The sequence below is a fragment of the Actinoplanes hulinensis genome, assembly GCF_019429605.1.
GTDB lineage: Bacteria > Actinomycetota > Actinomycetes > Mycobacteriales > Micromonosporaceae > Actinoplanes > Actinoplanes campanulatus.
This window is the reverse complement of the sequence record NZ_JAHXZI010000029.1, coordinates 55,704-104,011: the sequence shown is the minus strand read 5'-3', so window position 1 is coordinate 104,011 and position 48,308 is coordinate 55,704. Positions and strand designations below refer to the sequence as shown.

Annotated in this window: 42 protein-coding genes and 1 riboswitch (1 of these 43 only partly in view); of the genes, 24 read left to right on the top strand and 18 right to left on the bottom strand. The window is 70.3% G+C overall.

Annotated features, from left to right (window positions below; translation table 11 throughout):
- A partial coding sequence (locus KZ829_RS38535) for a carbohydrate ABC transporter permease (protein WP_372454005.1) occupies positions 1-262 on the bottom strand: 262 nt, incomplete at its 3' end.
- Positions 263-615: 353 nt separating this feature from the next.
- Here KZ829_RS38535 and KZ829_RS38530 point away from each other — a divergent pair.
- On the top strand, positions 616-942 hold the full coding sequence (locus KZ829_RS38530; RefSeq protein ID WP_220148774.1) for an STAS domain-containing protein: 327 nt from the start codon (positions 616-618) through the stop codon (positions 940-942).
- Here KZ829_RS38530 and KZ829_RS38525 read toward each other — a convergent pair.
- On the bottom strand, positions 932-2,704 hold the full coding sequence (locus KZ829_RS38525) for a sensor domain-containing diguanylate cyclase (protein WP_308285844.1): 1,773 nt from the start codon (positions 2,702-2,704) through the stop codon (positions 932-934). The two genes, KZ829_RS38530 and KZ829_RS38525, sit on opposite strands and share 11 nt — an antisense overlap.
- 402 nt (positions 2,705-3,106) lie before the next feature.
- On the opposite strand from KZ829_RS38525, the gene KZ829_RS38520 reads away from it, so the two are divergent.
- Positions 3,107-3,523, top strand: a complete 417-nt coding sequence (locus KZ829_RS38520; protein ID WP_220148772.1) for a PRC-barrel domain-containing protein — start codon at positions 3,107-3,109, stop codon at positions 3,521-3,523.
- Between the two features lie 135 nt (positions 3,524-3,658).
- On the opposite strand, the gene KZ829_RS38515 is transcribed toward KZ829_RS38520, so the two are convergent.
- Together KZ829_RS38515 and KZ829_RS38510 are read right to left on the bottom strand one after the other, a co-directional pair.
- Positions 3,659-4,243, bottom strand: a complete 585-nt coding sequence (locus KZ829_RS38515; protein ID WP_220148771.1) for a hypothetical protein — start codon at positions 4,241-4,243, stop codon at positions 3,659-3,661.
- A 111-nt stretch (positions 4,244-4,354) separates the two neighbouring features.
- Entirely contained in the window at positions 4,355-4,648 is a 294-nt protein-coding gene (locus KZ829_RS38510) for a hypothetical protein (protein ID WP_220148770.1), read from the bottom strand.
- A 50-nt stretch (positions 4,649-4,698) separates the two neighbouring features.
- On the opposite strand from KZ829_RS38510, the gene KZ829_RS38505 reads away from it, so the two are divergent.
- From KZ829_RS38505 to KZ829_RS38480, 6 genes are all read left to right on the top strand, one after another.
- Positions 4,699-5,712, top strand: a complete 1,014-nt coding sequence (locus tag KZ829_RS38505) for a LacI family DNA-binding transcriptional regulator (protein ID WP_308285843.1) — start codon at positions 4,699-4,701, stop codon at positions 5,710-5,712.
- Between the two features lie 111 nt (positions 5,713-5,823).
- On the top strand, positions 5,824-7,980 hold the full coding sequence (locus KZ829_RS38500) for a CBM35 domain-containing protein (protein ID WP_220148769.1): 2,157 nt from the start codon (positions 5,824-5,826) through the stop codon (positions 7,978-7,980).
- A gap of 13 nt (positions 7,981-7,993) precedes the next feature.
- A complete protein-coding gene (locus KZ829_RS38495; protein ID WP_308285842.1) occupies positions 7,994-10,009 on the top strand; it encodes an alpha-galactosidase in 2,016 nt (671 codons plus the stop codon).
- Positions 10,010-10,021: 12 nt separating this feature from the next.
- The gene (locus KZ829_RS38490; protein ID WP_220148768.1) at positions 10,022-11,323 is read left to right on the top strand and encodes an ABC transporter substrate-binding protein; all 1,302 of its coding nucleotides are present in this window, start codon (positions 10,022-10,024) and stop codon (positions 11,321-11,323) included.
- Positions 11,320-12,198 carry a carbohydrate ABC transporter permease gene (locus KZ829_RS38485; RefSeq protein ID WP_220148767.1) on the top strand — a complete coding sequence of 293 codons (879 nt, stop codon included), beginning with the start codon at positions 11,320-11,322 and terminating at the stop codon, positions 12,196-12,198. The genes KZ829_RS38490 and KZ829_RS38485 overlap by 4 nt, the downstream gene beginning before the upstream one ends.
- Entirely contained in the window at positions 12,195-13,007 is an 813-nt protein-coding gene (locus KZ829_RS38480; protein WP_220148766.1) for a carbohydrate ABC transporter permease, read from the top strand. Before KZ829_RS38485 ends, KZ829_RS38480 begins: the two co-directional genes overlap by 4 nt.
- Here the strand turns inward: KZ829_RS38480 and KZ829_RS38475 are convergent.
- Positions 13,000-14,001 (bottom strand): DUF4037 domain-containing protein, encoded by a 1,002-nt coding sequence (locus KZ829_RS38475; RefSeq protein WP_220148765.1) that lies wholly within the window; start codon positions 13,999-14,001, stop codon positions 13,000-13,002. The two genes, KZ829_RS38480 and KZ829_RS38475, sit on opposite strands and share 8 nt — an antisense overlap.
- A 34-nt stretch (positions 14,002-14,035) precedes the next feature.
- Positions 14,036-14,121, top strand: a riboswitch (ZMP/ZTP riboswitch).
- 21 nt (positions 14,122-14,142) lie between these two features.
- Here KZ829_RS38475 and KZ829_RS38470 point away from each other — a divergent pair.
- On the top strand, positions 14,143-15,339 hold the full coding sequence (locus tag KZ829_RS38470) for a benzoate/H(+) symporter BenE family transporter (RefSeq protein ID WP_246636965.1): 1,197 nt from the start codon (positions 14,143-14,145) through the stop codon (positions 15,337-15,339).
- Positions 15,340-15,364: 25 nt separating this feature from the next.
- Here KZ829_RS38470 and KZ829_RS38465 read toward each other — a convergent pair whose 3' ends face one another.
- On the bottom strand, positions 15,365-16,516 hold the full coding sequence (locus KZ829_RS38465; protein WP_220148764.1) for a tetratricopeptide repeat protein: 1,152 nt from the start codon (positions 16,514-16,516) through the stop codon (positions 15,365-15,367).
- Between the two features lie 83 nt (positions 16,517-16,599).
- Positions 16,600-17,226: a DJ-1/PfpI family protein gene (locus KZ829_RS38460; protein ID WP_246636964.1), complete on the bottom strand. Its 627-nt coding sequence runs from the start codon at positions 17,224-17,226 to the stop codon at positions 16,600-16,602.
- Positions 17,227-17,394: 168 nt separating this feature from the next.
- On the opposite strand from KZ829_RS38460, the gene KZ829_RS38455 reads away from it, so the two are divergent.
- From KZ829_RS38455 to KZ829_RS38440, 4 genes are all read left to right on the top strand, one after another.
- Positions 17,395-18,384 (top strand): GlxA family transcriptional regulator, encoded by a 990-nt coding sequence (locus tag KZ829_RS38455; protein WP_220148763.1) that lies wholly within the window; start codon positions 17,395-17,397, stop codon positions 18,382-18,384.
- A 161-nt stretch (positions 18,385-18,545) separates the two neighbouring features.
- Positions 18,546-19,400, top strand: coding sequence for a helix-turn-helix transcriptional regulator (locus KZ829_RS38450; RefSeq protein WP_220148762.1), 855 nt, complete (start codon positions 18,546-18,548; stop codon positions 19,398-19,400).
- Positions 19,401-19,421: 21 nt separating this feature from the next.
- Positions 19,422-20,405, top strand: coding sequence for an aldo/keto reductase (locus tag KZ829_RS38445; protein ID WP_220148761.1), 984 nt, complete (start codon positions 19,422-19,424; stop codon positions 20,403-20,405).
- Positions 20,406-20,815: 410 nt separating this feature from the next.
- Positions 20,816-21,229 (top strand): hypothetical protein, encoded by a 414-nt coding sequence (locus tag KZ829_RS38440; protein ID WP_220148760.1) that lies wholly within the window; start codon positions 20,816-20,818, stop codon positions 21,227-21,229.
- Between the two features lie 4 nt (positions 21,230-21,233).
- Here the strand turns inward: KZ829_RS38440 and KZ829_RS38435 are convergent, their stop codons facing one another.
- From KZ829_RS38435 to KZ829_RS38425, 3 genes are read right to left on the bottom strand one after another with little or no spacing between them, the layout of a single operon-like run.
- A complete protein-coding gene (locus KZ829_RS38435) occupies positions 21,234-22,631 on the bottom strand; it encodes a glycosyl hydrolase family 18 protein (RefSeq protein WP_220148759.1) in 1,398 nt (465 codons plus the stop codon).
- 38 nt (positions 22,632-22,669) lie between these two features.
- Complete coding sequence (locus KZ829_RS38430; protein WP_220148758.1) at positions 22,670-24,604, bottom strand: hypothetical protein; 1,935 nt, start codon at positions 24,602-24,604, stop codon at positions 22,670-22,672.
- Between the two features lie 33 nt (positions 24,605-24,637).
- On the bottom strand, positions 24,638-26,011 hold the full coding sequence (locus tag KZ829_RS38425; protein WP_220148757.1) for a cellulase family glycosylhydrolase: 1,374 nt from the start codon (positions 26,009-26,011) through the stop codon (positions 24,638-24,640).
- 229 nt (positions 26,012-26,240) lie between these two features.
- Here KZ829_RS38425 and KZ829_RS38420 point away from each other — a divergent pair, with 229 nt between their 5' ends.
- From KZ829_RS38420 to KZ829_RS38400, 5 genes are read left to right on the top strand one after another with little or no spacing between them, the layout of a single operon-like run.
- On the top strand, positions 26,241-27,920 hold the full coding sequence (locus KZ829_RS38420; protein WP_220148756.1) for an ABC transporter substrate-binding protein: 1,680 nt from the start codon (positions 26,241-26,243) through the stop codon (positions 27,918-27,920).
- An 8-nt stretch (positions 27,921-27,928) separates the two neighbouring features.
- A complete protein-coding gene (locus KZ829_RS38415; protein WP_220148755.1) occupies positions 27,929-28,918 on the top strand; it encodes an ABC transporter permease in 990 nt (329 codons plus the stop codon).
- Between the two features lie 13 nt (positions 28,919-28,931).
- Positions 28,932-29,876, top strand: a complete 945-nt coding sequence (locus tag KZ829_RS38410; protein ID WP_220148754.1) for an ABC transporter permease — start codon at positions 28,932-28,934, stop codon at positions 29,874-29,876.
- The gene (locus KZ829_RS38405; RefSeq protein WP_220148753.1) at positions 29,873-30,718 is read left to right on the top strand and encodes an ABC transporter ATP-binding protein; all 846 of its coding nucleotides are present in this window, start codon (positions 29,873-29,875) and stop codon (positions 30,716-30,718) included. The genes KZ829_RS38410 and KZ829_RS38405 overlap by 4 nt, the downstream gene beginning before the upstream one ends.
- Positions 30,715-31,521 (top strand): ABC transporter ATP-binding protein, encoded by an 807-nt coding sequence (locus KZ829_RS38400; RefSeq protein ID WP_220148752.1) that lies wholly within the window; start codon positions 30,715-30,717, stop codon positions 31,519-31,521. The genes KZ829_RS38405 and KZ829_RS38400 overlap by 4 nt, the downstream gene beginning before the upstream one ends.
- Here the strand turns inward: KZ829_RS38400 and KZ829_RS38395 are convergent.
- Entirely contained in the window at positions 31,510-32,019 is a 510-nt protein-coding gene (locus KZ829_RS38395; protein WP_220148751.1) for a flavodoxin family protein, read from the bottom strand. The two genes, KZ829_RS38400 and KZ829_RS38395, sit on opposite strands and share 12 nt — an antisense overlap.
- A gap of 111 nt (positions 32,020-32,130) precedes the next feature.
- Between KZ829_RS38395 and KZ829_RS38390 the strand changes: the two genes are divergently transcribed.
- Positions 32,131-32,418: a chorismate mutase gene (locus KZ829_RS38390; RefSeq protein WP_220148750.1), complete on the top strand. Its 288-nt coding sequence runs from the start codon at positions 32,131-32,133 to the stop codon at positions 32,416-32,418.
- A 91-nt stretch (positions 32,419-32,509) separates the two neighbouring features.
- Here KZ829_RS38390 and KZ829_RS38385 read toward each other — a convergent pair whose 3' ends face one another.
- The 6 genes from KZ829_RS38385 to KZ829_RS38360 form a co-directional block, all read right to left on the bottom strand.
- Positions 32,510-34,834 carry an isoamylase gene (locus KZ829_RS38385; protein WP_220148749.1) on the bottom strand — a complete coding sequence of 775 codons (2,325 nt, stop codon included), beginning with the start codon at positions 34,832-34,834 and terminating at the stop codon, positions 32,510-32,512.
- A gap of 347 nt (positions 34,835-35,181) precedes the next feature.
- Positions 35,182-35,562: an arsenate reductase family protein gene (locus KZ829_RS38380; RefSeq protein ID WP_220148748.1), complete on the bottom strand. Its 381-nt coding sequence runs from the start codon at positions 35,560-35,562 to the stop codon at positions 35,182-35,184.
- A 176-nt stretch (positions 35,563-35,738) separates the two neighbouring features.
- The gene (locus tag KZ829_RS38375) at positions 35,739-36,587 is read right to left on the bottom strand and encodes a phosphotransferase family protein (RefSeq protein WP_220148747.1); all 849 of its coding nucleotides are present in this window, start codon (positions 36,585-36,587) and stop codon (positions 35,739-35,741) included.
- 123 nt (positions 36,588-36,710) lie between these two features.
- On the bottom strand, positions 36,711-38,096 hold the full coding sequence (locus KZ829_RS38370) for an ROK family transcriptional regulator (protein ID WP_220148746.1): 1,386 nt from the start codon (positions 38,094-38,096) through the stop codon (positions 36,711-36,713).
- Positions 38,093-38,428, bottom strand: coding sequence for a hypothetical protein (locus tag KZ829_RS38365; RefSeq protein WP_220148745.1), 336 nt, complete (start codon positions 38,426-38,428; stop codon positions 38,093-38,095). Before KZ829_RS38365 ends, KZ829_RS38370 begins: the two co-directional genes overlap by 4 nt.
- A 386-nt stretch (positions 38,429-38,814) precedes the next feature.
- Entirely contained in the window at positions 38,815-40,956 is a 2,142-nt protein-coding gene (locus tag KZ829_RS38360) for an alpha-galactosidase (RefSeq protein ID WP_220148744.1), read from the bottom strand.
- Between the two features lie 107 nt (positions 40,957-41,063).
- Here KZ829_RS38360 and KZ829_RS38355 point away from each other — a divergent pair, with 107 nt between their 5' ends.
- On the top strand, positions 41,064-43,508 hold the full coding sequence (locus KZ829_RS38355) for a glycoside hydrolase family 2 protein (RefSeq protein WP_220148743.1): 2,445 nt from the start codon (positions 41,064-41,066) through the stop codon (positions 43,506-43,508).
- Between the two features lie 2 nt (positions 43,509-43,510).
- Positions 43,511-44,362, top strand: a complete 852-nt coding sequence (locus KZ829_RS38350; protein WP_220148742.1) for a LacI family DNA-binding transcriptional regulator — start codon at positions 43,511-43,513, stop codon at positions 44,360-44,362.
- Positions 44,363-44,374: 12 nt separating this feature from the next.
- Here the strand turns inward: KZ829_RS38350 and KZ829_RS38345 are convergent, their stop codons facing one another.
- Positions 44,375-45,130, bottom strand: a complete 756-nt coding sequence (locus KZ829_RS38345) for a formylglycine-generating enzyme family protein (protein WP_220148741.1) — start codon at positions 45,128-45,130, stop codon at positions 44,375-44,377.
- A 181-nt stretch (positions 45,131-45,311) separates the two neighbouring features.
- Between KZ829_RS38345 and KZ829_RS38340 the strand changes: the two genes are divergently transcribed.
- The 3 genes in view from KZ829_RS38340 to KZ829_RS38330 are tightly spaced (at most 17 nt apart) and all read left to right on the top strand, a layout consistent with a single transcriptional unit that may run on beyond the window.
- Entirely contained in the window at positions 45,312-46,742 is a 1,431-nt protein-coding gene (locus tag KZ829_RS38340; RefSeq protein ID WP_220148740.1) for an AbfB domain-containing protein, read from the top strand.
- Positions 46,743-46,759: 17 nt separating this feature from the next.
- Complete coding sequence (locus KZ829_RS38335; protein WP_220148739.1) at positions 46,760-48,136, top strand: family 43 glycosylhydrolase; 1,377 nt, start codon at positions 46,760-46,762, stop codon at positions 48,134-48,136.
- A gap of 11 nt (positions 48,137-48,147) precedes the next feature.
- Positions 48,148-48,308, top strand: the start of a protein-coding gene (locus KZ829_RS38330) for a sigma-70 family RNA polymerase sigma factor (protein ID WP_220148738.1). It continues 1,237 nt past the right edge of the window; 161 of the gene's 1,398 nt are visible here — the first part of the coding sequence; its start codon is at positions 48,148-48,150; its stop codon lies off the right edge, out of view.

Here is a 48,308-nt window from a genome sequence, read left to right as displayed (position 1 = left end):
CCAACTGCAACGGCACCGAGATCAGCACATATTCGAACGTGACACCGAGCGCGTGATGCAGCCGCTGATCACCGAGCATCCGGGTGATGTTCTCCAAACCGTTGAACTCCGGCGGCTGGATCAGGTTGTAGTCGGTGAACCCGAGCACCAACGACGCCGTCACCGGCCCGGCAGTGATCAGGACCAGCCCCGCGAACCAGGGCAACAGGAACAGATACGCGGCCTTGTTGTCACGCTTACGCGCAGAGCCGAGGGCGCTCACATGACCCTCCTTCTCGTCGAACCCAGTGAGCAGCTAGAACGAAGCGCTCACCTCCCGGCTGGCGGTTCAGCAGGAGGAAAGCGCTTTCCACGGAGTCTGCATGGGTGTGACGAACACGTCAACGGTTTCACCGCGGTAAATTCTGGATCGTTTCAGATGTCGCAAGCGCGGGCCGTCCGCCTCGTTCACAAGATCATCTTTGAATGATTCAACCGGCGTGCCGGCCACCCGGCCCACGCCCCCCGGACGATGTTCCCGTCACCAGGTGAAATTCCCGGTCACACCTCGACCCGGCCCGTCGAAGGTTCTAACCTTGAGCCCCGGCGAACGCCGGGTAACGGAAGGCAAACGCGATGACCGCTACCACGGTCGCCGTCACCACCGGCCCCGACGGAACCCTTGTCATCCAGCTCCGTGGCGTGCTCAACGCCGAACATGCGGCTGATCTACGCCACGCTCTCATCCACGCCATCCGGCACACCCGGCCGTCCTGCCTGATCCTCGACCTGGCCGGAGTTCGGGAGATCGACGCGATCAGCCTCGGTGCCCTGGCGGCCGCCTGCCACCTCGGCGACGTCCAGCACGTCGCCGTCTACCTCGACCACTCGCCGGAACCGGTGGCCAGACAACTGGCCGCGGCCGGTGTCGCCCACCACCGGCTTCGCGACATCACGCGGTGAGCGCCACCTCGGATGTCCGGATCCGGTTGCGGCCGTCGTTCTTCGCCACGTAGAGGGCGTCGTCGGCGCGCTGCAACAGTTGCTCGACCGACTCGGTGGTGTTCCAGGTGGCACAACCGATGCTGCACGTCTGCCCGTCCGGCATCGCCGTCCGCAACCTCTCCAGCACGGCCACCGCCTCGGCCGCGCCGGCGCCCGGCAGCGCGATCACGAACTCCTCGCCACCCCAGCGCGCCAGGAAGTCGTCCTCGCGCAACTGGCCGCCGAACGCGCCCGCGGCCCGCTGCAACAGGTCGTCGCCGGCGGCGTGCCCGTACGTGTCGTTGTATCGCTTGAAATGATCGAGATCGGCGATCGCCACCGTCAGCGGCGCACCCGTGGCCCGCACCTCGTCGCAGAGCCGGATCATGTTCTCCTGCCAGGCCCGCCGGTTCGGCACCCCGGTCAGCGTGTCCGTGAACGCCATCCGCTCCAGCCGGCGCAACAGCCGATCGTGATCCAGAGCCAGCGCCGTCTCGTCGGCCAGCAGCCCGACCGCCAGGAACCGGTTGTCGCTCACCGACTCGACCCGCCGCGTCCAGCCGACCACGAGTACCGCCATGATCATGCCGTTCACCACCACCGGCTGCCACAGCATCGACTTCCCGTCGACCATGCTGAGCAGCGCCGTCGAGACCCGCGGATCCTTGGCCGGATCGGCAAGGAAGATCGGCTCCCCGCTGTGGTAGACCCGGGCGATCATCGACGAGCCGTCCAGCGGCACCCGCGTTCCGATCACGTCGGCACCGTCCGCCCCGGTCGCCACCAGCACGGATCCGCAGTCGGCCGGCTCCAGCAGCGTCACGTTGTCGGCGTACGCCAGATCCCTGATCGCCGCGATGATCGTGGTCCGCGCGTCCTCGCCGGTGCGGATCCGCCGGGCCGCCGCGCCCACCGCCGCCACCAGCCGATGAGAGTCACGCACCGCTTCCTCAGCCAGATGACGCTCAGTGATGTCCTGGAGCTGAACCAGCGTCCACGACTGCCGCCGCCGGACGTCCTTCACTTCCTTGCCGACGTTGCTGCGCCCGATCGTCAGATAGGCCCACCGCACGCTGCCGTCCGGCCGGATGATCTCGCGCTGGCCCTCGTCGGCGCCGTCTTCGAGCAGGTAGCGCCGTATGCTCCCGCCCACGACCTCGTCCGCGGGCTGACCCACCAGCTCGCAGAAGGCCGGATTCGCGGCGATCACCTGCCCCTCGTCATCCGCGATCGCCACGCCGGACGGCGAGGCGTAGAAGAGCCGCTCGAAGCCGTCCGCGACCGTCACCGCGCGCTCGTGCACCGATCGCAGCTGCCGCTGACGCCGGCGCAGGGCCTCGTGCATCAGCGCGCCGAGAACCACCGCGAAGGCCAGTTGCAGGCTGTAATGCCCCAGCTCGGAGCCGCGCAACTCGGGCAGCGCGACCACCGACGCGACCCAGCCGGTCAGGCCCGCCAGGCTCGCCACCGCGGCGAGCCGCCGGGACGTCACCGCCGCGCCGAGCCCGAGCAGTGTCAACATCAGTGAGGTCGTGTAATGCAGCCGCCCGGTCACCGCCACCTGCACCACGCTGTCGGCCACCGGCAGGAACGCCAGCCACTCGCCACGCCCGCGAGCCAGCAGCCGCCACGCGCGGGCCACCACCGGCATGGCGGCCAGGCACAGCAGCGCGGCCGTCACCCCGTAGAGCACCGTCATCACGGTCCGTGCCGGACCGTCCAGCGTGAGAAAGTTCGTCACCGAGAGCAACAGGTAGACCGCCGCCACAGCACCGCGAATCCACCGCGACGCGGCATCCGGCACCCGGCCACCGGCCGTGCGACGCCAACCTCTGCTGTGCAGCATGCCCAATGTCCACCTCCCCGGCCTTCCCGCCTTGTCGGCGCGGCCGAGGCCTTCTGAAGAGAAAACCCGTCATCGGTACGGCGTAGCGGCCCCCGGCAACAGCGGCCGAACCCGTGAGTCCCCGCGAGCCGCTGCCACTCCGGGCCGTGCCGCGCCCGCCGGGCGTGAGCGGGTGGCGCGCGGGCCTGCTGCCGATCCGGGCCGTGCCGCGCGTGATCGGCTGCGGTGTGGCGGGTTCGGATGGTCACATGAACAGCGGCGCGGTTGGGTATGCACGGCGGGAAGGAGGTGGCGGTGATGGAAGAACCGATCGGCACCCTGACACCGCTGAGCGACACCGACCAGATGATCGCCGACCCGGAGCAGGACGTGCGGGGCCGCGCCGTGATCGACAGCAACGGTGAGAAGGTCGGCACCGTCGCGGACCTGCTGGTGGACACTGCCGAGAACCATGTGCGGTTCCTGCGGGTGGCACACGGGGGCATCCTCGGGATCGGCGCCGTCTCGTCGTTCATCCCGGTGGATGCCGTCCGCCGGGTCACCGACGACGAGGTGCTCATCGACTCGGCCAAGGACCGGATCGCGGGAGCGCCACGATACGACCCGGACCTCGTCGACCAGAGCGACTACTACGAGAAGATCTACGGCCACTACGGCTACCCGCCGTACTGGGCGCCCGGGTACATGTACCCGCCGTTCCCCGGCATCCGCTGACCACCCGTCGAGCGGGAGGATCGGGGCGCTTCGGCCGTACCATCTCCGGGGTCTCCTGGCGCGAGGCGGGCAACCAGGCCGGGGCCGAAGACCGCGAGCGTCACCGTGGGTGACGCTCGTGGAGGGCCCGTGTCCTCAGGCGGTGGCGATCTCGTGGATCTGTGCCTTGACCGTCAGCTTCTTCGACGTGGTGCCGTTCTCGCCGGTCGCGACCAGGGCGTAGGTGTGCGTCTGGTAGTCGCCCGCCTCGCCGTCGCACGGGAAGGTCAGCTTCTCCGAGCCCACGGCCTCATAGGTGCCGTGGACGCCCGGGCCGTCGACGGCCAGTGTGGTGGTCGACGCGCCGGTGACCTTCCACTCCAGGACCACCGGCAGGCCCTCCTGCCGGGTCTGATCGGTTCCGGACGGGCAGGTCGGCTCCGACGCCACCCGGAAATAGTCGACGGCCGGCCCGGACGGGGTTCGCGCGGTCGGCTCGGTCAGCTTGCGGGTCTTGACCGGGCTGGGAGAGGTGGCCGCGGCCTCCGGCGAGATCGGCGTGGAGGATACGGATTCCGTCGACGGCGTGCTCGACACCGGAATCCCGCCACTGAGGCTCTGGCCGGCGCCGATCCGGGCCATCCGGTTCAGGATCTGGCCGGCCATCACCGCGAGTGTGACCATGACCAGCAGGACAGCTATGAACCACCGGCGCCCGGCCGCCGAACTCTGGGCCGCCACATGTCCTCCCTGGTGGAACAGGCATTTCGCGGCAGCCTATGCGGGACGTGACGTGCCGGGGTGGTCCCCGGCGGCGCTTGGCACGAAGCCGGTAGCGGTCACTTACCGGGATCAGGTGAGGGTGACCGGGAAGAGGTCGGTGCGGGCGATCACGGCGTCCCGTTCGGCGCTCATGGCGGTCCTGCGGGGGTCGGCCAGGAAACCGTCGTAGCCGGATTGCGAGCCGAAGGTGATCAGCTGCACCTCGGCCGGGGCGTCCGGGGCGGCGCCGTCGGCGGTGTGTGCGCGCTGGATCAGACGGCCGTCATGCTCCGGGAGCAGGGCCAGGACCTTGTCCTCGTACGCGGTCAGGGCTTCGGCGGCGCCGGGGCGCGCCCACAGCAACACACACAGTTGGATCGTCACCGGCCGACCCTACCTGTGGCGGCTGTGCCCGGCGCGATACAAGTATCTGCGTGGACAACAGTGAGGGCGGGACCGGCGACCGGCCGCAGATCCGGGACGTGGCGGCCGCGGCGGGGGTCTCCTATCAGACGGTGTCGCGGGTGTTGAACAACTCGCCCCGGGTGCGGCCGGAGACCCGCCGCCTGGTTCTGGACGCCATGGACCGGCTGCGCTACCGCCCCAACCGGGCGGCGCAGACGCTGGGCTCGGGCCGGGCGAACGCGGTCACCGTGATCACCGCGAACACGACCCTCTACGGGTACGCCGCCGTGCTCCAGGGGGTGGAGGAGGCGGGGCGGCAGCTCGGCCTCGCGGTCGGCGTGCGGGTCGTCGAGTCGGAGGCGGCCGCGGACGTCCGTCAGGCCGTCGACCACCTCAGCGATCCGAGCGCCGGCAGTGTCGTGGTGGTGGCGTTCGATCCGGCCGGGGCCGCCGTGGTGCGCGCGTTGCCGGCCGGTGTGCCGGTGGTGGCGGCGACCGAGGCGGGCGGGCTGCCGGACGTGGCACGGCCGATGTTGTTCCTGGACGAGCGGCAGGCCGCGGCCGAGGCCACCCGGCATCTGCTGGAGCTGGGGCACCGGACCGTCCACCACGTGGCGATCCCGTCCGAGGCGCGGGCCAGCGCGCGGCAGAGCGGGTGGCGGGAGGCGCTGTCCGGGGTGGACGCCGAGATTCCACCGGTGGTGGCGGCCGGGTGGGATGTGGCGTCGGCCTACCGGGCGGTGCGGGAGCTGGTCGCGGATCCGGCGGTCACGGCGATCCTGTGCGGCAACGACGACACGGCGCTGGCGGTGCGCCGGGCGCTGTACGAGGCGGGGCGCGACGTTCCCGGCGAGGTGAGCATCGTGGGGTTCGACGATGTGCCGGGGGCGGCGTTCTGGACACCGGCGCTCACCACCGTACGGATGGACTTCCTCGGTCTGGGCCGGGCCTGCGTGAACCGGCTGGTGGACGCGCCGGTCATCGAGCCGGAGGTGCCGCACCTGGTGATCCGTGAGTCGACGGCGGCCCCGTCAAGCCGGTAACGAAACTGTAACAGCGTCTTCCGGTCGTGCTGTGTGACCGGTCACACTAGCCGCAGTCCTCCATCGTGTGACCGGTCACATGGATGCTGTCGAATTCGGAGTGGAACCCCCATGAGACGAAGAATCGGCAAGACCCTGACCACCGCGGTCGTCGCCACCACGACCGCCGCCCTGCTCACCGCACCCGCGGCACACGCCGCCCCGTCCACCTTCGTGGTCGATCTGGCCACGAGCACCGGCGCGCTGCGCTACGGCGCGACCGGCTTCCTCTACGGCCTCGGCGACGAGGGCATCCCCGACGAGACCATGCTCGCCGCCCTCAAACCACAGGTCGCCGCCCAGAAGGCCCCGGACGGGCTCCAGCACCCGAACGGCGACGCACTCAAGATCGCCCCGATGTTCAAGCGCGCCGGCGGCCGCGACATCCAGATCTACATGCAGGACATCTACCAGCAGTGGCCGTACGAGAACCTGGGCATCGCCGACTATCTCGCCAAGGTCGACACGATGACCCGCAAGGTGGTCGCCGACCCGTACCGCAGCTCCTACGTGTACGTGCCGTTCAACGAGCCCGACGCGATCTGGTACGGCGGGAACCTCAACGGCCTGCTCACCGACTGGAAGACCGTCTTCCGGCGGATCCGCTCCATCGACCCGGGCGCCCGCATCGCCGGGCCCAACTTCGCCTCCTACCGCTCCGCCGACCTGCGGACCTTCCTCACCTACGCCCGCGACAACGGCGTGCTGCCCGACGTGATGGCCTGGCACGAACTCGGCGACGACTTCTTCTCCAGCTGGCACCTGCACTACGCCGACTACCGGGCGATCGAGACGAGCCTCGGCATCAGCGCGCGGCCGATCACCATCAACGAGTACGGCCGGATCTCCGGCGACCTCGGCGTGCCGGGGAACCTGGTGCAGTTCGTCGCCAAGTTCGAGAACAGCAAGGTGGACGGCTGCCTCGCCTACTGGACCACGGCCGGCGGGCTGAACGACCTGGTCACCCGCAACAACCAGGCGACCGGCGGCTGGTGGCTGCACAAGTGGTACGGCGAGCTGACCGGCAACACCGTGGCGGTCACCCCACCCTCGCCGGGCGGCTCCCTCCAGGGGCTCGCGGCCGCGGACTCCGGCAAGAAGCAGGCCCGGATCATCCTCGGCGGCAACAACCCGTCCTCCGGCACCTATGACACGAACGTGCAGGTCCGAGGGGTGCCCAGCTATCTGGGCACGACCGTGCACGCGACAGTCTGGGGTGTCGACAACTCCGGCCTGAACCCGTCGGCCGGGCCCTATGTGGTCAGGGAGGGCGACTTCACCACCAGCGGCGGGCAGCTCACGGTTCCGCTCACCGGGCTGAAGGGCGCTTCCGCGTACCAGATCATCCTGACCCCCAACAAGGACCTGACCGCGGCCTCGACCAGCCGCTACGAGGCGGAATACGCCGCACTCGGCGGCAGTGCGCGGATCACCTACGGCACCGGCACCGGTTACTCCGGGACCTACTTCACCGAGGGGTACGGGGCGAGCAGCACCGCGAGCACGAAGTTCGTCGTGACGGCGCCCGCCGACGGCTACTACAACCTCAGCCTGCGCTACAGCGCCGGTCCCTACACCGGCGCCCCGGCCGACCGGTCGATCCGGCTGCGGGTGAACGGCTCGAACCTGACCGACGTGGCACTTCCCGCCACTGCCGACTGGAACACCTGGCGCACCGTCACCACCAAGGTGTACCTGCCGGCCGGGATCAACCGGATCGAGTACAACGCCTACACCACCGACGACCGTGACGCCGTCAATGTCGACTATCTGGACGTCGCGGCCACGAGTGGAACCGTCAACGCGTACGAGAGCGAGAGCGCAGCCAACACGCTCAGCGGGACCGCCGTCGTGGTGTCCGACAGCGCCGCCTCGGGCGGCCGGTACGTCGGCTGGCTCGGTGCCGGCGCCGCCAACACGCTGCGCTTCAACGGCGTGACCGTGCCGTCGGCGGGCCGCTACCGGCTGGTGGTGAGCTACGCCAACGCCGAGGTGGTCGGCGACCACGCCTACAACAACAACATCGTCGACCGGTACGCCGACATCAGCGTCAACGGCGGCGCCGCGAAGAAGGTCGTCTTCCGCAACACGCTCGCCTGGAACACGTACCGGACGAGGGTGGTCGACGTGGATCTGGCCGCCGGGGCCAACACCATCACGTTCAGCAACGCCTCCTCCGGCTACGCGCCGAACATCGACCGCATCCAGATCGCCGCCGTTCTCGGCTGAGTAGGGAGTCTTCGTGAGCTTGGCCTGGGGACGGTTCGTCATCGACACCCCCGCGGACGGACCGGTGACCATGCGTCTCGACGGTGGGGCGGCACAGCCGCTGGTCGAGGTGCTGACCGCCGGAAGCGGGCGCGGGCACGTCTCGGCGCGGTTCTCCGAGACGACGATCGGCCGCCGGTTCCGGTTCGCCGGCAGCTCGCTCTCCGGCAGCGAACAGCTGCGGATCCGGCTGCGGGACGGCGAGAGCGGGCTGGCCGCCGAGGTGGTGCTGACGGGCGGAACCCAGGTCCGGACCACGATCACGAATGAGGGGCCGGAACCGGTCCTGCTGCTCGGCGTCACCACGTGCGCGATCGGGCTGGGACCCGTCGACAACCTGGATCTGGTCAGCGGGGAGGGCGAATGGCTCGGCGAGGGCCGCTGGACCCGGCGGCCGCTGCGTGAGCACGCGCCCGACCTCAACCTGCGGATCCACGGTCAGGACGGGCGCGGCCGGTACGCCGTGACCAGCACCGGAACCTGGTCGACCGGAGCACGCCAGCCCACCGGCGTCCTGGTCGACCGGGTCACCGGGACGGCGGTCGCCTGGCAGGTCGAGCACAACGGGCCGTGGCGGTGGGAGACCGGCGAACGGCTCGACGGCGGCTACCTGGCGCTGACCGGCCCGACCGACATCGATCATCAGTGGCAGCGGCCGCTCGGACCGGGCGAGTCGTTCACCACCGTCCCGGCGTCGATCGCGGTCGGCGACGGCCTGCACGGGGCGGTCGCGGCGCTCACCGCCCACCGGCGCGGGCTGCTGCGGCCGCACCCGGACCGGGCCGCGCTGCCGGTGGTGTTCAACGACTACATGAACACGCTGATGGGCGACCCGACCACGGCGAAGCTGCTGCCGCTGATCGACGCGGCGGCCGCGGCCGGCGCCGAGGTGTTCTGCGTCGACGCCGGCTGGTACGACAACGACACCACCTGGTGGGACAGCGTGGGGGAGTGGCAGCCGTCGGCGAGCCGCTTCCCCGGCGGCCTGATCGAGGTGGTCGATCGGATCCGGTCACACGGCATGGTCTCCGGGCTGTGGCTGGAACCGGAGGTCATCGGCGTACGCAGCCCGATGGCCGACAAACTGCCCGCCGAGGCGTTCCTCCAGCGCGGCGGGACCCGGCTGGTCGAGCACGGCCGCTACCACCTCGACCTGCGGCATCCGGCCGCGGTCGCGCACCTGGACGAGGTGGTGGACCGGCTGGTCGAGCAGTTCGGGGTGGGCTACTTCAAACTCGACTACAACATCGACCCGGGCGCCGGAACCGACCTGGACGCGCCCGCAGCCGGGGCCGGGCTGCTCGACCACAACCGGGCCCACCTGCGGTGGCTCGACGGGATCCTGGACCGGCACCCCGGTCTGATCCTGGAGAACTGCGCGTCCGGCGGGATGCGGGCCGACTACGCGATGCTCAGCCGGATGCAGGTGCAGTCCACCAGCGACCAGCAGGACTTCCGCCGGTATCCGCCGATCGCCGTCGCCGCGCCGCTGTCCATCCTGCCCGAGCAGGCCGCCAGTTGGGCCTACCCGCAGCCGGAGATGAGCGACGAACAGATCGCCTACACGATGTGCACCGGCATGCTCGGGCGGCTCTATCTGTCCGGGCGGCTCGACGCCATGAGCGACGGGCAGCGGGCGCTCGTACGCGAGGGCGTGGCGACTTTCCACGGCATCCGGGCCGATCTCGCCGCCACGACTCCGGTGTGGCCGCTCGGGCTGCCCGGCTGGGACGACCCGTGGCTGAGCCTCGGGCTGCACCACCACGACACCACCTACCTGGGGATCTGGCGGCGAGCCGGCGCCGGAACCGACCTGACGCTCGACCTCCGGCACCTGCGCGGACATCCGGTGACGGTCGAGGTGCTCTATCCGCGGCGGCTTCGCGCGTGGGCGTGCCACTGGGAAAGCGCCACCGGCTCGCTCACCGTGACCACCGCCGACACCGACCCGCATGCCGCGCGGATCCTGCGGATCCGCACCACCCGATAACGAAGGATCAGGATGAAACGCTGGATAACCATCGGCGCCGCCCTCACCCTGGGGCTCGCCGCCTGCACCGACCCGTCCGCCTCCACGACCAGCGGCGACACCGTCGCCACCTGGGCCGATCCGACCGCCAAGCTGGACGGTGTGAAGCTCACCATCTGGGCCGCGCAGAACAGCAACACCGTGCCGAAGAAGGTGGTCGAGGGCTTCCAGCAGGCCACCGGCGCCACCGTGGAGATCGTCACGGTTCCGGACCCCTACGAGCAGAGCGTCCAGACCAAGGTTGCCACCGGCGACAAACCGGACCTGGCGTTCTGGCAGCCCACCGCCTCGATGCTGACCGCGATCAACGCCAAGACCAACCTCCAGCCGCTCGGCGAGGCGCCGTGGCTGCCGTCGATGGATCCGGCGCTGCGCGACATCACCGGCCTGCTCGACGGAACCCGCTACGCGGCGCTGGTGACCAGCCCGGCCGTCGAGGGCGTCTACTACAACAAGGAGGTCTTCGCGGCGAACGGGATCACCGCGACGCCGAAGAGCTTCGACGAGATGATCAAGCTGGCCCGCGATCTCAAGGCCAAGGGCGTCACACCGTTCTACGAGATGGGCGCGGACCGGTGGGCCACCCAGTGGTGGGTGCAGGTGCAACTCGCCGACGCCGCGAAGGCCGGGCTGTGGGACCGGATCAACACAGGTCAGGACAAGTTCACCTCGCCGGCGGTGGTCGACACCATCAAGCGCTACGACGCGCTGATCAAGGAAGGGCTGTTCAACAGCGACATCAAGACCGCCAAATTCGAGGACCAGGGTACGGCGCTGCTGGACGGCAAGGCGGCCATGGTCGTGCAGGTGAACTCGTTCTTCGGGCAGTTGCAGGCCAAAACGGACACCGCCACGCTGGACCGGAAGATCGGCTTCTTCCCGATCTCGCCGTCCGGGAACGTCGGCACGTTCATCCCGGATCAGTCGAACGCTCTCGTCGCCTTCAAGACCGGTGACGCCAAGCGGGAATCGGCGGCCCGCCAGCTTCTCGCCTACTGGATGGGCCCCGGCTACAGCGACTTCGTCACCGACCGCAACACCGTGTCGTTGCAGACCGCGGTGGCCAGCCCGGCCGGCGTGCCGAAGGCGCTCCAGGACGTGCACGCCTCACTGTCCACCTCGGTCGGCTCCATGCAGGCCCTGGCCGTCGCGAACCCGGACCTGTACATCAATCTGGCCGACATGATCGCCGGCACCATGACGCCCGACCAGGTGGCCACCGCCACCCAGGACCAGTTCGTCCAACTCGCCAAGGCCGCCGGTTACCTCAAGTGACCACGGCAGTCGAAACACTCGCTCCGGCCCGGGCGCTGCCGTCGGCACGCCCGGGCACCATCCGGCGCCGTACGCATCCACTGTGGTTCCTGCTTCCGGCGTACGGCCTGCTCCTGATCTTCTTCTTCCTGCCGACCGTGTTCAACTTCGTCTACGCGTTCACCGACTGGTCGGGGTTCAAGGCGGAGATCAACCCGGTCGGGGTGGAGAACTTCACCCAGCTCACGTCGGACGGCACGCTGTTCCGGTCGCTGCGGATCACGGTCGTGTACGCCGTACTGGTCGCGATCTTCCAGAACGTCTTCGGGTTCGGTCTGGCCGTCCTGCTGGAACGGGACACGACGGTCAACCGGATCGCGCGCACGTTCTTCCTCATCCCGGTGCTGATGTCCGCGCTCGCCGTCGGCTACATCTTCCAGGCGCTGCTCAAGTCGTCCGGGCTGCTCGCCGACACCACATGGACGATCGTGGTCGTCGCATTGATCCACGCATGGAAGTGGATGGGACTGTCAATGTTGATCTACCTTGCCGGTCTCAAGTCGATTCCACTCGACGTGACCGAGGCCGCCCACATCGACGGCGCGTCGAGGTGGCGGACGTTCTGGCGGATCCGGGTGCCGTTGCTCGCGCCGGCGGTCACCTTCAATGTCGCCACCGCGCTGCTCGGCTCGATGAACGGCTTCGACATCGTGCAGGCCACCACCGGCGGCGGGCCCGCGCGTACCACCGAGATCCTCAACATCTTCATCTACCGGACCTTCGGCCAAGGGCTGTTCGCGCAGGCCACCACCATGAGCCTGGTGCTGTTCCTGCTGGTCGCGCTCATGGCGTTCCCGGTCATCTACGTGCTGCGCAAACGCGAGGAGGTGCTGTGAGCCGCCGTCTGCAACCCGTGTTCGCGCTGCTGCTGGTCGCCGTGGTGATCGGGGTGCCGCTCTGGCTGGTGATCGCCACCGCCGGCAAGAGCCAGGGGGAGGCGGTCGATCCGGACCTCACCCCGCCGACCACCTGGCACCTGTTCGACAACCTGTGGCAGGTGTGGACCGACGCCGACATCCCGGCCGCCCTGCTCGGCAGCCTGCTGATCGTCGCGCCGACCGTGGCGATCGTGCTGCTGCTCGGCTCGATGGCGGCATGGGTGCTGGCCCGGCGCGGATCCCGGCTCACCGCCGTGCTCTACGCCCTCGGCATCAGCGGCATCATCCTGCCTCCGGCGGTCGTCACGGTGGTCCTTCTGCTGCGCCAGCTCGGCCTCGCCGGCACCGCGGTCGGGATGATCGGGGTGTACGTCGGGATCTACCTGTCCACGGTCATCTTCTTCGTGACGGGCTTCGTGCGTACCATCCCGGAATCCCTCGAGGAGGCCGCGCGCATCGACGGCGCCGGACCGTTCGCGGTGTTCCGCCGTGTAGTGCTGCCGCTGCTGCGCCCGGTTCTCGCCACCGCCACCATTCTTATCTGCCTGTACGTCTGGAACGACGTCTTCTACGCCTTCTTCGTCATCGGCGGCCGCATCGACACCCTGCCCCTGAACCTGTTCCAGGTGGCCAGCGCCGGGCTCTACCTCAACAACTGGCACCTGATCTTCGCGTACGTGATCCTGATGAGCCTCCCGCTGATCGTCGTCTTCGCCGTCGCCCAGCGCCGGATCATCTCCGGCATCACCTCGGGCGCCGTCAAATGACCGTGCCCACGGCCCGCGCCCGCTCCGCATGACTGAGCAGATCGGTGTTGTCGGCGAACTGGTCGACCGTCCCGATCAGCGGCCGGACCGCGTCCCCGGCCAGCGCCTGCGCGAACCGGCCACCGCCGATCACCCGGAACGGGCGGTCGAAGAAGAACCGCACCTTCGTGTCCAGCGGGTCGGTCAGCCCGAGATCGTTGTGCATGCGGGCGACCGTCTCGTACGCGACGACCAGATGATGCTCGCGGGCGTGCCAGTTGGCGGCGGTCAGGCCTGCGGTGAGCGCCGTCCGCAGCCCGTCCACCCCGGGCAGGCGGGCGAACGCGGTGCCCAGCCACTTGCTGTACGGCGGATACCGGCGATTCATCAGCAGGACCAGGCGCATCAGGTCACGGGCCAGCCGGGCCGCCACCACCGCCGAACCCAGCTCGTCGCCGACCTCGCCGCACCGGCCGACGAAATGCTCCTCCTGGCCGATCCGCTGCCACTGGCAGGCCAGCACGTACCGCCACACGTCGTCGGGATACCAGGCCAGCGACTCGCGGACCCGGTGCAGACGGTCGAGGCCGTCGTGGTGCACCACACCCGCGGTGACCTCGGCCAGCGCCTGCGCCGGGGTGGCCAGCCAGTCCCTTACGGTGACACCGTCGCGCGGGTCGAACCCGAGCCGCCCGGTCAGCCAGGCGCCCAGCTCGGCGACCACCACACCACGGCCCGGCAGCACGGTGGTGGCGTGCCCGGCGACCGTGTCCGGCAGGTCCGCGTCCAGCCGGGCACGGATGGCGTCACCGTGGGCGGCCAGGTCCTCCGCGCTCAGGAACAGTTGCAGGCGAGGCCCCCAGTCGTGGTCGGTGGAGCGCTCGGTGTCGAAGCCGAGGACCTCCGAGCCGGGCCCGATCAGGGCGGCGGTGTGGGCCACCTTCGGCAGCAGCGGGCGTATTGACTGGTAGAAGCGGCGGGACAGTTCCACACCGGACACGAACGCAGGGGACATGTCAGGCATGGTGCCACCGGCGTCGCGTAGTCTGCCGGTGGGCCGTGACTGGCGCTGAGGTGGGGCACCACCGGGAAGCGGCCCGCCGACACGGCCGTGCCGCGCGCCTGGGCGATCCGTCCCACCCACGCGGAGTGAGCCTTGCCCGACCAGCGCAGAATCCTCGGCTACGCCCCACCGTCCGCGGTCAACGCCGGACTGCTCGCCGTCCTGATCGGCTTCACCAGCTCGGCGGCGATCGTGTTCAGCGCCGCCCGCGCGGCCGGCGCCGACGACGCGGAACTCGCCTCCTGGATGCTGGCGCTCGCCGTCGGCATGGGCGTCACCTGCATCGGCCTGTCGCTGCGGTTCCGGGCGCCGATCGTCACCGCCTGGTCCACGCCGGGCGCCGCGCTGCTGGTCACCGGCCTTGAAGGCGCCACCATGCGGGAGGCGATCGGCGCGTTCGTGGTGTCCGCCGCGCTGATCACGCTGATCGGCGTGACCGGCTGGTTCGGCCGGATGATGGACCGGGTGCCGACGTCGCTGACGTCCGCGCTGCTCGCCGGTGTCCTGATCCAGTTCGGCATCGGCCTGTTCGCCTCCGCCAACCAGGACCTCCCACTGATCGCCGCCATGTTCGGCACCTACCTGGTGGCCCGGCGGTTCCTTCCCCGGTACGCGGTGCTCACCGCGCTGGCCGCCGGGATCGCGGTGGCCGCGGCGACCGGCTCGTTCCGGCCCGGCGAGGTGCGTTTCGGCTGGGCGTCGCCGGTGTTCACGATGCCGTCGTTCACCTGGCAGGCCGTCATCGGGGTGGCGCTGCCGCTGTTCGTGGTCACCATGGCGTCGCAGAACCTGCCCGGCGTCGCCGTGCTGCGCAACGACGGCTACCAGGTGCCGGTGTCGCCGCTGATCACCTGGACCGGGGCGGTGAACCTGGTGCTCGCCCCGTTCGGCGCGTTCGGCCTCAACCTGGCCGCGATCACCGCGGCGATCTGCACCGGCCCGCACGCCCATCCCGACCCCAGGCGCCGGTATCTCGCCTCGGTGTGGGCGGGCGTGTTCTACCTCTGCGTGGCCGCGCTCGGGGCGACCATCACCTCACTGCTGGCCGCGCTGCCCGCGGTCCTCGTGCTCGGGATCGCCGGGATCGGCCTGCTCGGGACGATCGGCAGCTCGCTGACCACAGGCCTGCGCGACGACCGATGGCGCGAGGCCGCCGTGGTGACGCTTCTCGCCACCGCCTCCGGCATCGAGCTGCTCGGCGTCGGGTCCGCGTTCTGGGGACTGATCGCCGGCCTGCTCACCGCGGCGGCCACCGGAGCGTTCCGCCGCGAGGCGAAGGTGACCGTCTGAGCCGATCGTCAGCCCGGTGTGGTGGTCACGGGTCGTCGCGCCAGGCGTCGCGCAGGTCGCGGCGGGTGTCGGCCCACCATTGGCGTAGCCCGGCTCGCCACTCGCGGAGCTGGCGGACGATGTCGCGAAGCGCGTGCAGGTGGCCCGGATCGTCGAGATGGGCCCCGATCGCGGCGGTCAGACCCAGGAGCAACTGCAGGGGTACGAGGACGACCGCGATCACTGTCAGAAGGGTCGTCGAGGTTACGGCGTACCCGATGAGGAGCCCGATCTGCGTGACCGCGGTGACCATGCGGAGGTGGAGCGAACGGCGCAGCAACGGCGGTGTGAACCGAAGGCTGCGCCAGGGAAGAGCACCCGCCGGCAGCAGCAGGCGAAGGCTGAAACCGGCCGCGAACAGCACGAACACGGCTGCCATCGCGCGGCTGGGCGGCAGCATCGGCGGGAACCGGACGGCGATCAGGGCGGCCGCACAGGTCAGCACCACGGCCACGGTGAGCCAGCGGCGCAGGCCGGACAGCAGCCGGCGGATCGGCCACGTCATCGACAGCACGTTGGGGCGGCCGGGGTTGTCCCGGGCGACGTCACGCAGAGTGCGCAGAGAGCGGCGGACGCGGAGGCGTTCGGCGTCGAGCATCGCCAGCAGCCAGCGGCCGTACTCGCTGTCCGGATCGATACGCAGGGCGGTGCGGGCCGCCTCCTCGGCCTCGTCACGGCGACCGGCGTCGCGGGCCACGTCGGCCACGGTGAGCAGGGCCTCGACCGAGCGGGGCGCCAGGGCCAGCCCGCGCGCGGCGGCGGCCCGGGCCTCGGCGAAGTGGCGGTCGGCGGCCAGGGCACGGGCCAGGACGAGATGGCCGGACGGCCGGTTCGGGGCCAGGCGGGCGGCCTGCTCGGCGGCGGCACGTGCGTCGCCGTCGCGTAGCAGGGCGAGAAGGGTTTCGGCGTGTTCGACGTGCGCTTCCGGGCGGCCGGGTTCGGCAGCGAGTGCGGCCTCGGCGGCCGCCAGCGCTCCCGGCAGGTCACGCCGGCGGCGCAGCGCGAAGGAGAGCAGGGTGAGAAGGGCGGCGTCGTCCGGTGTTTCGGCCAGCGCCGCCCGCAGCGTCTCGACGGCCTGGGCGTCGCGGCCGACGTCGAGCAGGGCGCTCGCCCGCTGATACGACGCCACTCCACTCACGGCTGGCGATTATGCCCGCCTCGCCCAGGCCAGGCGGCGCAGGACCAGAAGGCCGCCGATGCCCGGGAACAGCAGGAACTTCGTCATCGGGTGACCGGCTGGGAAGCGGTGGGGGCGGGGCGCCAGACGGTGCCTCGGCGTTCGTGGTGGAAGAGGCGTTCGACGGCGTGGGCGGACGGGGCGCCCAGGGTTCGTTCGAGCAGGTAGAGACCCAGGTCCAGGCCGGAGGTGACGCTCGAGGCGGTGATCAGGTCACCGTCCTCGACGATGCGGGCGTCGATCGCCACGGCGCCGGCCGCGGTGAGGGCGTCCAGACCGAACTGGTGGGTGGTGGCGGGACGGCCGGTGATCAGCCCGGCCATGGCCAGCAACAGCGAACCGCCGCAGACCGTGGCCGTGATCGCGCCCGGCCGGTTCAGGACGACCGCGAGCATCCCGGGCAGCGGGGTCTCCAGCGCGCGGGCCAGCACCGCCGGGATCTCGTCCAGAGCCGCGGCGGCCGCGCCGGGGACGACGATCAGGTCCGCCTGTTCAGGGGCCAGACGGGCGGTGGCGTGCAACGTCAGGGAGCCGATCCCGCTGGGGACGGCACGCGGCCCCTCGGCGGATACCAGCTCGACCCGCGGGATCCCGCCGGCCACCAGAGTCTCGTACGGCGCGATGACGTCCAACGGGTCGAAACCGTCGAACAACACGATCTGTGCAAGCAACGTGAATCAGTCCTTCTCATGGGGAACGAGATGACCCTAGGAAGCGGTCGTCCCACCGAGAAGTGGCTGGACTGCCAGGTATCAACGGGTTCTCGCCAGTGACGAGTTATCCACAGGCGCGCTGGTCCGCGGCTTGGTGGGTGCCCGCCCGGGCAGTACCTTCGCGCCATGCTCACCGTGGCCGTGCTCGCCCTGGACGGCGTCATCCCCTTCGACCTGTCCACCCCGATCGAGGTGTTCAACCGGACCCGCCTGCCGGACGGCCGGGCCGCCTACCGGGTCCGCGTCTGCGGGCTCGGCGGACCCGTCGACTCCGGCGCTTTCCATCTGACGCCACCATGGGGGCTGGACGCCCTGGCCGACGCGGACACGATCATCATTCCGGGCTGCGCCGATCCGGCCGCCCCGGTCCCACCGCGGGTGCTCGGCGCCCTGCGCTCGGCCGCGGCCGGCGGCACCAGGATCGCGTCGATCTGCGCGGGCGCGTTCGTTCTCGCCGCCACCGGGCTGCTCGACGGGCAGCGTGCGACCACACACTGGCTGGTCACGAAGCGGCTCGCGGAGGCGTACCCGGAAGTGGAAGTCGATCCTGACGTTCTCTATGTCGACAACGGGCAGTTCCTCACCTCGGCCGGAGCGGCGGCCGGGCTCGATCTGTGCCTGCATCTGATCCGGCGCGATCACGGGTCGGCGGTCGCGGCCGACGCCGCCCGGCTCTCGGTCATGCCGTTGGAGCGGGAGGGTGGCCAGGCGCAGTTCATCGTTCATGATCAGCCACCGACTCCTCGCGGGTCCGAGCTGGAGCCGGTGCTGAAATGGATGCAGGACAACGCGGACCGGGCCCTGTCGCTCGACGACATCGCCGAGCAGGCGGGGATGAGTTGCCGCACACTGAACCGCCGGTTCCGGGAGCAGACCGGGACCACGCCGCTGCAATGGCTGCTGCGTGCCCGGATCCGTCAGGCGCAGTACCTGCTGGAGGCCACCGACCACTCCATCGAGCGGATCGCCGGCCAGGCCGGATTCGGGTCGTCGACGGCCTTCCGCGACCGGTTCAAGAAGGTCGTCGGCACCAGCCCGCACGCGTATCGGGCGGCCTTTCAGACTCCGGAAGCCCGGTGGGGGATGCTCGATGATCGCGTCACCACTTCGAGGTGACGTGTCAACCGGTCCGGTGACCCTGTGGGGCCCGGCCCGGATCTTCCTTGAGCGCTGCGTCCACCGTAGCGCGTGATCGATGTGATGATCACGGCGAGTACCGGTGATGCGTGTATCGGCAGTGCATCCCAGGTGGGCGGACCGCGTCGTACGGTCGTGTCGTGGACAACCGAGCCGAGGTACGCGACTTCCTCACCTCCCGACGCGCCAAGATCACTCCGGAGCGGGCCGGGCTCCCCGCCGCCGGGCAGCGCCGGGTTCCCGGTCTGCGCCGCAGCGAGGTCGCCGCACTGGCCGGGATGAGTGTCGAGTACTACGCGAAGCTGGAACGCGGCACGCTGGCCGGGGTGTCCGCCGGGGTGCTGGAGGCGATCTCCCGGGCTCTGCAACTTGACGAGGCCGAGCGGGCCCACCTGCTGCGGCTCGCCCACGAGGCGGACGGCAGCAGCGCGGTGCTGCGACCCCGGCGCCGGCCGAAGCAGTGGACGGTCCGGCCCAGTCTGCAATGGTCGCTCGACTCGATGAGCGCGCCGGCGGTCCTGTCCAACATGCGGGGCGATCTGCTCGCCGCGAACCTGCTGGGCCGCGCCATGTACAGCGACGCGTTCGCGGGCGGCCACCCGAATTTCGCCAGGTTCACCTTCCTGGACTCGGCGGCCCACCGGTTCTTCCCCGACTGGGACGGTGCGGCCGACATCACGGTGGCGAACCTGCGGACCGCGGCCGGCAAGGACCCGCACGACAAGGGCCTGCACGACCTGGTCGGCGAGCTGTCCACCCGCAGCGACGACTTCCGCCGCCGGTGGGCGGCGCACAACGTGCGGATCCACGGCACCGGGGTCAAGCACTTCCGGCACCACGTCGTCGGGGACCTGATCCTGAACTACGAGACCATGGACCTGCGGGCCGAACCCGACCTCACGCTGACGATCTACACTGCCGAGCCGCAGTCGTCGACCGATCACGCGCTCGCCCTGCTCGCCTCCTGGGCCGTCACGGCCCAGGAGATCGGATGACTTCGTCAAGGAGAGAGAACCGTGCAGAAACGCACCCTCGGCCAGGGCCTCGAGGTGTCCGCGCTGGGCTTCGGCGCCATGGGGATGAGCCACGGGTACGGACCCGGCCCCGACCGGGACGCCAACATCGCCCTGCTGCGGGCCGCCGTCGAGCGGGGCGTCACGCTGTTCGACACCGCCGAGGTGTACGGACCGTACGTCAACGAGGAACTCGTCGGCGAAGCCCTCGCACCGGTCCGCGACCAGGTCGTCATCGCCACCAAGTTCGGTTTCGCCATCGACGGCCAGGGCGGCCGCGACGTGGACAGCCGGCCCGAGCACATCCGGCAGGTGGCCGACGCGTCGCTCAAGCGGCTGCGCACCGACCGGATCGACCTGTTCTACCAGCACCGCGTCGACCCGGACGTGCCGATCGAGGACGTCGCCGGGACGGTCAAGGAGCTGATCGAGGCCGGCAAGGTGGGCCATTTCGGCATGTCCGAGGCGGCCGCCGCCACGGTCCGGCGGGCGCACGCCGTCCAGCCGGTCACCGCGGTGCAGAACGAGTACTCGCTGTGGTGGCGTGGCCCAGAGACGGAGCTCATCCCCACCTGTGCCGAGCTCGGCATCGGCCTGGTCCCGTTCAGCCCGCTCGGCCGGGGCTTCCTCACTGGCAAGATGGATGCGGACACCAGGTTCGCGCCCGGCGACATGCGTGCCGGCCTGCCTCGTTTCGACGCCGAGGCGCGGCGTGCCAACCGGGCGCTGGTCGACCTGCTGACCTCGGTCGCCGCCCGCAAGGGCGCCACGGTCGCCCAGATCGCGCTGGCCTGGCTGCTCGCCCGGCAGCCGTGGATCGTGCCGATTCCCGGCACCCGCCGCCTGGAACGCCTCGACGAGAACCTGGGCGCCGCCGAGGTCGACCTGACCGCGGCCGACGTCGGGGAGATCGAGACCGCGGCCGCCGCCATCGAGGTGCACGGCGCCCGCTACCCCGAGCACATGGAGCGCATGACCAATCGTTAGAGGTGGTCGAGGTCGTTGTTTCGCCGCCGGCATTTTCCGGTACGCGCGACCACGTCCCCGCCTCATCAGGGCCGTCCCGTCCGGTCGCCGCGATCTCACTGCCCGCTCCGGCCTGTGCCGCGCCCGCCGGGCTGAGATCGGTGGCCGGGCGGACCGTCACTCCCTCCGGTGCCGCCGGTCGCGTTCCACGAGGGTGGGTGAGCGCACACGATGGCGGCATCGTGTGCGCCTACATCGCATTCAGCCGTGGTGGCCGCGCACGTGATGTCATTCGTGCGAGCCCACCTACGGGACGAGGCCACGCGTACCGGGAAGGGAGCGGAACCGTTACCTCCGAGGTAATCGTGTGTCCGGCACAGCGTCGTTAGCGTCCCTTTCAACGACATTCGTCAACGTGAAAGGGAGGACCAATGCGAGTCTCCGAGCAGATTCCGGCCACGGCCACGGCGACCAGCGATGCGTTGCTGCGGTTCGTGCTGAAAGCGGATGCCGTGGTCACCGGCGTCAACGGCATCGCCTACCTGGTGCTGGCCGGTGTGCTGACCGACGTTCTCGGCTATCCGGTCTCCGTGCAGCGCTGGGTCGGTGCGTTCCTGACGGTGTTCGCCATCGGGGTCGGAGTGATCGCGACCCGCCCGGTGGTCAGCCGCGCCGCGGTCCGGGTGTTGATCGCGGTCAACGTCGTCTGGGTACTGCTCAGTGTCGTCGTGCTCGGCACCGGCGCGGTGGAGGCGACCACGCTGGGCCAGGTGTGGATGGCGGCACAGGCAGCGGTCGTCGCCGCCTTCGCCGCCATCCAGGCGTACGCCCTGAAGCCCCGGTGAGACGTCAGCCCAGGGCGTTCAGGAACGGCTCGTGGCTGTTCTTGAACTCCCAGCTGTAGAACCGGTCCCAGTTGATCGACCAGGTCATCAGGCCGCGGAAGTTCGGGTTGAGCCCGCTGCGCGGCGTGTAACCACCGCAGTTGGCGCCCTTGACCAGGCAGTTGACGGCCTGCTGAACGCCGGCCGGTGCGACGTAGCCGTTGCCCGCGCTGACCGAGCTGGGCGCGCCGAACGCGATCTGGTCCTCGCGCAGCGCCGGGAACATGTTCGCGGTGTTGCCGGCCACCGGGAACCCGGCCAGCATCATGTCGGTCATGGCGATGTGGAAGTCGGCGCCGCCCATCGAGTGGTACTGGTTGTCCAGGCCCATGATCGAGCCGGAGTTGTAGTCCTGGACGTGCAGGACCGTGAGGTCGTTGCGGAGCGCGTAGATGACCGGAAGGTAGGAGCCGGCCCGCGGGTCCTGGCCGCCCCACGGTCCGGAGCCGTAGTACTGGTAGCCGAGCTGGACGAAGAACGTCTCGGGCGCCATCGTGAGGACGAAGCCCGCTCCGTACCGTGTCTTGAGGGTTTTGATCGCGCTGATCAGATTGACGATGACCGGCGTGGTGGGGTTCTTGAAGTCGGTGTCGCCGGTGTTGAGCGAGAGCGAGTGGCCCTCGAAGTCGATGTCGACGCCGTCCAGCCCGTATCTGTCGATGATCGCGCTGACCGAGCTGACGAACCTGTCGCGGGCCGCCGTGGTGGTGAGCTGGACCTGGCCGTTGGCGCCGCCGATGGAGAGCAGCACCTTCTTGCCGGCCGCCCGCTTCGCCTTGATCGCGGCGATGAACTCGGCCTCGGTCTCGACGCCCGGGCACTCGGTGGCGGGGCAGAGGGTGAACCGGATGTCGCCGGAGGTGGCGCTGGTCGGCTCGCCGAAGGACAGGTTGATGATGTCCCACTCGGCCGGCACGTCGGCCATCCGCAGGTAGCCGGCGCCGTTGGCGAAGCTGGCGTGCAGGTAGCCGATGAGGGCGTGCTTGGGCAGCCCGCCGACGGGGATGGGGGTGCTCGGCGAGGTGGAGGGGGACGGCGACGTCGACGGCGACGGTGACGCCGAGGGGGACGGGGATGTCGTGGGGGAGGACGACGGGGACGGGTTCACCACACCGCCGCAGGCGCCGTTGTTGATCCAGACGTCCCACTGGCCGCTCTTGACGGCCGGATCCTCGCCCTGGGTCCACCACTTGGCGGTGTAGTTGTTGCCGCCCTTGGACGCGACGTTGTCCTTGACGTAGACGGCGGAGGCGCTCCAGGCGGGCGCGCACGCGGCGGCGGCGCTGGCGGTGGAGGCCACATATACGGCAGAGCACGCGGCGGCCACGACAGCCGCCACGGAGAGAACCACGGATCGACGCATGCGCAATTATTAAGACTGTTTACTGAAGAAGTAAAGAGTCAGTCTGGTTCCGGGACGGTGGCCAGGAATTCGTCGAGCCGGTGGCGGCGGCGGGCGCGCTCGGCGGACAGATGGCCGCGGGCGAACGACTCCGGCAGGTAGCGCAGCCGCGAGCGGCCGGCCGGGGTGCGGAACTCGCCGTCCGGTATCGCGCCCGCTCCCGGCGGCAGCAGGGCCAGCAACTCGTCGTAGACGGCGACCGACGTGGCCAGCGCGGCCAGCATCGCCTCCCAACTGTCGTCGTCCCAGTCGCCGGCGGCCGCGTGCTCGAGCTGGTTCGCCCGCTCCGCGTTCATCTCGCCGATCATCCACAGCTGACCGGCGTCGAGCAGGGCGGACGGCCCGTCGCCGGGCATGCTCAGCCCGTACCCCAGAGGGTCCGGGTCGGGGTCGTCGCGCGGCACCGTGAAGACGAACGCGCGCTCGCGCCGGCAGGCCAGGCAGACGCCGTGGTAGCGCAGCGTGAGCCGGGCTGGGTCGCCGCCGCGCTCCTGCACCTGCCGGTGGAACTCGGCCGTGCCGCACTCGCACCGGTGCAGGTCCATGAACATCAGAGCCTCGGTGACGCCGCGGGCCGGCAGCGGGTGGAGCTCCGGGCCGGGATCCTCCGGGCCGGACGCCGCCAGGTAGTCGTCGCGGGCGGCGAGCAACCACGGCCACCGGAACCGGTCGGGCTCGACGGCGAGCATCTCCTGTCCGTGCCGGCTGCGGATCTCCTCCTCCGGGACGGCGTCGGCGCCGGGCGGCACGAACAGCATCGCCTCCTCGACCGAGGAGGCGGCCAGTTTCATGTTCATCGCGTGGGCCTGCTGGTCGCCGGCCGCGTAGACCGTCGCCATGACCAGCCACTGACCGGGATCGACCAGGTGCGACGGCTCGCCGCGCAGGGACATCTGCCAGCGGGCGGTGCCCAGCGTGCCGGGGCGGACGGTGAACCGGAACCGGAAGCGGTGCCAGACCCGGCGGACGCAGCGGGCCTTGACGGTCAGCACCTCGTGGTCGCCCGCCGGCAGGCTGCGCTCGCCGAAGGACAGCAGCTTGCCGCCGCAGCGGCACTCCTGGAAGTCCAGGAACATGCTGGCGTCGGAGCCGGACCGGGCCAGCGGCGGATTCATCGGGGCGGTGCGGTCCACCGGCGGCGGTCCGAACACCGCCACGAACTCGGCGAGATCCAGGCGGCGCCGCGCCAGCTCACGATCAATGCGGGGTACGCCGAAGTCCGCCGCCCGCTGTCGGAGGGCCTGGAGGCCGTCGGCCGTCCAGAGATGGCGCACCGGCACCTGCCCGGTCCCGGCGGGCACGAGCCGGGCCACCTCGGCCGCACAGTCGACGGCGCACTCCAGCAGGTGGCGGGCCCGCTCGTGCTCGGCGGCGGTGGGCCGGCGCTCACCGAACACCCGCAGCATCTCGGCGGCCCGGCCGGCGCACCGGCGGGAGTGCTCCTGCCACTGGGCGGCGTCGAGCAGCCCGTCCGAGGCGGGGTCGACCAGGACCGTGCGCTCGCCCCGCCGGACCTCGGTCCGGTCGGTCGTGATCCGAACCTCGCCGTCCGGATCGCCGGTGAGGTAGAGGATCGCTTCGGTGACCGACCGGGCGACCGGCTCGAACTCGGCGCCGGGCAGCCCGCCGCTCATCCAGCTCAGGTCCTGGTGGGTGAGGCCGGACTCGGCGAGCAACTCGGCGACCACCTCGCGCGGGGGCCGGGCCGTGTAGTGCACGACCTCGACCCCCGGCTCGGCGTCGTATTGCAGGCGACCGAAACCGATCAGGTCGCCGCCGGCCAGCCGGATGAGGGCGAGTGCCGCCGGGCCGAGATCGTCGTCGACGGTTTCGAACCGGAGCCCGAACCTGGTCTCCACCGTGGCCCGGTCGAGGCGCAGGCGGGCCAGGTAGGAACTCGGGCCTCTCCGGACCCCGACAGCGACGGCTTCCACCCCGGCGGCACCTCCACATCGGCGCCCGTCAGTCTACGAGGCCGCGCAGCTCACCGGGGACGGTACGGCGTTGGTCGCCCCGCTGGAGGCGGTGAACCCGAAGCTGGTCGTGGCGCCCGCGGCGAGCGTGCCGTTGTACGGCGCGTTGCGGGCGGTGACCGTCTCCCCGGAGGTGGTGACCGTGGTGTTCCAGGTGTTGGTGAAGCGCTGCCCGTTGGGCCAGGTCCAGGTCACGGTCCAGCCGGTGATGGCGCTGTTGCCGGCCTTGACGGTGACCGTGCCCTGGAAGCCGCCGCCCCACTGGTTGCTGATCGCGTAGGTGGCGGTGCAGCCGCCGGACGGCGGCGGGGTGCTGGTGCTCGGCGACGGCGACGGCGAGGCCGACGACGAGCTGACCGACGGCGACGGCGACACCCCGCCGAACACCGTGGCCTCCTTCGCGGTGGCCTTGATCCCGTTGGCGCCGTTGAAGATCCGCTGGCCCCAGCTGGTCAGCTGCGCCGGGTTGAAGCTGGTGACCATGTCCAGGTACTCGACGCCGCCGCCGTTGCCGGACCAGGACCAGCCGAGGTAGCCGATGCCCCGCTGCTGGGCGGTGGCGAGGATGGTGTCCTCGTCGGGGTTGCCGTCGGAGTGGTCGTGCCCGAACTCGCCGACCACGATCGGCAGGTTGGCCGACTGGAACCGGCCCAGGTAGTCGTTGATCTCGGCGGCGGTGTCGAAGACGCCGTACATGTGGATCGAGAAGACGGTGTTGCGCTGCGGGTCGGCGGCGAACACCGAGGCGGCGTTGTCACGCATGATGAACTGCCAATCCTGTCCCCAGTTCGGCGCGTCCACCATGATCTGGTGCTGGAAGCCGGCGGCGCGCAGGCGGGTGATGGCCGACTTGGTGTCGGCGGTCCAGTTGGCGGACGCGGTGCCGTTGCCGTACGGCTCGTTGCCGATGTTGAGGATGACGAAGTTCTCCTGGCCGGTCAGGGCGCTCTTGATGGAGATCCAGTAGTCGACGGCCTGGGCCAGGGTGGCGGCGCCGGACTGTTCGCCGTAACCCGTCGTGTCGTGCACCTCGAGCACGCAGATCAGCCGGTTGGCCTTGCACTGGCTGATCACGGTGGTGACGTCCGAGGCGGGGTTGGCCGTCCAGCGCTGGCCGCTGGCCAGCACGACGCGGACCGTGTTGGCGCCGAGGGCCTTGATGTTCGCCAGTGAGGTGCTGGTCTGGCCCGCGTACCAGGTGTGCGCGTGATTGACGCCACGCATCAGGAACGTGTTGCCGTTGGCATCCAGGATGCGGGTGCCGGAGACGGTGAAACCGGCGGCGGCCTGGGCGGGCTGGGCCAGGGTCAGGACTGCCGCGGCGGTCGTCAGGACGGCTGCGAGGCCGCCCCACCATTTCGCTCTCATGGGGATCCTCCGGGGGACGGGGATGAGGAACGGGGGCTTGCGGGGGAGAATCTAAAAGGACTTAACTAAGTGGGTCAAGCCAGGATCTCAGTCGATCATGGTCGATGCAAGTCGGCCTTGACACCGCAAACTTAAGCCGCTTAATAATGATCAGCATCGAAGACGATCCCTGCTTCCCGGCCCGGGCAGCGGATGGTCCGCGCACCCCCACTCGCGGAGGAACTCGACGATGTCCATCCCCAGCACACGCCGGATCCTCGCCGCGGCCGCCGCGGCACTCCTGCTGGCCGGCTGCACCGGCAGCGACGGCGAGGAGAAGTCCGGCACCGCCGACAGCTCGATAACCGTGTTCAACGGCGCGAACGGCGCCATCGTGGAGAACTGGAACCCGTTCTCACCGACTCAGCTGCAACCCACCAACGGCACCATGTACGAGGCCCTGTTCTGGTACAACCTGGCCAACGACGCGCCGCCCCAGCCGATGCTCGCCACCGGTTACTCGTGGAACACCGACGGCACCGAGCTGACCGTCACCGCCCGCGAGGGTGTCAAGTGGTCCGACGGGCAGCCGTTCACCGCCAAGGACGTGGCCTTCACCTTCGACCTGATCAAGCGCACCAAGGCGATCAACGCCACCAACCTCGACATCACGAGTTCGGTGGCCAAGGACGACAAGACCGCGGTGATCACCTTCGGGGCCAAGTCGTTCACCGACGAGGCGGCCATCATCGGCCACACCCCGATGATCCCCGAACACATCTGGAGCAAGATCCCCGACCCCGAGAAGACGATCAACCAGAACCCGGTCGGCACCGGCCCGTTCAAGCTCAAGTCCTTCTCGGCGCAGAGCTTCGTCATCGAGAAGAACCCGAACTACTGGCAGCCGGGCAAGCCGCAGATCCAGAACGTGCGTTACATCTCGCTGGCCACCGCCGACGCCGCGAGCGCCGCGCTGACCGCCGGCCAGGTCGACTGGATGAGCTCCTACCTGCCCGGCCTCGACCAGCTGCTGAAGAACCACAAGGACCTGTCGTATGTGAACACGCCCACCATGACGACGTCGATCTTCACCTGCTCGGGCACCGAGTACGGCTGCAAGGGCCCGCAGACCGACCCCGCCGTGCGGCAGGCCATCTACCACGCCATCAACCGCGAGCAGCTCAACAAGCTGGCCGGCGGCGGGTACGCGGCCACCGCCTCGCCCACCATGCTGCTGCCCGAGCGCGACCAGAAATGGATCGCCGATCCGTCCCAGCAGACCATCCCGGGCACCGCCGACGCCGCGAAGGCCAACCAGATCCTCGACGCGGCCGGCTGGGCCAAGGGCGCCGACGGCATCCGCGCCAAGGGCGGCGAGCGGCTGTCGATGACCATCCAGACGGTGAGCGGCTGGAGCGACTACATCTCGCTCAACGACACGATGGCCCAGCAGCTCAAGGAGGTCGGCATCGAGCTCAAGCCGACCCAGCTGTCCTGGAACGAGTGGAACAACAACCAGGTGCAGGGCCGCTACCAGCTCTCACTGGACTCCATCGGGCTGGGCGCCAACTCCAACCCGTACCACATCTACCAGCCGAAATACGCCAGCGGAACCACCGCCAAGGTCGGTGAGAGCGCCCGGACCAGCGGAAACTTCGCCCGCTACCACAACGACACGGTGGACAAGGCGATCGCGGTGGCGGCCGGCACCAACGACGAGGCCATCCAGAAGGAGCAGTACAAGGCCATTCAAACCGAGATCGTACGGGACCTGCCGTACATCCCGATCTATGTGAACTCGCTGCTCACCGAGTTCAACACGAGCCGTGCCACCGGCTGGCCCAGCAACGACAACAAGTACGCGCTGCCCGCCTCCTGGAAGATCTGGGACAACGGCATCGTCCTGGCAAACATCACGCCGGCGAAGTAGCCCGGCCGATGCGCTACCTGTCCCGCAAACTCGGGTTCTACCTGGTCGCCCTCTGGGCGGCGCTGACCCTCAACTTCCTCATCCCCCGCATGATGCCCGGCGACCCCGTCGAGATCATGCTGGCCAAGCTGGGGCAGAAGGGGCCGGTCACGCCGGAGTCCCGGGAGGCGATCGAGGCGATGCTGGGCACCGACTCGAGCCGGCCGCTGTGGGCCCAGTACGGCGACTACCTCGCGGGACTGGCCAACGGGGACCTGGGCGTCTCCCTGGTCTTCTTCCCGGCCCCGGTCAGCTCGATCATCGGGCAGACCCTGCCCTGGACGATCGGGCTGATCGGGCTGGCCACGATCATCTCCTTCCTGACCGGCGTGGGCATGGGCACCCTCGCCGGCTGGAAGCGGGGCTCGTGGATGGACAACCTGATCCCGGTCACCACGATGTTCCAGTCCGTGCCCTACTTCTGGCTGGCCCTGATCCTGCTCTTCCTGCTCGGCAGCGTCTGGCCGGTCTTCCCGCTCAACGGCGGCTACGACGTCTACAACGTCACCCCCGGCTGGAACGGGCCGTTCCTCGCCTCGGTCGTCTACTACGGCACCCTGCCGGCGCTCACCATCATCCTGTCGTCCATCGGCGGGTGGATGCTCGGCATGCGCAACATGATGGTCTCCACCCTGTCCGACGACTACATGGTCACGGCGGAGGCCAAGGGCCTGCGCTCCCGGCGGATCATGATGCGGTACGCGGCCCGCAACGCCGTCCTTCCGTCCATCTCCGGGTTCGCCATCTCGCTCGGCTTCGTGGTCGCCGGATCGATCATCACCGAGGCGGTGTTCTCCTACCCGGGCATCGGGTCGGCGCTGCTCCAGGCGGTCGGCGGCAACGACTACGCCCTCATGCAGGGCATCCTCCTGATCATCACGCTGTCGGTACTGGGCGCCAACCTGCTGGTCGACCTCCTGTACTCGGTCATCGACCCGCGCATCCGGGCCCGGGGCTGAGGAAGGGAACGCCATGGCCACCGCCGACACCGTCACCGTGAACCTCGCCGTCCCACGCCGCCGCCCCAGCCTGCCGCCGATGACCGGCAAACTGGCGTCCGGCCTGATCATCGCCGGGCTCATCACCCTGTTCGGGCTGATCGGGCCGCTGCTCGTCCAGGACCCGGCCAAGATCGACGACATCGGCCTCACCCCACCCAGCGCCGACCACCTGCTCGGCACCACCCAGACCGGCCAGGACGTGCTCGCCCAGCTCGCCTACGCCACCCGCGGCTCGCTGATCGTCGGCGCCGTCGTCGGGCTGCTCACCCTGATCCTGTCCGGCTTCTTCGGCATCGTCGGGGCGTATGCGGGCGGCTGGCTCGACGAGGCGTTCTCCCTGTTCACCAACGTCGTCCTGGTCATCCCCGGGCTGCCCGTGGTGATCGTCATCTCGGCCTACGTCGCCGAACGCAGCCTCCTGCTCGTCGCGATCGTCCTGGCGATCACCAGCTGGGCCGGGTCCGCGCGGGTGCTGCGCGGCTCCACCCTCAGCCTGCGCAGCCGTGACTACGTGCTGGCCAGCCGGGTCGCCGGGGAAAGACGATGGCGGATCCTGCTGGTCGAGATCCTGCCCAACCTCATCCCGCTGCTCGCCTCCCAGGTGGTCTTCGCGGTCATCTTCGCCATCCTCGGCGAGGCCGGCCTCTCCTACCTCGGCCTGGGCGCCACCGAGTCCTTCACGTGGGGCACCATGCTGTACTACGCGCAGAACGGGCTCGCCCTGCGGCTCGGCGCATGGTGGTGGTTCGTGCCCCCGGGGCTGATGCTCGCCCTCTTCGGCGCGGCCCTGTCCCTGATCAACTTCTCGATCGACGAGATCATCAACCCCAAGCTGCGCAACCAGACCCGGGGCGCCCGCCGCGGCTGGCGGATGTCGCGCGAGCAGATCCGTAGGGCCAAGGAGTCGACGCTGTGAGCGAACCGGTCCTGACCATCGAGAACCTCAGCGTCGACTACCTGGTCGACCCGGTCGTGCACGCCGTCCGGGACGTGTCGCTGACCCTGCGGCGCGGCGAGGTGCTCGGCCTCGCGGGGGAGAGCGGCTGCGGCAAGAGCACCCTCGCCTACGCGATCGTGCGCCTGCTCAAACCACCCGCCATGATCACGTCGGGGCGGGCGGTCTTCCACGCCCGCGACGGCGGCGACATCGACTGGGGTGATCTCAGCCCGGAGGACCTGCGGGCCGCCCGCTGGGACAAGATCTCCATGGTGTTCCAGGGCGCCATGAACTCCCTCAACCCGGTCATCTCGATCCGCGACCAGTTCGAGGACATCTTCACCACCCACCGGCCCGCCATGTCCCGCCGCGACCGCCGCCTGCGCTGCGGCGACCTGCTCGAATCCGTCGGCGTGGACCGGGGGCGGCTCACCTCGTACCCCCATGAGCTGTCCGGCGGCATGCGGCAGCGCGTCATGATCGCGATGGCGATGGCCCTGGAACCACAGATCATGATCATGGACGAGCCGACCACCGCCCTCGACGTCGTCGTTCAACGCGAGATCCTCCGCGAACTCACCCGGCTGCGCGACGAACACGGCTTCGCCGTCGTCTTCATCACCCACGACCTGCCGCTGCTGCTGGAGATCAGCGACCGGATCGCGGTCATGCGCGACGGGGCGATAGCCGAACTCGGCGACGCCTACCAGCTCTACACCGAACCCCGCCACGACTACACGAAACAGCTGCTCGCGTCGTTCCCCAGCCTCACGGGCGACCGCGGCTCCTTCATCCGTCTCGCTCCGGAGGGGATGTCATGACCACCCTCGAAGTGCGGGGGCTGAGCAAGGACTATCGCCTACGGCACGGCATGCGTACGCGTACGCTGCGCGCCGTCGACGACGTCAGCTTCACCCTCGACCACGGGCGCACCGTGGCACTGGTCGGGCAGAGCGGCAGCGGCAAGTCCACCATCGCCCGCCTGCTGCTACAGCTCGAACAGCCCACCTCCGGGCACATCCTGCTCGACGGCGAACCGGTGGCCCGCCGTGGCTCCGCACTCGCGCGCTATCGGCGTACCGTGCAGATGGTTTTTCAAGATCCGTTCGCGTCGCTGAACCCGTTCCACGACGTGGAGCACCATCTCACCCGGCCGGTGCGGCTGCACCAGCGCGGCCTCAGTGACGCCGAAGTCCACCAGCGGGTGCTGCGCCTGCTCGAACGGGTCCGCCTCACACCGGCCGCCGACTTCGCCCGCCGCCGCCCGCACGAACTCTCCGGCGGCCAGCGGCAGCGCGTCGCCATCGCCCGCGCCCTCGCACCGTCACCCGGCGTCCTGATCGCCGACGAACCCGTCTCCATGCTCGACGTGTCGATCCGGCTCGGCGTGCTCAACCTGCTCGCCACCCTGCAACGGGAGGAGGACCTGGGCGTCCTCTACATCACCCACGACCTGGCCACCGCGCGCCACTTCTCCGACGAGATCCTCGTCCTCTACCAGGGCCGGGTCGTCGAACACGGACCGGCCGACGAGGTCATCCTCAACCCGCGGCACGAGTACACGCGTACGCTCGCCGACGCCGCGCCCAACCCGGAACGCCGTCTCGGGGAACTACGCCGCTGAGGCGGCGTGCCGGTCCGCGACCTGCCGCGCCCAGCGACGGGCGCGTTCGATCTCGCCGTCGACCAGCGGGCCGGTCATCCCGCCGACCCGGAAGTCCTCCGCCGGCATGACCGGCTGCCCGCCCAGGCTGTGCAGCCGGCGCAGCGCCTTGCGAGCGGCCGAGCCGGTCGGGAACCGGGTGTCCATCCGCGTGTCGAAAGCCGCCACCGGCAGGCCGGCCAGCGGGGGAGTGGCGTCCAGATACTCCCGGATGCCGGTCTCCCGCGCCCCGGCCCGGATTTCGCCGTGCTTGACCGCGTCCGCCCTGGTCGACGGCCGGCTCAACCCGAACGCGTGGGTCGGCGCGCCGACCACCAGCAGATCCACGCCCGTGACCGACGGCCGCTCGTGCACGTCGGCGAGCGTCACCTCGAACGGCCCGGCGAGCCCCTCAGCGACCGCCTGCGCCACCGCGGCCGTGTTGCCGAACATGGATTCGTAGACGACGAGCGCTCGCATGGCCGATCCCTCCCGGCGGTGGGTCCATTTTCGCCAGTAGACGCCCGGCGCGGCGCCTCCGGCCAGGGCCGGACGGCCCTACCCGGAACGGCCGCTGGCAGGATGGCCGACATGGATGCCGATCTCACCGAAGTCCGCCAAGCCATCGACGCGATCGACGCCGAGGTGGTGCGGCGGCTCGCCGCGCGCGAGCAGCTGGTCCGGCGTGCCGCTGCGCTGAAGACCGACGAGCAGGCGGTTCGGGCGCCGGCCCGGGTCGAGGAGGTCATCGCCAGGGTGCGCGGCCTGGCCGTGGCGGCCGGCGGCTCCCCGGAGGTCGTTGAGCGGGTCTACCGGGCGATGATCAGCGCCTTCATCGACCTGGAGCTGGCCGAGCGCCGGGATCTCGCCGACGACTAGCGGCGGGGCGTGGAGTCTGCCGGCCGCCCGCGCACCCGGCGCACGTGGCACCGCGGGGCGTCGAGGGTGTCCGTCCCGCGGTGCCACCGGGCTACCTGGCGATGAGGAGAAGTACTGCCCGGGCGCGCAGTTGGTACGCGGTGGAGGCGCCGCCGATGAGGGCCTCCGCGCCCGGGCCGGCCACCTGGTTGGGCCCTTCGGCCCAGGTGGAGGTATCGGTGACCCGGTACCACTGCTTGCCGGCGGGTGGTGCGGGCAGGGTGAAACTGACGTCGCCGGACCAGCCGTTGTAGGCGACGTAGATGCCCGGCGCGGAGTCACCGAACTCGCTGCCGTCGATGCGCCAGGCCAGTGCGTGGTTGTTCGCATTCCCCCAGTACGCGGCGTCCGGAGTGGTGCCGGCCGGCGTGAACCAGTCCAACTGGCCGAGTCCGTTCCCGTTGGTGTCGGTGGCGGTGTAGAAGTTCACCGGCCGCAGGGCGGGATGTGCCTTGCGGAACGCGAGCAGGCGGCTGGTGAAGGTGGCGAAGTTCGTCTGGTCGGTGCCGGGCGCCCAGGTGAGCCAGTTGGCGCTGGAGTCGAGGTTGTACGGGTTGTTGTTGCAGTTGATGCCGCGCAGATACTCGTCGCCGCCGGTCATCATCGGCGTGCCGCCCGACAGCAGGAGTAGCGCTTGACCGTTGCGTGCCGCCTTTCGCTGGTCGGCAGCCGCTCCGCCCTGATCCCAGGAGATGTTGTCGTCGGAACCGCCGTCCGACGGCCCGTACGGCCAGGGTTGGTTGTTGTTCTTCGCCGCACAGGAGTACAGGTCTTTGAGGGTGAACCCGTCGTGGGCGACCATGAAGTTGACCGAGTTCCATGGTCGGCGGCCGTCGTCGCCGTAGAGATCGGAAGATCCGGCAAAGCGATTGGCGAGCTCGCCCGGGGTGACCGCGTCGACACCCAGCTTGTTCTGGTCGCGGCGCACGGTGTCGCGGTAGATGCCGTTCCACTCCGACCAGCCGGCCGGGAAGTTGCCGACCTGGTAGCTGTTGCCACCGATGGCCCACGGCTCAGCGATCCAGTCGACACCGGAACCTCCGCTCGCCGGGCGGGCGGGCATTTCGGCGACGAGGCGGTTGAGGGCCGTGCCGGCGTTGGTGCGGTTGTAGTTGAAGCATCCGTGCTGGCAGGTATTACCGAGGACGGACGCCAGGTCGAACCGGAAACCGTCGATGCCGAGCGTGTTCTTCCAGTAGGCCACCGAGTCGACGATGAGGTTCTGCGCGACCGGGTTGGCGGTGTTGTAGTTGCCGCCGACACCGGTGTTGTCCCACGGACTCTGCCGGTCGCTGGTCAGTGAGTAGTAGGTGGGGTTGTCGAGGCCGCGCCACGAGAACAGGTTGTAGGTGTTCTTGTCGCCCTGCGCCCCCTCTTCGCCGGTGTGGTTGTACACCACGTCGACGAGGACTTTGATGCCGGCGTCGTGGTACGCCTTCACCATGGCCTGGAACTCCGCGGTGGGCCCGCCGGGGGACTTGTCGTAGGCGTAGCGACGGTCGGGGGCGAAGTAGTTGAGGGTCATGTACCCCCAGTAGTTGTCACCGGAGGTGCCGGTGGCGTCGATGTCGTTCGTGTCGTTCTGGGTCTCCTGGACCGGCAGGAACTCCACCGCGGTCACACCCAGCGACGCGAGGTACGCGGCCTTGAGCCCGGCACCCCGGTAGGTGCCTCGATAGGCCGCGGCGATCGAGGAGTCGTTCCTGGTCAGGCCGCGCAGGTGCACCTCGTACACGATGTCGTCCTTGAAGGCCCTGGTGGGTTTCGTGCCGGTCACGCCGGCCGACGCGGGCAGGACGATGCCCTTGGAGGCGAACGTGCCCGTGTCGGTCGCGCGGTTGGCGCCGGAGCGGTATCCACTCGCGCCGGTCTGGCTCGGGGTGAGCGGGTCGTGGCTGATCTCCCTGGCGTACGGGTCGATCAGGAGCTTGTTGGGGTTGAACCGATTGCCGGCGGAGTCGACGTCGGAGCCGAATCCGGCCGTTGAGCCCTTCGTCCAGGCCGCGTTGTAGGTCCAGTTCGGCCCCCAGGCGCGGTAGCCGTAATAGACCGTGCCGGTGATCCCGCGGGCGGCCAGGTCGGCCACGCTGACGGTGGTGGTGAAGGTGTCGCTGTTCTCGGTCAGGACGTAGCTGGCCTTTTCCTGTGCGCCGGTTGCGGCGCTGTAGAGGTAGACCGCGATCCGGGTGGCCGACGCTGAGTAGACCCGGAACGTGATGTTGCTGCCCGTGCCGTCGTAGCGCGCTCCCAGATTCTGGGCGTCGATCGCGGCCCGGGCCGGTGGCGCGGTGACGACGCCGCCGGTCAGGGCCACGGTGGTTCCGATGAGCAGGACGAGGGCCAGGGCAAGGCGCCGGGCCGGGTCTCGTGTCGTCATCGTGGCTCCTCAGCCACGCCGTGCGCCGGTGACGGTCCGGCGGGAGGGGACGGCGGTGAGGTTCGGCCTGATGCCGACGGCATCGGGCGCGAGCGGGGATTCATTGCGGAAGACCTCCTCGTGGGGACGGGGTGGTACGAGGAAGTCGGTGAGTGGCGCCCCTCTGCCGACTGTGATCGATGCAAATCCTTGCAATGTTGCCGAGACGCTAGCATCCGATGACGGAATTGTTAACGGGCATTCAGGGCTCGGACTACAAGATGCACCGCCAAAATGTGGCCAAATGGGCGCTAAGGCTTAGGGATTTACTGCCAGGATCTGCAAGAAGTTGCCGTCACCGTCCAGCTTCACTGGACACGATCATCGCGATTCACGCTCAGCGTCGACTTGACCGCCTCTGGAGTACGGGCGACGGTGGCCGTGCCGTCGTCCGCCGTGATGATCGGCCGCTGGATCAGCACCGGATGCGCGGCCAGCGCCTCGATCCACCGCGATCGGGCCTCTTCGTCCCGGGGCAAGTCCGCCAGGCCGAGTTCCGCCGCCACCGGCTCACCCGATCGGACGATGTGCCAGGGATCAAGCCCCAGCCTGGCGAGGACGGCAGTCAGTTCGGGCACCGTCGGCGGGTCTTCGAGGTAGTACCGGACGGTGTACTGCGCCTGCTCGGCATCGAGAATCGACAGGGCGGACCGACATTTCGAGCACTCGGGGTTGATCCAGATCTCCATTCGCTCACCCTGTCACGTGCCGTCCCGTCGGACCGTTTCCCGTACGCGTGCTGTGGCTTTGCCGGAATCTTGACCTCGGCGAGTACTAAGGCACCTCTACCCGAGCCTGAGCAGCGCCGCCGAACTCGACCGGCTGCTGTCCGTCGCCGACGACGTGCTCAGCGGGCTCGCGCCGGTCACACCGCCGTGAGCGCCTCGTCGATCATCCGGTGACCCTGGGCCTCGAAATCCTCGATGCCCTTGTCGTAGGCCCAGCACGCGGTGGCGATCGCCTCCCGGAGACGGCTGCGGCGCCATCCGTCGTCCGTCCGCGGGTCGCGGCCGTACCCCTCCAGGAACGCCTGCTCCAAGCGGGGGTCGTCGCGGAAGTCCTGGGCCACCAGGCGGTTGAAATCGGTGTACGCGGGGCGCAGCGCCGCCCGGCCGAAGTCGATGACGCCGACCACGCCGTCGTGGACCAGCCAGTTGCGGGGCTGCCAGTCGCCGTGTGTCGGCACGACCGTCGCCGGAGGGACGGGCCAGCTTTCGATCAGCGTTCGTAGCCGCCGCGATCTCGGTGGGGCGATGCGGTGCGGCCCATCCAGCAGCGTCAGCGACCTGCCGTTCTCGCGCTGCTCGTAGCCCTCGTCGACGGTCGCGGTCTGGCCGTGCAACAGGGCGAGCAACTCGCCCGCCTGGCGGAACGCGGCCGGGTCGGTGGCGTGGCCGCTGTTCAGCAGCAACACGCCCGGCAGGTAGGTGGTGACCAGCAGCTTCGCCAGGGTGCTGGCGTGCAGCATGGTCGCGGCCCTCTCCCGGCTCGTCCACGGGGTCAGCCAGTTACGGTGAGCGTGGATCTCGCGGGCCATGTGATGGTCCCTGGTGCCGCCCGCCTTGACGATGAAGCGGGCGTCACCCCGTGTCATCTCCAGCACGGTGGTCTCGACGATGCCCCAGCTGTGGTCCTTCTCGACCACCACGCCCGGGATCCACCGCTGCAGGAGGTCCCGTTGTTCCGGCGCGAGCCTTGCGAGCACCCCGTCCACAGTCCGCATCCTAGGACCAGCCCGATACCCCATACCGGCCGAGGTTTGCGCGTCCGGCGTCCGGCGTCCGGCGTCCGACGTCCGACGTCCGGCAATCGGCTTCCGGCGCCCGGCGGAGGACGGTCAGCGGCGCAGGTGGGACTGGAGGACCAGGGCGGCGGCGCCGGTCGCCGAGGCGGTCGCGGCGGCCAGCGAGACGGTGACTGTCACCGAGCGGTGCCAGGTGCGGCGGTCCGCGGGCTGAACGCGGCGCATGATGGCCGGGCCGTAGACGAACGACGCCGCCGCGAAACCGGGGCCGGTGAGCACCACCAGGTCGATGTCGAGCAGGTTCACCACCGACTCGGCGGCGGCCGCGACATACCGTGCGGAATCCTCCAACAGCGCGAGGCAGCGCGGAGCGCCCGCCCGCGCGGCCCGTGCCACCGCCGCGAAATCGGCGGCCACGCTCCGCGGCGTGGTCTGGTCGAGGCCGGCCTCCGCGGCCGCCGCGGCGTCGGCGCGGGCCGCGGTCACGACGGTGTGGGGCCCGGCCAGGATCTCCAGGCACCCGCGACTGCCGCACCAGCACTCCGGACCATCGACCTGTACGCACACGTGGCCGAACTCGCCCGCCGCACCGTGCCCGCCCCGCATCGCACGACCCTCGACGACGATCCCGGCGCCGATGCCGCTGCCCATGTAGAGGGCCGCGAACGCCTGTTCCGGCCCGACCCGCGCCACCCAGTACTCACCGACGGCGGCGGCGGTCGCGTCGTTCTCCACCAGCACCGGCCAGCCGTTCTCCTCGACCAGCCGCCGCCCGAGCTCGTCGGCGTCCCATCCCCGCAGGTGCGGCGGCGCGTCCCAACCGCGTGGATGGGCGTCGTCGCTCGCGTGCGGCACCGCCCCCGGGCTCAGTGAGACCGACGGAGCTCCTGGGCCTCTGAAGTGGGAAATGTCGGGCAATCCTGGTACGCCGCCCTCGGCCGCTGGGGTGTCGGCGTCAGGCGTGCGGCGGACGTTGCCGTTGCGGGGGCCGGGCCAGACGACGCCGAGCCCGAGGCAGCGGGCCCGGGCCACGCCGGAGGCCGCCAGCAGGGTGCCGATGCCGTCGGCGAGATGGGAGAGCAGGTCGCCGGGCGGTGCGGGACGGGCGAGGCGGGAGATGACGCCGCCGGTCTGGCCGGTCAGGACGAACGTGGTGACGTCCCGGTCCAGGTGGACGCCGACGGCGAGGCGGGCGGCCGGGTCCAGGCGCAGCAGAGTGCGAGGCTTGCCGCCGGTCGGGGCGCGGCCCGTCTCCACAACCAGGCCCTCGTTGAGGAGGCGGCGCACGGTCATCGACACGGCCGCCTCGGTGAGCCCGGTGATCGCGGCCAGCTCGACGCGGCTCAGCGGCTCGGAGGCGCGGATCGCGTCGAGGATGCTCTCCCGCGCCGCGGGACGGCGCCCCCGGCCAGGCCGGCCCACCGGCGGCGTAGCGTCACCGATCGCTTCCGTTGCCGTCGAGTTCTTCTTGGCGCTCATGCGGCAGCCCTGCCTTGCGGTTGGGCGGTCCCGGACTGACCGGCGCGCGCCGAGCCGGGTCGACGCTTCACAGCCTCCCGCCCCGGTCCGCTCACCGACTCCGGGTGCTCGGCCGCGGCAGGTACTGACCGTTCGACTTCGACGGTGAACGACACGAACCATCGGCCGCACTCACGGCGGACCGTCGCCGACATGATCCGCGCGGTGCCGGCCTCCGGCCCGCGCGCCGGCTGGCGAGCGGATTCGTGCACCTTGAGCCGTCCCAGCCTCGGCAAGGTCACGTGCATCCGATCGGGATCGAGCGCGAACCGATACGCCTGCATCGCCTTCACACCGCCACCACCCCGTCCGTCTCATGACCAGTATCGGCGAGAGGTACGACACTTCTCCGCACGCACCCCACCCGCCCAGCGCTACGCACACCCGCGAGCATCAGGGAGCACTCACCCACCAGCAGCCGGCAACCCTCACGCAGTCACCACCGAGTCGCCGAACCTCTCCGTCATCGCGCCACCACCCCGCCCGCCCGCCCGGCCGTGGGGCGTGGCACGGCACGTCCGAGACACGGATTCCGTCACTCGATCATCGATCCCGCCCGCCGTCAATCGGCTTGGACATCGCAACGGCTTCATGGCCCGGCCGTGCCCGGCGTGAACTGCTGAGGCTCCGGGTCCGCCGTCGAGCGGGCGGGCGAGGAAGCCGGCGGCATGACCCACCGTCACGTCGGTTCTCCGGTCGGGGTGACGCGGATCAGCAGGACCCGGTCGGGGTAGAGGACCGGGAGCCGCAGGCCGGCCGTGCCGAGGGCGCGGCCGGTCAGCCGGAGGCCGGCGGGTGTGCACCACGGCAGGGCGGCGCCCCAGGCCGCGGCGTTGCCGTCGGGCACGTCGCCGGGTGGCTGTGGTCGCACGTGGTAGAGCCGGGCCGGGTCGAGGCCGGGCAGGGCCACGGCGCCCGGTGGGTAGGCCTCGCTGGTGGCGGTCGCGGTGACCGCGAACAGGGCGTCGGATTCGGACACCACGCCGGTCAGCGAATACGCCGGATCGGCCACGTCCCCGTGCACCAGCGTGCCGGTGTGCAGCAGCGACCGGACCTCTTTGTAGAGGGCCACCCACTCGCCCAGCCGGGCCAGCTCCCCGGGTGTCGCCCTGGTGAGGTCCCATTCGATGCCGAGATGGCCCCAGATGGCGGTGCCGGCGCGCATGTCCAGTGGCAGCTCACGGTGGGTGGTGTGCGAGCGTGGCGCGCCCACGTGCGAGCCGATCAGCTCCAGCGGCACGAGCAGGCTGGTCCACCGCTGGATCGCCACCCGTTCGTGGGCGTCGATGCAGTCGGACGCCCAGATGCGGTCGGTGCGGGCCAGGATCTCCAAGTCGACGCGGCCGCCGCCGGACGAGCACGACTCGATCTCCACGCCGGGATGCCGGGCGCGCAGCTCGTCGAGGAGCCGGTAGACGGCATGGGTCTGGTCGTGCACACCGGCGCGCCCGGACGCGGGATGGCCGGCGTCGACCAGGTCGCGGTTGTGGTCCCATTTCAGATACCCGATGTCGTGCTCGCTGAGCAGCGCGTCCAACCGGTCGCGCACGTAGCCGTACGCCGAAGGGTTGTGGAGATCGAGCACCTGCTGAGATCGCGCCGTCGGTGGCAGCCGGTCCCCGGCGGCCATGATCCAGTCGGGGTGGGCGCGGGCCAGGTCCGAGTCGGGATTGATCATCTCGGGTTCGACCCAGAGGCCGAACGCCATGCCCAGGTCACGGACCACGCCTATCAGGGGATCGAGCCCGTCCGGCCACACGTCGGGCGAGACCGTCCAGTCGCCGAGGCCGGAGGTGTCGTCGCGGCGGGACCCGAACCAGCCGTCGTCCAGCACGAACCGCTCGGCGCCGACGGTCGCGGCCGCCTTGGCCAGCTCGGTGAGCCGGCCCAGATCATGATCGAAGTAGACCGCCTCCCACGTGTTGACCACGACCGGGCGTGGCCGGGTGGGATGGCCCGGCCGGGACCGCATGTAGCTGTGAAAACGCTCCGAAACCGAGTCGAGCCCGTGCGCGCCGAAGGCCGCGAACACCCACGGGGTCGTGTAGGACCCGCCCTCGCGCAGCCCGATCTCGCCGGGAAGCAGCAGCTCACCGCCGCCGAGCGCGGAATGCCCGTGATAGTTGCGCTCCGCGACCGTGCGCGAGTTGCCGGAGAACGCGGTGTGCACACCCCAGACCCGTCCGTGCCGGTTGCCGAACCCGGCCGTGCCCGCGCAGAGCAGATAGGGCGAGTCGTAGCCGGTGCGACCGGTCCGGTTCTCCCGGACCCGCAGGCCGTGCGTGAACGCGGTCCGTTGTGGGGAGCGTTCCCGCAGGTGGTGGCCGGTGAAGTCGAGCAACTCGGTGGTCTCCGCCGGCACCGGCAGGAACAGTGTCAGATGATCGAGCCAGTAGGTGCCCGGCGCCGTGCTGGTCAGCCGCGCGCGAGCGCGCAACACCCCGGCCGGGTGCAACTCGATCTCGATCACCAACTCCAGGCCCGCGGTCTCGTCGAAACCCCTCACCCGTACGCCCAGAGCGCTCCGGTCCACGCCACGCACCGTGAACGCGCTGGACCACGCCGTGCCGTCGCGATGCCCGGCCAGACCCGGATGACCGAGCCAGCCGGCCGACTGCTCGGGCAGGATGGAGACGCGGACCGGGGTGTCGGCGGAGAACCCGATCGGCTGTGGCTCTGTGGCCAGCGCCAACTCGGCCAGTTCCTCGGGACCGAGGTCGCCCAGGGCCTCGCCCCAGTGCACGACGGCTGGCAGCGAGGGGCCGCGAAAGTCCAGCACAAGGCTCACGCCGGCGGCGCTCAGGTGCACGAAATCGGCCATCCGACCTCCGGCCTGATCATCGTTGACGGACTTCGTTCAGTTGCTTAAGAATGTGGGAGCCGCGGCGCGACGGCAACCCGATTTTCCTCACGCAGGGGGCACCACCGATGCTCAAGACCGACCTTCACCAGGGCTGGACCGTCCGTTCCGCGGGTGGCCGGGTCCCATCGGAGATCGCCGCGTCGCGGCTGCCCGCCGCCGTCCCGGGGACCGTCCACACCGACCTGCTCACGGCGGGTCTGATCGCCGACCCCTATCTGGGCGCCAACGAGGCCGGGCTGGCCTGGTTCCACCGCAGCGCCTGGCTCTACGAGACCACGTTCACGGCCGGCCCGGCCGCGCCCGGCGAGCGGGTCGACCTGGTCTTCGACGGGCTGGACACGGTGGCGACCGTCGAGGTCGACGGGACCGAGGTCGGGCGGACCGCCAACATGCACCGCGGCTACCGGTTCGACGTGCGGCACCTGCTGCGCGACGGGGAGATCCCGTTGAGCGTGCGGTTCGACTCGGCGCTGGAGCACGCGGAGCGGTTCGAGGAGCAGGCCGGCTCCCGTCCCCGGCCGTACCCTCATCCGTTCAACGCGGTGCGCAAGATGGCCTGCTCGTTCGGCTGGGACTGGGGCCCCGACCTGCAGACCGCCGGCATCTGGAAGCCGGTCCGGCTGGAGCGCTGGCACACCGCCCGGTTCGCGTCGGTGCGGCCGTCGGCCACCCGTGACCGGCTCACCGTGCACGTCGCCGTCGAGCGGGCGTCGGACGCGCCGTTGACCGTCGAGGTGACGGCCGCCGGGCACACCACCCGGGTCGACGTGGTCGCCGACCAGGCCACCGTGGAGCTGCATGTGCCGGACGCGCCGGTGTGGTGGCCGGTCGGCCTCGGCGAGCAGCCGCTGGTGCCGGTCGAGGTCACCCTCGTCACCGGCGACCACGTGCTCGACGAGCACCGCACCCGGGTCGGCTTCCGCGACGTGCGGCTCGACGAGAGCCCCGACGAGCACGGCAGCCGGTTCACGCTGATCGTCAACGACCGGGAGGTCTTCGTCCTGGGGCTCAACTGGATCCCCGAGGACCACCTGCTCACCCGCATCACCCGGGAGCGTCTCGAAGCGGCCGTGGACCGCGCGGTCGCCGGTAACGCCAACCTGCTGCGCGTCTGGGGCGGCGGCATCTGGGAGTCCGACGACTTCTACGACGTCTGCGACGAGCGGGGCGTGCTGGTCTGGCAGGACTTCCCGCTCGCCTGCGCGGCCTACAGCGAGGAGGAGCCGATGCGGTCGGAGATCCTCGCCGAGGCCCGGGAGAACGTGACCCGGCTCGCCCCGCACCCGTCGCTGATCCTGTGGAACGGCGGCAACGAGAACATCTGGGGCCACGAGGACTGGCAGTGGAAAGAGGCGCTGAACGGCGCGACCTGGGGCGCCCGCTACTACTACGAGGACTTCCCGGCGCTGCTGGCCGAGCTCGACCCGACCCGGCCCTACCACCCGGGCAGCCCGTCCAGCCCCGGCCACGACCCCGAGGCGGTGCACCCCAACGACGACCGGTTCGGCACCCGCCACGAGTGGGAGGCGTGGAACCGGGAGGACTACCGCTTCCACGACAACTTCGTGCCACGGTTCTGCTCCGAGTTCGGCTGGCAGGCGCCGCCCGCCTGGTCGACGCTGACCGCCACGCTCGCGCCGGAGGATCTGCGTAAGGATTCGGCAGCCTTCCTGCTGCACCAGAAGGCGGAGGACGGCAACGGCAAGCTCGACCGCGGGCTGGCCCACCACATGGCGGTGCCGTCCGACTTCGCGGCCTGGCACTGGGCCACCCAGCTCAACCAGGCACGGGCAACGGCCTATGCGGTCGCCCACCTGCGCGGTCACGCCCCACGGACGATGGGCAGCATCCTGTGGCAGCTCAACGACTGCTGGCCGGTCACCTCGTGGGCCGTCGTGGACGGTTCCGGACGGCTCAAACCGGCCTGGTTCGCGCTGCGCCGCACGTACGCCCCGGTTCTGCTGTCCTTCCAGGAGCGTGACGGCCGCACCGTGCTCGCCGTGATCAACGATCGCGATGAGCCGTGGCGCGACAGCGCCCGGCTGCGGCGGGTCCGCTTCGACGGCGCCGAGCTGGCCGAGGTCACCGCCGAGGTGGACGTGCCGGCCCGGTCGGTCGGGCTGATCGAGGTCGACCCGGGCCTGCTCGCGGCCGCCGAGCCCGACCGGGAGGTGCTGGTCGCCGACAGCGGTGGGCTGCGGGCCACCCACCTGTTCGCCGAGGACTTCGATCTGCGGTACGACCCGGCGGCGGTGCGGGCACACGCGGTGGCCGTCGAGGGCGGATACTCGATCACTGTGACCGCCGCATCGTTCGCCCGGGACGTGGCCGTGCTCGCCGACCGGGTCGCGCCCGACGCCGTCGTCGACGACATGCTCGTCGACCTGCTGCCAGGGGAGACGCACACGTTCACCGTCACCACGGCCGCGACCGTCGACGGCGAGGCGTTCGCGGCGCCCGAGGTGCTGCGGTCGGCGAACGCGCTCAACGCTCCGGCGCAGGTCGGCTGACGATGCCCACCCCGGGTGGCCTGATCGGGCTGGTGCTCACCGGAAGCGCCGCCCGGGTCGGTGTCGAGCCGTTCTTCATGGAGCTGATCGCCGGCATGGAGGAGGCGCTCGCACCCTACGGGGCGAACGTGCTGCTGCTCGTGGTGCCGGATCTGGAGGCCGAGCTGGCCACCTATCAGCGCTGGGCCGGCGACCGGACGGTGCAGGCCGTCGTCGTGGTCAACCTGGTGCACGACGACACCCGGCCGGAGTTCCTGGCCGGCCTGGGGCTGCCCGCGGTGCTCGCCGGGCGGGCCGACACGGCGGCCTTTCCGCGGGTGGTCACCGACGACGCCGGCGCCATGACGGTCGCCGTGGAGATGCTCGCCGGGCTCGGCCACCGGGTGATCGGGCGGGTCAGCGGGCCCGCCGACCTGGTGCACACGGCCGACCGCACGGCGGCGATGCACGCGGCGGCCACCCGGCAGGGCGTCGAGGCGCGCATCGTCGAGGGCGACTACGGGGCGGAGGCCGGGGTGCGTGGCGTCCATGACCTGCTGGCCGGTTCGCCGCCGCCCACCGCGGTGATCTTCGACAACGACGTGATGGCGGTCGCCGCCGAGCAGGAGCTGATCCGGAGCGGGGTGCCGGTCCCCGAGCGGGTGAGCCTGCTGGTCCACGACGACTCGCCGCTGTGTGAGCTGGCCGTGCCGCCGCTGTCCGCGCTCAGCATCGACGTCCACGACCACGGCCTGAGCCTGGCCCGCGTGGTCATCGCCACCCTCGACGGCGTCCAGCCGGCCGACTACCCGGGCCCACCGATCCGCGTCCTCCGCCGAGAGAGCACCGGCCCGGCCCCGGTCGCCGTCACCTGACCGGCCTGCCGGTCAGTGGGGTGGCAGGGGCGCTGCCGGGCGGATCGCGGTGAAGGAGTCGTGTTCGTAGCGGGTGGCGGAGAGCAGCAGGAGCCATTCGTCGCAGCCCTGCCACGGGTAGAGGTCGGCCGCGCCGCCGCGGACCGTCAGGGGGCCGTCGCCGGTGCGGGGGCTCGCGTCCAGCGGGGCGCCGTCGAACCCGGGGATCCACACGTCGGCGCAGAGTTCGCCGGCTGAACCCATGCCGGCCAGGCCGAACGGGTTCTCCGCGACGGCGGTGCGGGCCTCGTCGCCGAAGTCGTCGAGGAGCTGGTCCTCGCCGGGCCTGGCGTCGCCGCGGAAGGTGAGCGTGGTGGTTCCGGCGCGGGCCGCGTACTCCCATTCGGCCTCGCTGGGCAGGCGGAAGGGCAGGGCGGCCAGCAGGTCGCCGAGGTCGCCGCTCAGCCGCGCGGTGGTGGTGCCCGTGCGGGCGTAGAAGTCGTCGTAGTCCGGCAGCCAGTGCCGCACCTGGTCGACGGTCAGCGGGTGCCGGGCCAGTAGGAACGGCTTCACCTTCACCTCGCGGACCGGGCGGCATTCATCGGCACCGGCCAGGAACGGTTCGACCGTGTCCTCGGTGTCACCGGCGCGGTCGATGGCGCGCACCGCGTCGATCTCCGCATCGGACAGGCCCATCCGGAAGACGCCGCCCGGCACCTCCCGGAACACCACTCCGGACGGGGTGTGCCGCCACGCCGGGCGCCCGGCCGCGATCTCCTCGCTCCACATGGCGCGGAACGGTAGCAGGCCGCCGGAAAATGATGGGAAATCGTGTACGGATTTCTGTAATGTGCGCGCTCCCGGAATGTACGTGCCTTTAAGAATTGACCGCCTTGACAGCCAATGTGTTAGCGATAACATGTGTTCTTAATAAAGGCTTAACAAGGCATGCCATTCCCGGAGGCATTTCATGAGCTATCAGCCACGACGGCGGGAACTGCTCGCGGCGATCGGTGGCGCCGTCGTCACGGCCGCCGTCGGTCTCCCGGCGCGGCCCGCGGCGGCCGCCGACGTGTACACCGCCTATCTCATGGCGCACTTCACCGGTGAGAGCGCCACCGGCGAGCAGATGTACTTCGCCACCAGCACCGACGGCCTGCACTGGACCGACCTGAACGGGTCGCAGCCGGTGCTGCTGTCCAGCGTGGGGGAGAAGGGCGTCCGCGACCCGGCCCTGGTCCGCTCGCCGGCCGGCGACCGGTTCTACCTGATCGCCACCGACCTGCGGATCGCCAGCGGCAAGGGCTGGGACGTCGCCCAGCACAGCGGCAGCACCTCCCTGGTCGTGTGGGAGTCCACCAACCTGACCACCTGGTCGGCGCCGCGCCTGGTGAACGTCGCGGGCGCCATTTCGGGCGCCGGTTGCGCCTGGGCGCCGGAGGCCATCTACGACGCGGCGGCCGGAAACTATGTCGTCTACTGGGCGACCATTACCGACAAGGCGCGGATCCACTATTCCCGCACCACCGACTTCCGCACTTTCACGAGCCCGCAGGTCTACATCGACCGGCCGGGCACGCAGGGCATCATCGACACCCAGATCCTGGAGATCGCGGGCAGTGTGGGTGGTTACCGGTACGTGCGGGCTTCCGGCGACGGGCAGATCACCATCGAGGGCAGCAACCAGATCGTCGGCGGCTGGACCCGGCTCGGCGATCTGTCCGGGCTGGGCCTGACCGGGGCTCAGGTGGAGGGCCCGATCCTGCACAAGTTCAACGATCGCAACGAGTGGGGCCTGTGGGTCGACCAGTACGCGTCCGGCCGCGGCTATCTGCCGTTGACCACCATGAATCCCGCCTCGCTGAGCGCCTACCGGATCCGCGGCACCTCGGAGTACGCGCTGGGCGCCAGCCGGAAGCGGCACGGCACGATCCTGCCGATCACCCAGGCGCAGCGCACCGCGCTGCACGGTAAGTGGGCGACCTTCACGACCGGGGTCAACCGGATCCAGTCGTACAACTTCACCGACCGGTACGTGCGGCACAGCAACTTCGACGCCCGCATCGACGCCGGCGTCTCCCCGCCGGCCGACTCCCAGTGGCGGCTGGTACCCGGCCTGGCCGGCGCGAGCGGTGTGTCGATCGAGTCCACCAACTTCCCCGGCTACCACCTGCGGCACAGCAACTTCGACTTCGCGCTGGCCCCGAACGACGGCAGCACCGCCTTCGCCGCCGACGCCACCTTCACCCGGGTCGCCGGGCTGGCCGACTCCTCGGCGGTGTCGTTCCGGTCCTACAACAACCCGACCCGCTACCTGCGGCACTACAACTACCTGCTGCGGCTCGACGAGATCACCACCGCCACCGGGCGGGCCGACGCCACCTTCCGCCTGACCAGCTGACCGGAAAGCGAGCAACCATGCGCAATCTCGCCCGCGCGGCGACCGTACTCCTGGGCTCGTCGATGGTCGTGGCCGTCGCCGCCGGCCCGGCGGCGGCCGCCGAGATCCCGACCGGCGCCCGGTCGCTGGAGTCGGTCAACCTGACCGGCCGGTACATCCGGCACAGCGACTACCTGGGCAGCGTCGTCGCGGTCACCTCGAGCAGCACGGCCCAGCTCAAGAGCGACGCCACCCTCACCGTGACGCCGGGTCTGGCCGGCGGCGCCGGCTGCGTCTCGTTCCAGGCGGCCAACGGCATGTGGCTACGCCACCGCGACTTCCGGGTCCGCCTGGAGAGCAACGCGGGCACGGCCACGTTCCTCGCCGACGCCACCTTCTGCGTACGGGACGGGTCGGTGAGCGGTTCCGTGCGCCTGGAGTCGTCGAACTACCCGGGCCGGTTCCTGCGCCACCGCGACAACCAGCTCTGGATCGACCCGTCGACCACCAACCCCGGCACGTTCGCGGCGGACAGCTCGTTCCGTGTCACCACCCCGTGGGTGGCCGGCCGTCGCAGCCCGGTGATCAAGGGCCTGTACGGCGACCCGAACATCGCCTACCTGAACGGCCGCTACTACATCTATCCGACCACCGACGGGTACGCCGGCTGGAGCGGCACGCGGTTCAAGGCGTTCTCCTCCACCGACCTGGTGAACTGGACCGATCACGGCACCGTCCTGGATCTGGCCACCCAGGTCGACTGGTCGAGCGGGCGGGCGTGGGCGCCGACGGTGGCCTACCGCAACGGCCGCTACTACCTCTACTTCTGCGGCGACACCAACATCGGTGTGGCCACCTCGACCAGCCCGGCCGGGCCGTTCACCGACGCGCTGGGCCGTCCACTGATCGCGGCCGGGTTCCGCGGCGGGCAGATGATCGACCCGGCGGTGTTCACCGACGATGACGGCCGGTCCTATCTGTACTGGGGAAACGGGTACGCGTACGCCGTACCCCTGAATGCCGACATGATCTCGTTCGATCCGGCCAGGGTGACCACCTTCGGGTTGCCGAACTTCCGTGAGGCGCCGTTCGTCGTCAAGCGCAACGGCGTCTATCACATGACCTACTCGGTGGACGACACGCGCTCGGAGAACTACCACGTCGAGTACGCCACCAGCACGTCGCCGCTCGGCCCGTGGACGCACCGTGGCACGATCCTGTCGAAGAACCTGAGCCTCGGCATCAAGGGGCCCGGTCATCATTCGATCGTGCAGGCGCCCGGCACCGACACCTGGTATGTCGCCTACCACCGGTTCGCGGTCCCGGCCGGTGACGGCACCAACCGCGAGGTCACGATCGACCCGTTGCGTTTCGGCGCCGACGGCATGATCATGCCGGTGGTGCCCACCCTGTGACGGGATAGCAGATGATCGCTGATGAGACCTGCCGACGCCTCGTCAGCGCGGCCCGCGCGGGTGATCAGCGGGCACTGGAGGAGCTGATCAGGGCGTGTCTGCCGCTCGTCTACAACGTCGTGGGCAGTGCGCTGTGCCGGCACGCGGACACCGACGACGTCGTCCAGCAGGT

Excerpts from the sequence above, each read along its gene's own strand:
- KZ829_RS38425 (WP_220148757.1), bottom strand. The coding sequence starts at position 26,011 with ATGAGAGCGAAATGGTGGGGCGGCCTCGCAGCCGTCCTGACGACCGCC.
- KZ829_RS38520 (WP_220148772.1), top strand. The coding sequence starts at position 3,107 with ATGGAAGAACCGATCGGCACCCTGACACCGCTGAGCGACACCGACCAG.
- KZ829_RS38385 (WP_220148749.1), bottom strand. The coding sequence starts at position 34,834 with ATGACGACACGAGACCCGGCCCGGCGCCTTGCCCTGGCCCTCGTCCTG.
- KZ829_RS38355 (WP_220148743.1), top strand. The coding sequence starts at position 41,064 with ATGCTCAAGACCGACCTTCACCAGGGCTGGACCGTCCGTTCCGCGGGT.
- KZ829_RS38455 (WP_220148763.1), top strand. The coding sequence starts at position 17,395 with ATGCTCACCGTGGCCGTGCTCGCCCTGGACGGCGTCATCCCCTTCGAC.
- KZ829_RS38335 (WP_220148739.1), top strand. The coding sequence starts at position 46,760 with ATGCGCAATCTCGCCCGCGCGGCGACCGTACTCCTGGGCTCGTCGATG.
- KZ829_RS38475 (WP_220148765.1), bottom strand. The coding sequence starts at position 14,001 with ATGTCCCCTGCGTTCGTGTCCGGTGTGGAACTGTCCCGCCGCTTCTAC.
- KZ829_RS38435 (WP_220148759.1), bottom strand. The coding sequence starts at position 22,631 with ATGCGTCGATCCGTGGTTCTCTCCGTGGCGGCTGTCGTGGCCGCCGCG.
- KZ829_RS38370 (WP_220148746.1), bottom strand. The coding sequence starts at position 38,096 with ATGAGCGCCAAGAAGAACTCGACGGCAACGGAAGCGATCGGTGACGCT.
- KZ829_RS38395 (WP_220148751.1), bottom strand. The coding sequence starts at position 32,019 with ATGCGAGCGCTCGTCGTCTACGAATCCATGTTCGGCAACACGGCCGCG.
- KZ829_RS38390 (WP_220148750.1), top strand. The coding sequence starts at position 32,131 with ATGGATGCCGATCTCACCGAAGTCCGCCAAGCCATCGACGCGATCGAC.
- KZ829_RS38420 (WP_220148756.1), top strand. The coding sequence starts at position 26,241 with ATGTCCATCCCCAGCACACGCCGGATCCTCGCCGCGGCCGCCGCGGCA.
- KZ829_RS38410 (WP_220148754.1), top strand. The coding sequence starts at position 28,932 with ATGGCCACCGCCGACACCGTCACCGTGAACCTCGCCGTCCCACGCCGC.
- KZ829_RS38380 (WP_220148748.1), bottom strand. The coding sequence starts at position 35,562 with ATGGAGATCTGGATCAACCCCGAGTGCTCGAAATGTCGGTCCGCCCTG.
- KZ829_RS38490 (WP_220148768.1), top strand. The coding sequence starts at position 10,022 with ATGAAACGCTGGATAACCATCGGCGCCGCCCTCACCCTGGGGCTCGCC.
- KZ829_RS38400 (WP_220148752.1), top strand. The coding sequence starts at position 30,715 with ATGACCACCCTCGAAGTGCGGGGGCTGAGCAAGGACTATCGCCTACGG.
- KZ829_RS38500 (WP_220148769.1), top strand. The coding sequence starts at position 5,824 with ATGAGACGAAGAATCGGCAAGACCCTGACCACCGCGGTCGTCGCCACC.
- KZ829_RS38350 (WP_220148742.1), top strand. The coding sequence starts at position 43,511 with ATGCCCACCCCGGGTGGCCTGATCGGGCTGGTGCTCACCGGAAGCGCC.
- KZ829_RS38530 (WP_220148774.1), top strand. The coding sequence starts at position 616 with ATGACCGCTACCACGGTCGCCGTCACCACCGGCCCCGACGGAACCCTT.
- KZ829_RS38345 (WP_220148741.1), bottom strand. The coding sequence starts at position 45,130 with ATGTGGAGCGAGGAGATCGCGGCCGGGCGCCCGGCGTGGCGGCACACC.
- KZ829_RS38340 (WP_220148740.1), top strand. The coding sequence starts at position 45,312 with ATGAGCTATCAGCCACGACGGCGGGAACTGCTCGCGGCGATCGGTGGC.
- KZ829_RS38440 (WP_220148760.1), top strand. The coding sequence starts at position 20,816 with ATGCGAGTCTCCGAGCAGATTCCGGCCACGGCCACGGCGACCAGCGAT.
- KZ829_RS38415 (WP_220148755.1), top strand. The coding sequence starts at position 27,929 with ATGCGCTACCTGTCCCGCAAACTCGGGTTCTACCTGGTCGCCCTCTGG.
- KZ829_RS38360 (WP_220148744.1), bottom strand. The coding sequence starts at position 40,956 with ATGGCCGATTTCGTGCACCTGAGCGCCGCCGGCGTGAGCCTTGTGCTG.